This is a genomic window from Candidatus Amarolinea aalborgensis, from assembly GCF_900491745.1.
In the GTDB taxonomy this organism is placed as follows: Bacteria; Chloroflexota; Anaerolineae; order SSC4; family Amarolineaceae; genus Amarolinea; species Amarolinea aalborgensis.
The window spans coordinates 56,556-114,226 of record NZ_UETR01000013.1; the positions used below are offsets into that span (position 1 = coordinate 56,556).

The following is a 57,671-nucleotide window of genomic DNA, read 5'->3' on the forward strand; positions in this document are numbered from 1 at the left end:
GGCCAGGTTGTGCGTACCCCACATATTGATGCGGAAAACCAGGTCCGGGTTGGCTTCAGCTCCATCCACGTTGGTGTAGGCGGCCGTGTGAATGACGACGTCGGGCGCCTGTGCTTCGATGAACGGAATCACAGCCGGATCGGTAATATCACAATCCGGGAGATCAACGCCCAAGCGCACGTGCCGCGCGAGGGTTTGCTGCAACGTACGGCCCAGTTGCCCCAGGCAGCCAGTAATCAGTACACGCCGGGGATGGGCGGTCGGTCCTTCGGGAATGAGCAGCGATGTCAGTTTCATGATGATAGTCCTGTGGCTAGTCTGCGGCGCCCGCCACCAGCGGTACAAAGCGTACCAACGTCAATGGACTGCGTTTGATGTGTTGATTGTGCTTTTCGATCAACCAGAGGGTCTGGTCATCGAGCGCCGCGCCGACTGGAATCACCAGGCGTCCCCCGAAGGCCAGTTGTTCTTCCAACGCCGGCGGCACCTGCTCGGGCGCCGCCGTCACAATGATCGCGTCATAGGGCGCGCCGGGTAACCAGCCTTGATAGCCATCGGTCACATGAATATCCACATTCTGGCAGCCCAGTTCGTGTAGGCGGCTTTGCGCGTTGGCAGCCAGTTCAGGCTGAACCTCGACGCTGTCCACGTGCGCGCACAGCGCCGCCAGGATCGCCGTTTGGTAGCCAGAGCCAGTGCCTACTTCCAACACACGATCGGCAGGGCGCAGGCGCAGCGCCTGGGTCATGAAGGCCACAATGAACGGCTGCGAGATGGTCTGCCCAAAGCCGATGGGCAAGGGTCGGTCGTCATACGCCCAGGCGCTGTACGGCTCGGCGACGAACCGTTCGCGCGGAATACGGCCGATGACCTGGCGCACCGCCTCGTCGGTGATCTCCGGCCAGCGCGGAGGCCATGCCTGGCGACGGCGCCATTCACGCCCGGCTTTGGATTCTTGGGCATTGTTTGTTTGCTCATTCAAGGCGAATTACCCATTTGCCGAGCGCACAACCGTGGATCACAGCAGACAATCCGCGGCGATCCGTGTTCATTCGCGTCCTATTTTCAAGTCGGAGATGCGCCTGGCTACGACGGCAGCCATGATCGTTTGACCGGCCGTCGTCAGATGCAGGCCGTCGTCTTGCAGCACGGTCGCCTGCGCAGGCGCCCCCAGGGAAGACGACACATCAATCATCTCAACGCCCAGCTCCGTGACTAGATCGCGCACAACTGCGCGGTACGCCTCATAAGCCGCGACTTGCTGCGCATGTCCGCCCTCCCCGCGCCCGGCGCCGCAGGCCGGGCCAATCGGAGTCAAGTTGATCAGCATCATCTGGGTTTTCGGATCGGCCTGTCGCATCTTTTCTACGCTCAAGCGCAGCGCCTGACGGTACTCCGCCGGCGGAGACCGGCGCAGGTCGAACCGATCCGCAGTCAGGTCAGCGCGGCAGGCCGCTTGGCGCAGCTGCCCGCGCAGCCAGGTGAACAGATAGACCGGGCCAGGATGCAAGTAGCCTCGGCACAACAGCTCGCGCCGCCACAGGTCAGCCGGGGTTGCTCCCACCAGGCGACCATCGTTCAGGCCAAAGGCGATCAGCACCAGGTGCGGATGCCAGCGCAGGACATCGCGCTCAACCCGCAGCAGTCCTTGCAGCGCGGTTTCGCCGGGGACGCTGGCATTGATGATGGCCCACGCGCCAGGTTGGACATCGTCAAGCTGCCGCTGCACCAGCGCCGGCCAGGCCGCAGTCGGCGCCACCTGCGCCCCGGCGGCAATGGAATCGCCGAGCACGACCACGCGGCGGCGTCCCTGGACGGCGTCCCATGTCAGGCTCTGGGTTGCGGCCAGCAGATGATCGCTTGGCGTGGCCCAATGGGCGAGATTATCGCGTCGGCGCAGAAGCAGCTCGCTCGCCAGCAGCCCCGCCAGCGCGCTCAGGACGACCACCAGCCGCCAGCGCTGCGTCCTCTTCATCACGGCCTCGATCCAAGACCGCGGGATTGTAGCACCGATGGCGGGGCAGAGCAAAGACGCCAGGGTCGAGCGGGTAAGGCGCGCTCCTGCTGACCGCAGCCAGGCAGGATCACACGTAATGCTCACGAATGGCCGCGCTGAGATAATCGAGGGAAGCGACCACGACCGCAATGGCGAGCATTTGCACGCTCGCCTGCCGGTACTGCAGCAGGTTGATGTTTTGCTGCAGCAGGAAGCCAATGCCGCCGCCGCCGGCAAAGCCGATAATCGTGCTCATACGCACGTTGATGTCCCAGCGATACAGGGTGAACGAAATATAGGGCGGCACGATCTGGGGGATGACAGCGTAGACGATCGTTTGCAGGCGGGTCGCTCCCGTGGCGGTCACCGCTTCCAGCGGCCCCTCCTGGATGCTCTCGACCTGTTCGGAGTAGAGCTTGCCCAGGGAAGCAATGGTGTGCAGACACAAGGCCAGGACGCCGGCAAACGGCCCAATGCCGACCCAAACTGCAAAAACGATCACCATGATGAGCGGTTCGATCGCACGCAGCGCATTGAGCACCGTGCGCGTGAGCAGGTAGACCACAGAGCCGATTGGGGTTGGCGACTCGACATCGGCGCGCAACCCAATCAGCAGGCCAATCGCGGCGCCGATGATGGCTGGAATCAGGAGGTAATTGACGCGATTTTCCAACTGGTAGAGCCAACCGATGCTGGCGCCGATCAACGCGGCGTAGAGCGCGCCGTTGAGCGCGGCCAGAACCACAGCGATGATCTTGCGCGGCTTATGGGCCAGGCTGGGCAGGATTTTGGCGCCCAGCGGGCTGGTCAGGGCGCTGACGATGGCGATGCCGGCAGCGGCGCCGAGCAGCGGCAGCAGCAGTTCCAGCACGTGCGCCAGGTTCGCCATGAAGAGGGCGAGGAAGCCTAAGCCACCGATGCGCGTTGAAAGAAAAGCGCCCAGGCGCTGGCTCAACAGGGCGACCAACCCCAGATTGACGAACAAGGTCAAGCCGGCGACGAGCAGGCCGCCCGCGCGTCCTGCGCGTTGCAAGCCCGTCGGGCGATCATCCTCGGCCCCGCCGACTCCAAAACGCAGCGCCAGGAACATCACCACGCCGACCACGGCCAGCGCGCCCGTGGCCAGCAGCCCATTGGCGCCCCCCATCGTGACGCCGAGCCTTCCCAACTGCCCGCCGGCCAGCGAGCCTGCATAAGCGCCCAGCGGCAAGGTCAACAAGGACAACATGATGGCCGTGAACGGTGAAGTGACGGGGCGCATCAGATTGCCGGCGGCCAGGAAGCCAATGGGGAAAGCCAACACGGTGCCGAGGGTGGTCGCCAACAGCGCCATGAAGATCGTTTCAATGATCTTGTTCCAGGTTTCTTTGGTGGTGTCAGACAGGTAGGGTCGCCCGACGACGGTCTTGTATTCGGCTTCGATGGCTTGGGCCACCGCGGCCTCGCGGTTGCGTGGAATCGTGAAGGTGGTCGTGAACGCGCCTTTTTCATCGGTCTTGATCGAAATGCCAGGCAGAGTGGCCTGGCTTTCCGGCCGGAAGCGCACAGCCACATCGGCGTTGTGCGGGAAATTGGCGCCCGTCACGCTGATGCGCTCATCGCCGGCCGCGCACGGTTTGGAGATGGTCAAGATAGGCCCCGTGGCTGGCGCGGCCGCGGGCGCAGGCAGGTTGGTCGGACAAGGCACCAAAATCGGCGCCAACGTCTTGGTAGACTCGGTTGGATAGGTCAACAGATCGGGCTGCACAATAGCGCGAATGATGCGCACCAGCTGCTGCTGGCGCTGGGGCTTGGCCGTTTCCTCCAAGTTGACCTGTGTGACCTGAAAACCGTAGGCGTAAATGATGACGGCGACCACAACGATGACGGCGGTCAAGAGTGCACGCATGATAGATTTTTGACTACGTTTCATGATCTACAACGCTCCTTGGGGCGCTCGACCACACACTGCTGGCTGTCGTGCTCCATCATTTTGCCAGAAAACAGACGTGTAGGTTGACGCAGGTTTGACACGACTTGATCGCCATCCTATAATGACAAGCGGACATGTTGCTCGATTCCAGTAGTCGAACTCTACAATTCTACAAGGTGGCCTATGGCGCCGGTTACAGTTCTAACGATATCACAACAAATGTACGATCGCTTGTCGCAACATGCACGCGCGGCCCAGCGCGATCTGAATGAATTCGCCGAAACGTTGCTCCGCGCTCAAATTCAGCCTACCGATCATCCCTATGTGGTGCGACAGGAAGGCCAACGCGGCGGGCGTCCCGTCTTACGCGGTAGTAACATCCCGGTCTGGCTGATCGTTGCCATGTGGAAGGCCGGTGATAGCCTCGATGACATAGGGCAAGCCTATCCTCAGCTAGAACCGGCTGCACTTTATGATGCTATTAGTTACTATTTTGATCACCGCCAAGAAATCGAAACAGAGATTCATCAGAATCGCATCACAGAGGTCGTGACAGACACAGGCGCCGTCATGGATCACGATGGCGTTCTCACATTCCCTGAAACCTATGCCCGCTAACGAGATGGTCAATGCTGTGCGTTATCTACCAGAGCTCAGATAGAGCGTCCGTTAATGCTTGGCATCCCCCACGCGTTCCGCTTCCTGGCCGTAGATTTCTTTGAAACGCTGGTCGTCAATATCTTTGGCCTTGCCTTCAAACACCAGCATGCCCTGGTTGAGGGCAATCACACGGTCGGCGTAGCGTTGCACCAGATCTAAAAAATGCAGGCTGCAAATGACCGTGGCGCCATCCTGCTGATTGATCTGTTCCAGGTGCGTCATGATGCTGTGCGCCAGCACGGGGTCGAGGCTGGCAACCGGCTCATCGGCCAGGATCAATTCAGGGTCTTGCATCAACGCGCGCGCAATGCCGACGCGCTGCTGCTGCCCGCCGCTCAACTCGTCGGCGCGCACCGCAGCCTTGTCACGAATCCCCACGCGATCCAGCTTTTGCAATGCCTTTTCCACATCCTCTTTGGGAAAACGATTGATGAGACTGAAGGCAGGGTTGACGTAGCCTAGCCGTCCGGCCAGCACGTTGGTCAGCACGCTAGAGCGATTGACCAGGTTGAAGTGCTGGAAAACCATGCCAATCCGGCGCCGGATGCGGCGTAAGTCTTCGGCCGGCGCCGCCGTGACATCAAGGCCGTTCCAAATGATCTGCCCGCTGGTTGGTTCCACCAGGCGGTTGATGCAGCGCAGGAGCGTGGATTTGCCCGACCCGCTCAGGCCGATAACCACCAGGAATTGGCCGTCCGGGACGGTGAAACTGACGTTGTCCAGGGCGCGGACTTTGCCGTCGTACACCTTCGTGAGGTTGCGTACTTCAAGCACGGTGAGACTCCCCTCGCTACGATTCGTTATGACTACCTACAAAATTGGGCAGAAGGAGAACTCCCTCTGCCCAATGACGCTGCTATAGCAGAACGCCTGTGCAGTCTACTTCTTGCCCAGGTCTTCCAGTTTCAGCCCGCTGGCTTCGACGGCGCCGCGAATCGGGTCATATTCCTTATCCGTGGCGGCTGTCACGCTGGTCCAACCGTAGAACTTGCTGTCGCCGATGGACTTCGCCCAATCCTCAGTCTTGGAGAAGTCCATGATGGCCTGCTCGATCTTAGCGCGCAGTTCCTTGGGGAACTGAGGGCCAAAGCTCAGCGTGTCATTCGGGATTTGCACAGTCAGGGCCAGGATGCGCACCTTGGCCACGACATCCGGAGCCTGCTCACGCACGTTGGTGCGGGCATCGAGCACAGTCCAGCCGCCGCAAACCAGCGCCTTCTTGTCATCGCTGATCTTGCAGTCCTTGATCTTGTCGGCCGGGATGTCAGGATCGTCGCCCCACTTCCATGCTGTTTCGCCTTCGGGCTTGGCCGGCGGGCTGAAGAAGGTGGTGGCAAAGTCGGCCTTGCCGTCATACACGGCCTGCACGGCCTGCGGGTGTCCACCAGCGGCCAGTTTTTCACCGGGCGTGACACCCTCGGTCTTCATCTGGTACAGCGGGTAGAGGTAGCCTGAGGTGGAACCGGCATCGGGATAGGCCCACTTCTTGCCGTTCAGGTCCTTCAGGGTCTTGATGGGGCTGTCGCGCTGCACGATATACTGCGCGGCGTACCAATCGAGGCCGCGGCGCACGGCCTTCATCGAGACGTCCACGCCGCAGCGCTGATTCGCCAGGACATAGCCCAGGCCAGGGATGAAGCCGATGCTGTCCGTGGGTGAGGCGCACATCTCTTCGATGGTGGCGGCGTAGGAAGTGGGTACCGAGACCTTGAACTTCAGGCCGGTCGCCTTTTCCAGCGCAACCGCCATGATGTCACCGCCGGCCACGATCACGTTCGCGTCCACCGACGGAACGAAGTAAACCTTGATGGGGTTGGCTTCGGTGCCAATGTCGACCGGCTTGGGTGCTTCGGTCGCCTTGGGTGCTTCGGTCGCCTTGGGCGCCTGGGTTGGTGTTGCTCCGCCACCGCAGGCGCTCAAGAGCATCGCCCCGATGACTAACACCGAAAACGTAGCAAAGACACGCTTACGCATTTTTCAATCTCCTGTTTGAATATCTCTGCAACTGGCAGTTACCGGAAGGACGACTCTGCATGATGGACATCCCTCGTGGCCGTCATAGTATGAACCTTGATTTTGTCTCGAGCCATTCTCCTTTCTTGTTATGGTCGTGATGCTTGCAGTTCCAGAGGGCATCAGCCTTTTTCATATGGTTTGCCATCGGCGGCTGGGGGAATGGCGCGGCCCACCACGCCCGTGAGCACGATGATCGTCAGGATGTACGGGATCATGCTCATGAACTGGTACGGGATGTTCGGCAGCGACATTGCCAGGTTGATCTGCACCGCCTCGGGCAGGCCGAAGAGTACGGCCGCCGCCAGCGCGCCTAATGGGTTCCACTTGCCGAAGATCATCGCTGCCAGGCCGATGAAACCCTTGCCGTTGGTCATCAGCATATCGAAGTGCCCCACCTGTTCTAGGGCGAACCATACACCGGCCAATCCGGCCACTAACCCACTGAGGAAGATACTGATGTAGCGCACTTTGAAGACGTTGATGCCCATGGTATCAGCCGCCTTGGGGTGCTCGCCCACCGCGCGCACCCGCAGGCCCCAGGGTGTGTGGAACAGTACGTAGTAGATCACAAACGTGAGGAGCAACATCGTGTAGACGATCGGCCGGTTCTTGAAGAAGACGTCACCGAGTATAGGGATATCCTTCAGAAGCGGGATGTCGATCGCTTGCAGCGTGCTGGGCGATGGACGCGACAGGGTGGGCGTCGCCAGGAACCGCTTGTAAAAGAAGCCGGTTAGCCCCATGGCAAAGATATTGATCGCCGTGCCGCTGATGATCTGATCCGTCTTGAAGCTGATGCTGAGCGCCCCGTGCACCAGCGCCAGCAGGCCGGCCGCGAGCACGCCCGCGACCACGCCAACCCAGATGTTGCCGGAGTAGAGCATCGCCAGGTCGCCGACCATGGCTGCCATCAGCATCATGCCCTCGATGGCAATGTTGACGACGCCGGCCCGTTCAGCGAGGATGCCGGAATAGGCCGCCAATGCAATGGGTGTAGCCGTGCGCAGTGCTGATGCCAGGATGCTCGGGGCAAGGCTCAGGAGAGTAGACCAGTCCATTGTACAATCCTCCTTCGGGCTACTTGCCCCAACCGCTGGTGACGGTCACGCTTTTCTCGCCCCGTGGGGCGCGGATGCGGTAGATGAAGCGGATAACAGCCGGCGCCGCGACGAACATCAGGATCAGCGCCTGGACCACGGAGATCATTTGCTTGGAGACGCCGGAGCGCAACTCCATGAGATCGGCGCCGTTACGCAAAGCGCCGAAGAACAGCGCCGAAAGGATCGACCCGAGTGGATGGTTGTTCGCCAGCAAGGCGATGGCGATGCTGTCGAAGCCGTAGCCCGCCGAGAAGAAGGACTTCAGCACGCGATCCAGGCCGATGATCTCAATGGTGCCGGCCAAACCGGCCAGCGCGCCGCTGATGGCCATGGCCAGCACCACGTTGCGGGTGATGTTAATCCCGGCATAACTGGCTGCATCACGATTTGCGCCCACCGTTCGGATCTCAAAGCCGAAAGTGGTCTTGTAGAGCAACCACCACATGAACACCGACATCGCGAGCGCGATGATGAACCCAATGTGGAGGCGGCTCCCCTTGTCCACGAACGCGCCGCCGAACGCGGCGAGATTACCCAGCAGCAGCCACATGCCCACCGCCGAGACGACGCCGACACCGGCCACAATCCACGGGTTGGTTTTGCGGAATCGCCCGCCGAAGCCGTAGCGCAACACCAGGCGCAGCAGCAGATAGAGGCCGATGCCGATGATCAGAGCGGTGGCGATCCGGGCCAGGGGACTGGCCATCAGCGCAGGCAGTTCGTTGAAGCGCGGCAATTCGGCCGACGGCCGGATCGGGCGGCTCTGCGGAATGCTGGCCCTGGGATCGCGCATCGGGCCTTTGAGACCCACCAGGTAATCGGCCAGGTTGAATGCCACGTAGTTCATCATCATCGTCGTGATGACCTCGTGGGCGCCGAAACGCACTTTCAGGAAACCTGGGATTCCAGCCCAGATTGCGCCTCCCAACATGCCGGCGAGGATGGTCAAGGGCAAGTGGATATACAACGGCAGCCCGGGCACATTGATGGCAACCCACACCGCCGCGATCTGGCCGATGTAATACTGGCCTTCTACGCCGATGTTAAACAAGCCGCACTTAAAGCCAAAACCGACACCTAGGGCCAGCAGGAGATAGGGAGTGGTCGCCACCAGCGTCTCGCCGAAGGCGCGCGGCTTCAATAGGGCGCCGTCCAGCAGCCCTTTGTAGGCCACGAGTGGGTTGGACCCAGACGCCCACATCGCAAGGGCGCCGAGCAGGAGAGCCGTAAGGATGGCAAGCAGGGGTACACCCAACCGGTAGAGCAATGCCTGTGTCCTGCTAGATTCTCGTTCTCGTACTTCTGCAGTTGCTGTCATCGTCTCACCTCTGCTCATGCACGCCGGCCATCAGCAGGCCGACCCGCTCGCGCGTGGCTTCCTGGATCGGTAGGATGTCGAGGATTTCGCCCTTATACATCACCGCCACCCGGTCGGACAGCGCCAGGACCTCGTCCAACTCGGCCGACACCAGCAGAACGGCGCAGCCGGCATCCCGCGACTCGATGATACGGTGGTGGATGAACTCGATGGAGCCGACGTCGAGGCCACGGGTTGGTTGGGCCGCCACCAGCAGCTTCACAGGGCGGTTCAACTCGCGAGCGACGATTACTTTCTGTTGGTTGCCGCCCGAGAGAGTCTGCACGAGCGTATCAGGGCTTGGGGTGCGGATGTCAAACTCGGCAATGAGCTTGGTGGCGTTGCGAGCGATAAACTCTTCCTCAATGATTCCGCTCTTCGAGAAGGGGGCATGATAGTAGCTGATCAAGGCCAGGTTATCACGCACGGAATAGGTGAGCACCAAGCCGTGTTTTTGGCGGTCTTCCGGCACGTGGGCGGTACCATGCTCGAAGATCTGGCGCGGCGAATGATTAACTTGGTCATCCTCTCCGAGGTGGATGTGGCCTGACTCAGCCTTACGCAGACCGGTGATGGCCTCTACCAGTTCGGTTTGGCCGTTGCCCTGCACACCCGCAATGCCCAGCACCTCGCCGGTGTGCACTTCGAATGATACCCCGCGCACCGCTTGCGTTTTGCGGTCATCGAGCACCGACAGTTGTTCCACCTTCAGAACGGGCGCGCCGGGCTTCGCCTCGCCCTTCTCGACCTCGAGAATCACCTCACGGCCCACCATCATGGCTGCCAATTGGGATTCGGTCGTCTTAGCCGGCGTGGTGCTGCCTACAACGCGGCCAGCGCGCATCACCGTGATCCGGTCGGCGATGGCCAGTACTTCTTTGAGTTTGTGCGTGATAAAGATGATCGAAACACCCTGATCCACCAGCGACCGCATGATCTTGAACATATCCTGCGCCTCTTGCGGCGTCAACACGGCGGTCGGCTCATCCAGGATCAGGATATGGGCGTCCCGATAGAGGACTTTAATGATCTCAACCCGTTGCTGAACACCGACGGGCAGCATTTGGACAGAGGCGGAGGGATCCACAGTCAACCCGTAACGCGTTGAGAGCGCCCGAATCCGCTCTTCAACGGCAGAGATGTTGAGGTGGCTTAACGGACCCAACCAGGCCGTACGTCGAGTCGCTTCCTCAGCGCCCAACATGACGTTTTCGGCGACCGTCATCACCGGCACGAGCATGAAGTGCTGGTGCACCATGCCAATGCCGTGTTGGATCGCGTCCGTGGAGTCTCCCATGGCAATCGGTTGGTCATTTACCAGGATGTCACCCTCGTCGGCCTTGTATAGCCCGTAGAGGATGTTCATCAAGGTCGTTTTGCCGGCGCCGTTTTCCCCCAGCAGGGCGTGAATCTCGCCCTTTTCAAGCTGGAAGTTGACCTTGTCGTTGGCGAGAACGCCAGGAAAACGCTTGGTGATGTTGCGTGCCTCAAGTGCTAAGGGCATAATCGCCTCCTTAGGAAGCTGGAAGCTAGCAAAGGGGGCGAACCGGTTGTGTAACGGACCAGTTCGCCCCCGGGGCTTTTTCAGGCTTTAGCGCGAATCGGATAGAGGAACCGCTCCGCCCCTAGGCCTGTCGCGCTGTTACGGCTGGTAGCCGGTCTTGAGGGCGCCGGACTTGAGGCCGTCGGTCGCGGCGGTCACCTTGTCCTTGCAATCCTGCGAGATCTTGCTCTCCCAGTCGTGGTATGGCGCCAGACCTACGCCGCCGTTCTTGATATTGGCTGTCTCCATGCCCGCCTTGAGCTGGCTGCCGACCAATTCCTTGATGGCGCCGTAAACCGCCACGTCAACGTTCTTGGCCGCACTGGTGATCAGGATGTCCTTGACATCGGCAAAGGTCAGGTACTGATCCACATCCACACCGATGCCCATCGCACCCTTTTCCTTCGCCGCGGTCAGGCCACCGTTGCCAGTGTTGCCACCCACGCCGAAGATCACGTCCGCCTTCTGCGCAATCATGGCCAAGCCGACTTCCTTGCCCTTGGCCGGATCAACGAACGAGGGGATGTACTGGTTCAGGGCCTTGATGTCAGCCTTGACGCTCTTGGCGCCGGTCTGGTAGCCGACGACAAACCGCACCACCGGCGGGATTTCCATGCCCGCCACCGAGCCGATCACGCCCGTCTTGCTCATGCACGCCGCCAGCACGCCCGCCAGGTAGCCAACCTCATCCTCCTGGAACATCAGGCTGGTCACGTTGGTCAACCCACCGTCAGCGTAGCAGTCCTTCACCGTGTCCGGGCAGGTCGCCGAGTCCTTGGTCGGGAAGAAGGCATTATCAATGATCGCGAACTTGATGTTCGGATATTCCTTTGCCTTCTTTGCCGTCGCATCGCCCATCAAGAACCCGACCGTCACGATCATGTCGTACCCTTCGGTCGCAAACGCATCGATGTTCTTTTCGTAGTCTGTCGTTTGCTTGGACTCGATGAAATTCGCCTCAACCCCCAGATCAGCCACGGCCTTCTGCACGCCGGCCCACGCCGACTGGTTGAATGACTTGTCGTTCACACCACCCGTGTCTGTCACCAGACCAATCTTCAATGCCTTCGCCGGAGCCGCAGCAGCCTCGCCGTAGCCGGTCTTGAGGGCGCCGGACTTGAGGCCGTCGGTCGCGGCGGTCACCTTGTCCTTGCAATCCTGCGAGATCTTGCTCTCCCAGTCGTGGTATGGCGCCAGACCTACGCCGCCGTTCTTGATATTGGCTGTCTCCATGCCCGCCTTGAGCTGGCTGCCGACCAATTCCTTGATGGCGCCGTAAACCGCCACGTCAACGTTCTTGGCCGCACTGGTGATCAGGATGTCCTTGACATCGGCAAAGGTCAGGTACTGATCCACATCCACACCGATGCCCATCGCACCCTTTTCCTTCGCCGCGGTCAGGCCACCGTTGCCAGTGTTGCCACCCACGCCGAAGATCACGTCCGCCTTCTGCGCAATCATGGCCAAGCCGACTTCCTTGCCCTTGGCCGGATCAACGAACGAGGGGATGTACTGGTTCAGGGCCTTGATGTCAGCCTTGACGCTCTTGGCGCCGGTCTGGTAGCCGACGACAAACCGCACCACCGGCGGGATTTCCATGCCCGCCACCGAGCCGATCACGCCCGTCTTGCTCATGCACGCCGCCAGCACGCCCGCCAGGTAGCCAACCTCATCCTCCTGGAACATCAGGCTGGTCACGTTGGTCAACCCACCGTCAGCGTAGCAGTCCTTCACCGTGTCCGGGCAGGTCGCCGAGTCCTTGGTCGGGAAGAAGGCATTATCAATGATCGCGAACTTGATGTTCGGATATTCCTTTGCCTTCTTTGCCGTCGCATCGCCCATCAAGAACCCGACCGTCACGATCATGTCGTACCCTTCGGTCGCAAACGCATCGATGTTCTTTTCGTAGTCTGTCGTTTGCTTGGACTCGATGAAATTCGCCTCAACCCCCAGATCAGCCACGGCTTTCTGCACGCCGGCCCACGCCGACTGGTTGAATGACTTGTCGTTCACACCACCCGTGTCTGTCACCAGACCAATCTTCAATGCCTTCGCCGGAGCCGCGGTGGGCGCCACGGATTGGGTCGGTTGCTCGACCTTCGCAGGCGTTGGCGTGGGCGGAACGGCCGTCGGTGTGGGTGCTGGGGTAGCCCCCCCGCACGCACTAATGATCATGCTCAACAGAACGAGCACGCTTAGAACGGTGAAAAATTTGGTACGCATATTGAATGTCTCCTCCTTTGGATACAATTGAGCGAAGCAAATAGATGAGTAACGGGGTGTACTGCTTGGCAGAGGCTGCCGTGTGCTTGCGAGGAATGTCCAAGCCCGCCAGGGGCGACCCTGCCATTATAACCGGGAACCCACCTCCTTTCGAATGCAGAACTCCCCGGCGTCGGGATTGCACCGAAGCGAGCCGGAGCATAATGGTTCAGTCGTCTTGCGATCAGCACCTGCCAAGGACACCTCTGACAGGTTGCGGGCACTAACTTGGTGATGTAAGTCCATTCTTTAATCACTTGTCTTACCACTGAAATTATACCCCACCTGAGACACCGCCGCAAATCCTATCTGCAACGCGCCGAAGGGGCGCCTTTCACACGAGTGCCTTGCGCGTGAGGGTCTTTTACAAAGAGCCAGAAGATCTCACGCCAAGCCGCAAAGCTCGCAAAGGTTTTTCTTCTTGGCGCTCTGTGCGCCTTGGCGTGAACCATTCGGTTCTGGCTCGTCCAGTTAATGCCCCAACACCACATTGTCGTGCAGGCGACGCGCGTCCGATCAACGACCGGCCCACCATTCCATGCCCGCGGGCAGACGCTGGAATCCAAGCGCCTGCAGGATGACCTGCCCCGCGCTGCCCAGGATCGGCGCGCCATTCCAGGCGTTCACCTGCACCCGGCGCAGGGCAAAGGGCCGGGTCAGGTACGCGCTAACCGCGCGGCGTACCTGGTCCGGGGTGGCGTCTGCGGCCGTGCGCAGGCGTTCGCCGTTGTCCTCAGCCACAAGCACGGGTTGCCCGCGGCTGAGCACCAGGTGAGTTGATGGCAACTGCGCCACCCGCCACGCCTCATCGCCTGTTTCGCCGCTCCACACATTGGCCGGATCGCTGGCGTTGATGACGATCAAGGCGTCATCGTCAGGCGCGGTCGCGGCTGCGCGCAATTGTTCGACTGCCTCTGGCTGCGCATATTGGATGCCCGATAAGCCGCTGACGAAGTAGCCGCGGCGCACCTCGCCGCGCAGCTCCAGTCGCTGCAGGACGGGGTAGATGAGCGACCAGGCGCCCGCGTCCAGCCGCTCACGCAGGATGACGCCCTCGCGCGCCAACATGACGCGCGCAAGGCGGTCGGCGCGGGCTTCATCGGTCAGCGGCGGGCCGAGGAGCGCGGCGCGCTGGGCGATGACCCAGCGCCCCGGCCAGGCCGTGGCATCTTCGCTGCGCTGCAAGCGCTGCCCTACCTGCTGCCGCGCCCGCTGCAGGGTCGCGCGAGCGGGACGCTGCCCCGGCGCCACAGGCCGCGGGCCGCGACGTGCGGCCAATTCCGCTTCCAGCGCGCTGACCGGCGGCGCTGCTGGAGGCGGCTGATTAGTGTGCAGCAGCGTTTGCAGCGCGGCCAGGGTGTCATTCGTCGCCAGGCCGGCCAACGCCAGCTCAATCAGAGCAGCGTGCACGGCCGCAGCGGCCAGGCCCAGCCCGCTTTGGATGTCGGCCAGGAAGGAGGCGCCTTCTTGCTTCAAGAAGGTGTAAACGGCTGCGCTCGCTTCCTTCATGGGTGGGTTGCCTGCATCGGCCAGGAAAAGCCGCCCCTCGCCGCGCGCCAGGAAGCGCGCGCGTGCGCGCCGCGCCTCTTGCCCGGCCAGCAACCAGGCCCACTCCCCAGCCTGGCAGAGGCGGTCCAGATCCACCGGGTCAAAATCGGCCACACGCGCGGGCAGGAGGTCGCGCGTCCAGGCTACGGCCGGCGCTTCGCATCCCTGCAACTGCTGCATGATCGTGCGCAGGCCGGCCGCGCCAGCCAGCCGCGCCGTGGGGTGAACGTGCTGCCAGCGCAGAAGGAAGTCGCTGTACGCGGCCAGGGGCACGGGCTGCACTTCGCGGCGCAGCAGGGTCAACGTGCGCCGGTGCATCGAGGCCAGGTTGCGGCGGTCGAGCAACTGCAAGTCTCCAGATCCGCCCTCTTCAGCGTCTGGCGCGCGGAAATTCGCCTGCACGACGTCGCGGCTGGCGACCAGGCGCGCGAGCTCGTCATCCAGCCAGGCTGCGGCAAAGGCGTAGCGGGCCAGGATGTCGGCGCGGCTGACAGGGCCGCTGTGACGCAGAAAGCGGCGCAAGATGGTGGACGCGCCGGGAAAGCCAGCCGCCTCTCCTGCGCTGCCTGGCTGCGCGGGCGCAGTTGGGTATTCGGCCGCCAGTTCCTGCGGAATCCAGCGCGGCTCTGACCCGTGCGCGGTGGGCACGTTGATCTCCACGATGCGGCCCTGGCCGGCCAACTGCGCCAGCCAGGCCGCGGCATCCCCGGTGGCGCGGGCCAACGCCTCGACCGTGGTCAGGTCGCCCACCTCGTGCAGATAGACCGCCAGTTCTTCGGCTGTGCGCGCCTGAAAGCCGGGCGCGGTGTGCTGCGCCTGCGCGGTGACCGCGGCGATGGCTTGGGGCTTGAGCAGGCGCGCGATCTCGCTGCTTTGCAGGAGGTCATCGAGCAAATCGCTGCGCCAGGCCAACGCCTGCAACTGGCGCTCGGCTTTGGGCGCGTCCCATTCGTACATGTAAACGCTGATGAAGTTGAAGAGCAGGCTGGCGGCGACGGGCGAAGGCGCGACGGATTCGACGGCGACGACTTCGATGCGGCCGTCCTCGATTGCGGTCAGCACTTCGGCCAGGTGCGGCATGTCGAAGACATCTTGCAGGCACTCGCGGTAGGTCTCGATGACGATGGGGAAGTCGGACAGTTGGCGCGTGGCGGCGAGGAGGTCGCGGGCTTTGAGGCGCTGCAGCCAGAAGGGGGTGCGCTTGCGTCCCTGCGCTTTGGGCAGCAGCATGGCGCGCGCCGCGTTCATACGGAAATGCGCGCCAAAGACGGCCGAATCAGGCAGTTCGGCGACGATGCGGCGCTGGGCCTCGGCCGCGCGCATGCGCACGATGTCCACGGGGATGCTCTGGGTGGTCGAGGGAAAGCGGAAGAGGATGCCGTCGTCATTGGCCTGCACCTCCACGCCAAAGCGCAGCCGTTCGCGCAGGGCGCTGCTCAGGGCCAGCGCCCACGCGCCGTTGATGCGTCCGCCGAAGGGCGCCTGGATGACCATGCGCTGGTCGCCGATGGCGTCGGTAAAGGTTTCGACTACTACGGTGCGATCGCTGGCGATGACGCCGGCGTTCTCCAGTTGGCGACGCACGCCGTCGAGCAGTTGGCGCGCGGAGTTGGCATCCAGGCGAAATTCCTGGCGCAGCCACTGCTCGCTGGCCGCGGCCTGCGCGCTGTCGGCGGCCAGGCGCTCTGCGATGGCGCGGCGCAGTTGGCCGATGCGCAGCCCCAACTCGTAGGGCCGCCAGGGGTAATCTCCGCGCCAGAAGGGCATGCGGGGCAGCGCGCCGGCGGCCTCGCCCACGACGATGCGATCATCCTCGATGCCCAGCACGCGCCAGGTCTGGCTGCCGAGCAGGAAGGCATCGCCGGGCCGCGTCTCGAAGACGAACTCCTCGTCTAGCTCGCCGATGCGGGTCTTGCCATCGGCCAGGTAGACGCTGAACGCGCCACGATCGGAGATCGTGCCGGCGTTGGACACCGCCAGCAGCCGGGCGCCGGGCAGGGCCAGCAGGCGCTGATTGATCCGATCCCAGGCGATGCGGGCGCGCAGGACGGTCAGCCCGTCGCGCTGCGCGAAGCCGCCGGAGAGCATGTCGAGCACGGCCTCGAACGCGCGGCGGGTCAACTGCGCAAACGGATACGCGCGGCGCACCAGGGCCAGCAGCGCGTTGACATCCCAGTCGTCCTGCGCCACGAGGGCGACGATCTGCTGCGCCAGCACATCCAGCGGATTGGACGGGGTGTGCGTCGGCTCTACGTCGCCATCCAACATGCCGCGCACGACGGCCGCGGCCTCGATGATGTCTTCGCGAAAGGTGGCGTAGATGCGCCCTTTGCTGGTTTGGCCGACCAGGTGGCCGGCGCGGCCCACGCGCTGCAAGGCCTGGCTGACGCTCTTGGGCGACTGTAACTGCACTACCAGGTCCACGGCGCCGATGTCAATGCCCAGTTCCAGGGAGCTGGTGCCGACCAACGCGGGCAGGCGGCCGGCTTTGAGCGCCTCTTCCATCTCACGGCGCGCTTCTTTGGACATGCTGCCGTGGTGCGCGCGGATGGGGCCTTGCGCGCCGATGGCGAAGATGCCGCGGCCGCGCATCACGCCGCCGGGCGCGAGGGCTTCGGAGCTGCCGGGCGGGATTTCTTCGGCCATCTCGGCTTCGATCTGCGCGTTGAGGCGGTCGGCGGTGCGCTCGGCCAGGCGGCGGTTGTTGCAGAAGATGAGGGTGCTGCGGTGGCGCAGAATGTCCTGCAGCACCTGGGGAATGACCGACGGCCAGATGGAATCGCCGGGCATGGCGCGAAACTCGGCGACCGGGGTGATGACCGCCAGGTCGAGGGCTTTGCGATAGCCGGTGTCAATGACGGTGACGGGCCGCGGCGTGTAGCTGTGCGCGGGCGCGGTTGGGTCTGCGGTTTCCACCTGGCCGCCCAGGAAACGCGCCGCCTCGTCGAGCGGCTTGATCGTCGCGGAGAGGCCGATGCGCTGGATGGGATGGCCGGCCAGGTGCTGCAGCCGTTCCAGGCTGAGGGCCAGGTGGGCGCCGCGTTTGTTGCCGCAGAGGGTGTGGATTTCGTCTACGATCAGCGTGCGCACTGTGCGCAAGATGTCGCGGGCGCGTGGGCTGGTTAGCAGCAGGTAGAGCGATTCGGGCGTGGTAATCAGAATGGACGGCGGTCGTTTGACGATCAGGGCGCGGGCCTGGGTGGAGGTGTCGCCGGTGCGCACGGCGACGCGGATGTCGGGCCAGGGTGCGCCCAGGCGCTGCGCTGCGGCGCGGATGCCGGTCAGGGGTGCGTGCAGGTTGCGCTCGATGTCGTTGTTCAGGGCTTTGAGCGGCGAGATGTAGAGCAGTTGCACGCCGTCGGGCAGGCGCGGGCGGCTGATCTCGTCGCCGGCGGCCGGCGGCGCCAGGCTGGTTCCAATCTGGTTGATGCCCCACAGGAACGCAGCCAGCGTCTTGCCCGAACCGGTGGGGGCCAGGATCAGGGTATGGTCGCCGCGTTGGATGACCGGCCAGGCGGCCGCCTGCGGCGAGGTGGGCGCAGGGAAGGTCTCACGAAACCAGGTGCGAACCGGCAGGGCAAAGGGGGCAAACAAATCGGACATGACACCACTCCGCGCGAGGAAATGATAGCCGAGGGATCGGAGGTAGTCAGTTCGACCAAATTATAGAGGCGAGCGGATTGGCTGTCAAGACCATTCCGCAGCGCGCAGCGCGGGATGGAGCCTTTCAACCGGTAAAGGGGTCTTCATCGCCCCAAGTCGGCCCGCCGACAGAGATCAAACCAAGATGGAGCGGTGTGGCCTTTGGGCGTCGAATTAGCTGATCAGCTTCGTCAGCGCCGCCAGACCCTCGGCATTGCTGATCAGGACGCCCTTTTCTGCGGCGAAGGTCAGAGCGTCGGGTGTGAAGCCAGCCTGCGAGACACACCAGGCACGCGCGTTCAGGTCGGCGGCTGCCGCCAGCAGTTGCTCGAGCTCACGGCGACCGACCCGCTTCTGCCGCCACTTGACTTCGACCGCCCATCGTTCGCCGTTTTCGGCCAGCGCGTCGATCTCGGTCTGACCGTCCGGCGACCGGTACGGCTCGATGCGTGTGAAGGCCGGCATGGGGATCGGGCCGGTCTGGCCCAGGTAGGCGCCGGGCACGGTTCGTCCGGCCAGCTTGCGCAGTAACTCCCAACAACGCAATGTGGTGCGGCCAGCCGTCCTCCAGATCCGCGGCCGCCTGGGCCAGGATGTTCAGCTCGTAGACACAATCGGTGAACACTTCCAGGGAAGGGCTTGCTCGCCAGTCGCTCACGATATGCTCCTTTTGGTCAATCACCCGATAGGGTGATTAACCAAATCACAACACAGATGTGCCTGGTAGACAAAATCAGAACCATCTGCGCAGGCCCGCTTTTGCTTGATCTAGCGTAAGACCGATCAGGCTAAAGCGCGATTTGCCAGAGAAGGAGTGCACGGTGAGAATGTTCTACGCTTTCAACAACGGTGCAAGATCAGTGGCTCCGACAGATTTTCGGCCTTGGTGGTTGTGCTGCTCACTATCACTATGATTCCAGATCCACAAGGCTGAGCCGCAAGGTCCCGTTGTGAGACGAGGCCGAGAACAGCGCATTCAGAGCAACTTTGGAGTCTAGCAGACTCTGGATGTCTGCCTGGTCACGGCTACGGATGTGCGCCACGGTCTTCTCTCCTACGCGTACTTCAATTGACGCAGGGTCGGTGCCGGCATTCTGCACCAGGTCGGCAGCGCATGACCCGCTTCCAGGCGCCCAAGCAGTTCCCGGACTTGCCCCAATATCTGTCCTACCAGCCAGTTCTCCCGCAGGCGTAGCGTTGGCCCGCTCAGGTCGTAGCGCGCAGCCGGCGCCTGTTGCAAGTGCCGCCAACCACTTTGCGTCACCGCCTGCTCCACCTGGGGTTCGGTCACGGCCAGCCCTTGCTGGCGCAAGCAGTGGCACGCCCGTTCCACGCCCCACAATCATGCTCCCCACTGTCGCAGCCACCTAGATTTGACATGCCCCCCCCCCCCTTGTGATACGATATGTGCGCGCCGTCGGAGAATCCGACGAGTATCGTAGTTCGGAGGCTCGATATGTATCACAGACGGTTTCGTGGCATCGCACTGATCCTGGTCTTTCTGGTGCTGCTCAAGGCGGCGAGTGTGACATTTGCCGCAGAGGGGGGGCCGGGAACCAATCTCCCCGATCCCACGTCTGTTGATTCGAGTATCATCGATGCCACGCAGTGGAAGACCTACACCGATGCGCGCTTTGACTTCACAATCCACTATCCTGCCGATTGGGTCGTCCAACCGAGAACCGATAGGCCTGATGTAATCAGCGAAGCCCTGATCTTTTCCAACGGGACCCCGAATGAAACCGGTACACAATATCATCAAATTGTGATCGGGCAATACCTTTATGAGATCGAGACCGAAGCCAGTCTTACGGAGTGGACGGATCGCTACCCCACACAGTTCTCAACAGACAAGATCAAGACGTCTGCGAAAAAGAACTTGAAGGTCAGCGCATCTGACGCGTTCTATGTGCGTGGCACATCACCACTCACTGAATACCAGTATACCAACATCCGTCAGGGGAACTTAGTGTGGTTTGTGTGGGCCAACTTCGGCGATTCAGCGACACTGCATGAGGCCATGATTTATGGTCATATGGTGTCGTCGCTGAAGTTTGGCGGTAAAGCGCCCCGTGCGCTGCGCGAGATTTACGGCGAGAAATTCCAGCCCGGCACGCTCCCTCCGCCAGAACAGCAGGAACCTGGTGCGGCCAGCGGGAGCAGCGTCTCCAAAGTGCCTGGAATGGCGTTAATGGTCTTTCGTCCTTTAGCGCTTGGAACGAACTGGTGGTCACCGGTACTCAAATTGAACGGCAGTCCGCGCTCCGCCAGGTGCGATAAGCTTGTTCATTCCCTGCATCAGGGGGAATACGACGCTCTCGATATCCCGATGACCGTTGGTTCAGGGGTTTACGCTGCCGCGGCTGGCACGGTGGCGATCTCTGGCTGGGACAACTCTGGCTTCGGTTTTCTTGTCAAGCTCATCCGGTCTGATAACTTAAGCTCCTACTATGCCCACCTATCCGCGATAAGCGGGCTAGCATATGTGGGGGCTGGGATCGTTCTCGGAGCTTATGTTGGCAACTCAGGCAACACCGGTACCACGACTGGGCCTCACTTGCATTTTCATGTTCAGATAGGCCAGTACGTTGACAGCCCATCAACTCCCGTTGATCTGACTGGGATGGTGGGTTTCGTGCCCAACGGCTATTATCCCAGCGCCAACCTGAACTCCAACGGCGTAGTCTGTGGCACGATGGGTCGGTGAGGGGTCAAACGAGGCACCCTCGATACTAAGGAATGAGAATTATGTAAGTGTTCGCTTTGGTGCTGTCTATATGCTCAGAATTCGCCCGGAACTGGAGAGTTAGAAAATTCTCATTCCCAAGCGTGTGCTGAACACCCATTTTCACCACAGAGGCGCGGCGAGTGCCGAGAATGGCATTGGAAATATTCGGCACGCTCCTGCAACCTTTCTTTGGTAGGAGACTGACGATGCGCATACCGCTCAAAGCTGCAATAAGCCTGCTGGCGATCGTTCTGTTGGCGGCGTGTACTGGGACTCCATCTGGTACCGTGCCGCACGAGACCGCGACGCATACGGTGTCAACCGCAACCCAGTCTGCGCCGACCGCACCGGTCGCAACTGGCGCAACACTGGCCGCAGTATCCACGCGCAAGCCAGCCCTCGGGTGCGCGTCCGGTGACGTAACACTCAAAGTGTATTTCGATCCGGTCGCTCAATACTGCCTGTTGTACCCGGCCCGTTTCACGGTTGGTGATGTCCAGCCGGGTTACCATGTGGCTTTTTACGGGCCGCCTACAGCCGACTCGCCGGGCGGCGCACTCTCGCTGATGGAGCCAGGCTTGGCGCTGGGACGCACGGTGACGCAAGTAGTGGATGAGTTCCTAAAGTCAGCGGGCCAGTCATCGCCGCCAATCGTCCGTGAGGCCACCACCATTGGCGGAGAACCCGCTGAGATGGTTAAGAACGTGTTCGGTGAAGCAGGGTTGGTGTGGGAAGTTTTTGTAGTTCACGCCGATCATATCTATCGCTTCACGCTGTATCCGATGGAGGATGTCCTCGTCGCCACGCGACCCGATATTGATGCAATCTGGCAGGCTGTCCAAAGGTCATTCACCTTTCTGGAGGCAGCGCCGCCCCGCGCTGCCCCAATAGAAGCAACCCCTGCCCGCTGAGGCGTTCTCCCTGCCCACCGAGATCACCGCACCCAATCAACCTGGTCGCTACGAACTCGTGATCCTGGGCGAGCCCTTGTACATGAGCCAACCTCCTGGTCCCCAACGGGTTATGCGCGCGGAACTGCTGCGCCAGCCTGCACCGGTTTGAATTTTGACCGCCCGTGTGGTAACATCACAGGGAACATTCGGCGGCGCTTTCTACACCGATGCGATAGATCGGGCAGGGAACATGGCAGCCATGGGAGACATGGCAGCGCCATCCACGCCGCTTGAGGATAGGAGATCGTGTGAAACAGGCTTCTGTCAAACAAAAAGCAAAGTCAACGCCAACCACCGCCGCGCCGGTGGGGCGCAAGTTGGTCGTCCTGGTTGTGGTGGATGTGCTTGTTTTCTTGCTCTTTGCCACCGTGGGGCGCGCCAGTCACGCGGAATCGCTGCCCCTGTTGGGTATCGCACAGACGGCCGCGCCCTTCTTGCTCGCCTGGTTGGCGGTGGCCCCAGTGCTGGGCGCGTATCGGCCCGCGCTGTTGACGCAACCGCTGCCCATGGCTGCACAGTCGCTGATTGCCTGGATTGCGGCCTGCGTGCTAGGCCTCTTCATCCGCTCGGCCTGGCTGCAGCGGGAGATCATTCTCACCTTTGCCCTGGTCACGTTCGGGGTCGTGGCAGTTCTACTCGTCGGGTGGCGTACGCTGTTTGCCTGGTGGAACCGGTCGCGCCTCGTGTAACGTCCACAGGGGCATCGCGCACCGAGTGATGTCTGCCATCTGAATCGAAAAATTGCATCCGGGTGCGACGCATGACTTGTGCGTCGCACTTATTCTTGTTCGAGGTTCGATTAACTTACATCATGACTGTTTTTCTTGTTCGCGGACTCACGGTGTTGTACACGGTTGCCGTGGCGTGGCTTTTGCTCTACAGCGTACAGGCGCTGTTCTTCAGCCTGGTTTTTTGGCGCCGTGCGCAGGTGCAGCCGGCCCCCGCGGCCCCGCCTTCGTGGCCGATGGTCACGGTGCAGCTCCCGATTTTCAATGAATTGCATGTTGGTCGCCGACTGCTGGCGGCCGTCGCCGCGCTGAACTATCCACGCCAGGCGCTGCATATCCAGGTGCTTGACGACTCGACTGACGAAACGACCGTCCTGCTGAAGGCTGAGGTGCGGCGCTTACAGGCGCGTGGGTTTCAAGTGACGTATCTGCACCGCGACGACCGTCGCGGCTACAAGGCTGGCGCGCTGGCGGCCGGCCTGGCGCAGACCGGGGCTCATTTCGTCGCGATCTTCGACGCCGATTTTGTGCCGCCGCCCGATTTTCTCAAACGGGCGCTGCCTCACTTGCTGGCTGATCCCAACGCCGGCTTCGTGCAGGCGCGCTGGGCGCACCTGAATGCCACCTATTCAGGCCTCACGGGCGCGCAGGCGTTGGCGCTGGACGGTCACTTCGTCATTGAGCAAACCGCACGGCAGCAGCTGGGCGCGTTCATCAGCTTCAACGGCACGGCCGGCATCTGGCGGCGCGCCTGCATCGAGGCCGCCGGCGGTTGGCAGGCCGACACCCTGTGTGAAGACTTGGACCTGAGCTACCGCGCCCAACTGCTCGGCTGGCGCGGCATCTATCGGCCTGAGATTGGCGTGCCCGCGGAACTGCCTCCGCAGCTGCTGGCCTTCAAGCGCCAGCAGTTTCGCTGGGCCAAAGGCTCCGTGCAGACCCTGCGCAAGTTGTGGAAGCGGGTCGCATGGGGTTCGAGACCATCCACCCCACACGGGCAGCCGACACGGTCGCCCTTGAGGACACGGATTTTGGGCCTGCTCCATTTGAGCGGCTACGCGGTGCATCCACTGCTGGTGCTGGTGCTGCTCTTGTCCCTGCCGATGCTGTGGTTAGGCCCAGCGACGCAGCCATCGGTGGGGCTGTTTGGATGGGCCAGCCTGGGGCCGCCGCTGCTCTTTGCCCTTGCGCAGCGCCATCTCTACGCCGATCAGCCGGGCGGGTGGTTACGCCGCTTCGCCTATTTCCCCGGCCTCATGCTGTTGGGCATCGGCCTCGCGCTCAATGGTACGCAGGCGGTCATCGAAGGGCTGATCGGTCGCGGGGGCGCATTCCGCCGCACCCCCAAATTCCATGTCAAGCAGCAGGCCGATGCCTGGGCAAACAGCCCGTACGCGCTGGGTCTCGACTGGACGACCGCCGGCGAGATCGTGTTAGCCCTGTACGCGCTGACAGCGGTGGTTGTGGCTGTTTGGCGTCACAGCCTGGGCGCGGCGCCCTTCCTGGCCTTGTACGCGTTGGCGTTTGGCAGCACCGCGGCCGTCGGCCTCTGGCAGGCCGGACGCGTCCACATGCGACCCAGGCATCCACTCGTTCCGCCGCGCCTGGCGCGTTAGACGCGCCAGGCGCGTTAGACGCGCCTGGCGCGTTAGACGCGCCTGGCGCGTTAGACGCGCCTGGCGAGCAGAGTCATTCTCGATAGGAGGTTGGTTATGATCGAAGTCAAAATCCCTGGCGGCGAGCCGTGGCAGTTGGCGCATCTGGTGCTTGATCTCAATGGCACCCTGGCCTGTGATGGCGTCTTGCTCTCAGGCATCGCCAAACGCATCGCGGCCCTGAAATCCCAGCTGACGATTCATCTTCTCACCGCGGATACGCACGGCAGCGCGCAGCAGGCGGCGCAGAAACTGGACGTGGAGCTGCATGTACTGGCCGCTGGGCCAGGCGGCCCGCAGAAGGCGGACTTTGTGCAGGCCTTGGGGGCATCCCAGGTCGTGGCCATGGGCAACGGCACCAATGACGCCGCCATGCTGCGCGCCGCGCGCCTGGGCATCGCCGTGCTGGGCGATGAGGGCCTGGCGCCGGATGCGTTGGCTGCCGCAACAATCGTCGTGCGTCATGCGCACGACGGGCTGGACTTGCTCCGTTTTCCGATGCGCCTGAGCGCCAGCCTGCGCCCGTGAGGCCGCTGTTCGGCTAACGCCGGATGACAGGCAAAAAAGAAACAGACGCGGGCGGTGTGATGTAGCGCAGCAAGGCGCCGTTGTCGCCCACAGCCCATCCGTCTGTGGCTGAGACCATATCTAGCGCCGCGACAGTCCAGCTGGGCGGGATGGGCGCTTCGTTCCAGCCGCTGCCATTCCAGTGGAAGAAATGGTTGGCGCCAACCCAGTTGCCGACCGCCCAGCCATCGCTGGGCGATAACATGCGCACGCCAACCAGGTCGAGATTGCTGGGGTTGACCACCTGAGTCCAACGGTGCGCATCCCAATGGGCGATGGTAAAGCGGCGTCCAACGCTCCAGCCGTCGAACGCGGACAGCATGTCCAGGGCGCGCAGGTCGTCCTCTGCAGGCGGGAGCAGCTCGCGCCAGGCGCTACCATCCCACTGCAACGCCGTGCTCTGCGCGCCGACTGCCCAGCCCGCGATTGGCGTAACCATGTCAATGGCAAACAAATGGCGAGTAGTGGGGCCTGCCACCACGGCCCAGGCCTGGCCATCCCAATGCAGGATGACCCCCTCTTGACCCACCGCCCACCCATCGCTGGCGGACAGCATGGCGACGGCGTTCAATTGCTTGGTGGTCGGCGTGGGGATCTGCGCCCAGGACGCGCCATCCCAGTGCAGGGTGGCGCCTGCGTCGCCCACCGCCCAGCCGTCATTGGCTGCCAGCATGTGGACGCCGCGCAGGGCCGCCGTTGCTGGCCCGGCGACGCGCGCCCAGTCCAGCCCATTCCAGTGCAGGATGGCGCCGGCATCGCCCACGGCCCAGCCGTCATTGACCGTCAGCATGTCCACCGCGCGCAGATTATCCACCGCCGCCTCGCCGGCCGGCGCTGTCCACGCGCGGCCGTTCCACTGGAGCCGCGTGCCGCCGCTGCCGACCGCCCAACCGCTGCCCCCCGGCAGAACGTCAATCCCGAGCAGTCCCCCTGTGGTTGGGCTTGGTGCGACCAGCCAGGCCGCGCCGTCCCAATGGAGCAGCACGCCGCCGCTGCCCGCGGCCCAGCCGTCAGCCGCACTCAGCATCGAGAGCGAGGTCAAATCTGCATTCGTCGGACTGCTTGCCTGCGTCCACAGCACGCCGTTCCAGTGCAAGATCGCGCCTTCCGCGCCCACGGCCCAACCGTCGGTTGGCGAAAGCATATCCACGGCCTTGAGCGAAGCGGCCAGGGGGCTGGCAACGGGCGTCCACTTATTGCCGTCCCAGCGCAGGATCGTGCCCTGGTTGCCAACCGCCCAACCGTTGGCGGCGGAAAGCATATCCACTGCCGTCAGCTTTTGATTGACCCCGGCCACCGTGCTGTCGGTCCACGACGCGCCATCCCAGTGCACCACCACCGCCCAATAGCGTTGCCAAAACACATAACCAACGGCCCACACGTCGTCGCTCGCGATCATGCTGACCGAGGCCAGGCGCAGCGTGTTCGCGGGAGGGTGCTGCGTCCAGGTTTGCCCGTCCCAGTGCAGCATATCGCCCTGGTCGCCCACAGCCCACGCATCGTGGGGTGAAAGCATGTCCACGGCAGTCAGGCTGCCATTGGCAGGGTTCGGCACGTCGCTCCAGGCGATGCCGTTCCAATGGAGAATCGCGCCGTGGCCCGTCATGCCTCCGACCGCCCAACCGTCGTTCGCCGACAGCAGGGTGACACCGGCCAAGTGGTGGCGGCACGGATTGGCCTGGCTGGGGGGCCAGCATTGCCACGCGCCAGAACTAGCCGGCGCGATCGGGGCTAGATCAGCCTGGGGTAGAGCTGCGGAGAATAAAATCGCAAGCAAGGTGTTCAGGGCAATGGCCTGCAAGAGTCTACTTGTCATACAATGCTCGGCGTGCAAAAGATGTGGTTCGCCGCGAGGCGATACGCCTGCCTCATGGTAGCGCCTTCCGCGACTGGCGTCAAAAAACCTGGCGTCACGACAGTTTGGGTGATGCAGGCCCACTTTCGACAACAGAAGAGGCAGCCCCAGGGCCGCCTCTTCTGTTATTCTCAAACTTGCCGGGATGTTATCTAATCTTCGCTTCGATGAGCTGGTCCATAGCGGCAAGCTGCTCCGGCGACGACATCGTCTTGAGTACCTCCGCATGCACTTCGGCGGCATGCACCATGGCTTTCTGTTTTACTTCTGACGCAGATTCGCCATGTACGACATGATCACAATCCATTCCCAAATCACGACAAGCAAGCTGAAGCATCTGAAACCTCCTGCTGACAGTGCGATCTTCCCTACAAAGGCAAGACCAGAAACAGCGACACCACGTGTGGGGACATGGCTGGCCTAGTGTAACATAATTCAATGCTGAATGCAACAGGAACGGATATCTTACCCCTCGCTGATTCAACTTCGTGGCTTGGTGGTTTTGTGACTTCGAGTGACGGATTTGTGGGGTGACACGGCGCGTGCTATACTGACTCATTACATAAGAAGGAATCTCTTCCATGCAGCGAACCTTGTTTGAAAACCGTTTTTTGATGGGCGTGCTGAGCCGCCCGGCCACCTTTATGATGCGCCGGGCCGGCTGGCGGATCGAAGGACAGCCGCCCGCGTTGCCCAAGTACGTGATTGTGGGCGCGCCCCACACCTCCAATTGGGATTTCCTGGTCATGCTGGGCGTTGTCTTGACGGTCGGGATCGAGATGTTCTGGCTCGGCAAGCACACCCTGTTCAAGCCGCCCCTGGGCGGCCTGTTTCGCTGGTTGGGCGGCATCCCGGTAGACCGCAGACAGGCTAATGGGCTGGTGGATCAGTTGGTGGATGTTTTTCATGCTCACGAAAAGCTGGTCCTGGTTGTCCCGCCGGAAGGCTCACGTAAGAAGTTGAAGACGTGGAAGAGCGGATTTTACCACATCGCCAGGGGCGCGCAGGTGCCGATGGCATTGGTTGCCATGGATTATGGGCGCAAAGTCGTTGGCTTTGGGCCAGTGGTGACGCCCACCGGCGACTTGGAGGCTGATATGGTTTCCATTCGCTCATTCTTTGCTTCTGCCGTCGGCAAGTTTCCCCACGAAGCCGCGCAGATTGCGCTCAAGTAGCGACCTTTCATATCAGTCGCCCATGCGCAGGGCGCTGCAATCCGGCGGATTGCGCCACAGAATATAATGTAGCGCAAGCCGCTGGCTTGCCTTTGTGGCGCGGGGCGCTGCAATCCGGCGAATTGCGCCACAGGGCTATTTTCGGGTCAGTCGCCTGCAGAAAACTAGCCAAGTCGGGTTCGTGCAGGCCTCTGTCAATCCCTGGTTTGAGATGCACGGAGATCAATGACCATGAGCACCGCATCGCCCTTCATCAAACCACAGTATGGCGGCCGCTGCTTTGCGGATCTGCCATCCACCCTGCACCGCCTGCTGACTGGCGATGGTCAGGCGGCCCTGGCGTCCGACCTACTCGATGGGCTGGCCGATCGCTACGATACCATCATCTTCTTGTTCGTGGATAGCTTCGGTTGGCGCTTTTTCGAAAAGACAGCTTCAGACTATCCGGCCTTGCAGCGCTTTGTGCAGCAAGGTCGCGTCGCCAAGATTACGTCGCAGTTCCCGTCCACGACAGCCGCGCACGTCACCACCATTCACAGCGGCCTCCCCGTCGCGGTCAGCGGGGTCTACGAATGGTTCTACTATGAACCACTGCTGGACACGATCATCGCGCCCCTGCTCTTTTCCTTTGCTGGCGATGAGGCGCCGAATACCCTGCAGAAAACAGGGATCACGGCCGCGCAGTTGTTTCCGACGCGCACCGTCTACCAGGCCCTGGCCGCGGCTGGAGTCAAGTCGCTGGTTTTTCAGCACGTCTCCATCACGCCGTCAACCTACTCAAACCATATGCTGGCCGGCGCTTCTGCGCAGCCGTTCAAGACGATCACGCAGGGGATGGTCAACCTGACGCAGGCGCTGGCCGACCGCCAGGGACCGACCTACATTTTCCTCTATTATGATGAAATTGATGCGATCTGTCATCGGCATGGCCCAACGGCAGCGCAGACCGAGGCGGAGATTGACACCTTTCTGTCCGTCCTCGAACGCCAGTTCTTTCGCCGCGTACGTGGACGCCAGGGGCGCACTCTGCTCATGCTGACCGCCGATCATGGTCAGGTGGACGTCAACCCCGACAAGACGATCTATCTCAACCAGCGCCGGGAGTTTGCCGGCCTTGATCGGTTTCTCAAGCACAACCGCCAAAACTGGCCTTTGGCGCCGGCTGGGTCGGCGCGCGACCTCTTCCTGGCGATCCACGATGAGCGGCTGGATGAGGCGCAGGCGTTTCTCGCCGCGCGCCTGGCGGGCCGCGCCGAAGTTCACAAAACCGCCGATCTGATCGCGGCCGGTTACTTCGGCCCGCTGTCCCCCTCGCCCGTCTTTCTGGCGCGCGTGGGCAACCTGGTCATCCTGCCGTTCGCGGGCGAAGCTGTTTTTTGGTACGAGAAGGACCGCTTCGAGCAGAAATTCTGGGGCCATCACGGCGGCCTGACGCCGGCGGAGATGGAGATTCCGCTGCTGATGTGTGAGTTGTAAGGAGCTTTTGCGTGGGATACTTGCTGCTAGAAGGCGGCGCTGAGTTTGGCGGGCGCATGGCTGAGCCGGACCGCCGCGCGCTGGCGTTGGCGGGCGGGCCAGAGGCGTCCATCGTCATCATCCCCACGGCCGCGGCGCCAGATCACAATCATGAACGAGCCGGGCAAAACGGGCGGCGCTGGTTTGCCAGCCTGGGCGCGCGCCAGGTGCACATCGCCCCGCTGCTTGACCGCGCCTCGGCCAACGAGCCGGGCGTGGCGGCGATGCTGGCCGCGGCGCGATTGATCTATCTGCTCGGCGGCTTTACGCATTACCTGGGGCAAACCTTGCAGGGCAGCCTGGCCTGGCAGGCCGCGCTGGAAGCCCATGCCGCCGGCGCGGTCATTGCCGGCAGCAGCGCGGGCGCGATGGTCATGTGCCAGTTCTACTACGATCCTCAGCGCGGCGTTGTCGAGCAGGGCCTCGCCCTGGCGCCCAACGCGTGCGTGCTGCCCCATCATGACACCTTTGGTCAGCGTTGGGCGCCGCGCCTGAGCAGCCTGCTTCCGCAGGCTGTGCTGATTGGCATAGATGAACGCACGGGGCTGATCAACGATGGGCCTGAGGGTACGTGGACCGTCTACGGTCAGGGCAGCGTGACGTTGTACCGCCATGGGCAAGCGCAGCGTGTGGCGTCGGGGAAAACTTTGAGTCTCGACGAAAAGCCACGGTAAAAAAGGAGTCAATCAAGACAGCCAATGGAAACAACGGTGGGGTATGAGCGGATTACGACGGAGGCGCGCGGGCATGTTTTCCTGATCGGACTCAACCGGCCAGACAAACTCAATGCCTTCGACGCGCAGATGCTGCGCGAGCTGGCGGCAGCGTACACGGCGTACGAGCAGAACCATGACCTCTGGTGTGGAGTGCTCTTTGCGCACGGCCGTGCGTTCACCGCCGGTCTGGACCTGGCCGCCATGATGCCCCTCCTGGCGCGGGGTGAAAGCATCGCGCCGGCGGGCAGCATTGACCCCTGGGGCGTCATGGGGCCGCCCGTCACCAAGCCGATGGTGTGCGCTGTGCACGGACGCTGTCTGACGGCCGGCATCGAGTTGATGCTGGCATGCGACATTCGCGTGGCGGCGCGCGATGCGGTTTTTGCGCAAATTGAAATCAAGCGCGGCATCTTGCCCTTTGGCGGCGCGACGATTCGCATGCCGCAGGTGGCCGGCTGGGGCAACGCCATGCGCTACCTGCTGACAGGCGACGAGTTCAACGCCGAAGAAGCCTATCGCCTGGGCCTGGTGCAAGAAGTGGTTGAGCCGGGCGAAGAACTGGCGCGCGCGGTGGCCCTCGCCGAGACGGTCGCGCAACAGGCGCCGCTGGGCGTGCAGGGTACGCTGGCGTCGGCGCGACAGGCGTTGGCTGAAGGTCCGACGGCCGCAGCCGCCAGTTTGTTGCCGACCTTGCAGGCGCTGATCAAGACCGAGGACGCCCAAGAAGGCGTGCTTTCGTTTCTACAGCGGCGTCAGGCACACTTCAACGGGCGCTAGATCCTATATCAAGGTTGACCGCCCATTTGCCGTTTGGCGACGTTTTGGGTTACAATATGAACCCCATGTGCCTCTTGTTCTCAATGCACCGTTTCGATTCAAACAAGGAGGATTTGATGAAGCAATTACGTGTTCTCACCGTCGTTGCGGTACTTGTCCTGTTGGCCGCGTTACTCGGCTCTGCCGCGCTGGCCAATCCGAGCACCGCATCCAAGACTGAAGGCCCTGCAGACACCTTCAGCCTCACCCTACTGCACACCGATGACACCCACGCGCGCGTGGACGGGCAAGACGGAATCGGCGGCTCGGCCCGTTTGGCCACCACGATCAACCAGTTCCGCGCCGCCAACAACAATGTGATGTTGGTAGATGCTGGCGACCAGTTCCAGGGTACGTTGTTCTATCGTTTGTTCAAAGCCGATATCATCACCCAAACCATGAATATGCTTGGTTACGATGCGATGACCATCGGCAATCACGAGTTCGACGATGGCCCCGGTGAGTTGGCCCGCCTGATTACCGGCGTCAACTTCCCCGTGGTCAGCGCCAACATTGACGCCAGCGCAGAGCCGCTCCTGGCTGGACTCATTGCACCCTCCGCCGTTGTCACGATCAACGGCGAGCAAATTGGCGTCGTGGGTGTGACCACGCAGGAAACACCGATTCTCTCCAGCCCCGGCCCCAACGTCCATTTTACAGACGAAGTGGCGGCCGTGCAGGCGGCTGTGGATCAGTTCACGGCCCAGGGCATCAACAAGGTTGTGGCGCTGACGCACATCGGCTACGTTGAAGACGTCGCGCTGGCGCAGGCCGTGCACGGTGTGGACATCATCGTCGGCGGTCACAGCCACACCTTCCTCTACACGCCGGACACCGCGCCTGTCAACGGCGACATTCCGGCTGGCCCGTATCCTACGGTAGCCACGGGCACCGACGGCAACCCCGTTCTGGTGGTGCATGCTTTCCAGTGGAGCCGCTACCTCGGTCATCTCGACGTGACTTTTGACAGCAACGGCGTGCCGAGCTCCTGGTCCGGCGATCCTATCTACATGGGCCCCGCCGTCGCCAAAGATCCGACCGTCCAGGCCCTGGTAGACTCCTACCGCGCGGAAGTGGACCGTCTGCGCAACACCTTCATTGGCGAGACGACCGTGCCGCTGCCGATTATCGTCGGCGGTCAGCAGATCTGCCGCGCCGGTGAGTGTCTCATGGGCAACCTGGTGGCTGACGCCATGCTCCGGCGCGTCAACATGATTGATCCGAACGTGCACTATGACTTTGCCATCACCAACGGCGGCGGTCTGCGTGCACCGATTGACGTCGGGCCGATCAGCATTGGCGAAGTCTTCGAAGTGCTGCCCTTCGGCAACACCATTGCCACCTTTGGCTTGCGCGGCGCGGATGTCATCACGGCCCTGGAAAACGGCGTCAGCCGTGTGGGCCTGGGCAGCAACGGTCGCTTCCCGCAGGTCAGCGGCCTGCGCTTCAAGTTCAATCTGAAGTTCCCGGTTGGCTCACGTGTGAGCGACGTTGAAGTCTTCAACGGCACGAGCTACGAGCCTCTTGAAATGGACCGCGTCTACAAGGTCGCGAGTAACAACTTCATGCGCCTGGGCGGCGACGGCTACAGCGTCTTCCTGACCAACGCCATCAATCCCTACGACTTCGGGCCGGGGTTGGAAGATGCCGTGATGGACTACGTCACCGTCATGTCGCCGATTACGCCCGTGATCGAAGGACGCATCACGCGCGTCACGGTCACCGATTCCATCCAGGTCGCCCCCACCACGGCGATGGTGGGCCAGACGGCCACCGTCAGCGTGAGCGCCAGCAACACGGGCGGCGTGAATGGCATCATGCACATCGTTCCCTTCGACGCGAACCAGGTTGAGTATGTGGAAGGCAGCGCCACGAACGGCGCCTTCCCGGTGCGCGTACCGATGAATGTGGCGATGAACCTGCTGCAGAACGGCGGCGTGGCGGCCCTCAAGGCGGCTGCGCCTGAGACCAGCGGCGCGGTCGCCGTGGCCTGGGTTGGCAATCAGGCACCTGATCAGACTGTGGCGTTTGACTTCCAGCTCAAGGTGCTGCCTGGCGCCGCGGGCGCCGGTGTCAACCTCACCGTGAAATCCTACGTGATGAACACCGAAATGGCCACGGCCACGGCCACGCTCAGCGTGCCGGCGCTCAACGCGTATGAGATGACCTTCCAGAACGGCGCCAATGGTTACAGCGGCGCCGATGACACCTTCCTCAATGCCTGGATGCCGATGATGGCCCACGGCATGGAGAGTAACTTCTACATCCGCCAGCCGGGCGTGAAGACCGGGCTGGTCAAGTTCGACCTGTCGAGCGTCACCGCGATGGCGCAGGTCAGCCAGGCCCAGATTGGCCTGTACGTCACCTACGGCAGCGGCAATCCCGTCACGATGGAAGCCTACCAGGTGACCAAGCCGTGGGCCGAAGACAGCGCCAGTTGGATGGATGCTGCCGCCGGAATGCCGTGGGAGATGCCGGGCGCCATGGGTCCCAGCGATCATGCGGCGCGGTTCAGCGATCGCGTCTCCTTTGGCGGCGGCGGCCGTTGGGTTTGGTTCGACGTGACCCACCTGGCCCAAATGTGGGTCATGGATCCCAGCAGCAATAACGGTATCGTCATCATGGGCAGCGGCGCGACCAACTCCGAACTGGAGTTCACCGCGTCCGAGTACGTCGTGCCGTTTGCACGACCGCAGCTCAAGCTGGTCTACCAGGCGCCCTGAAGCGCCGAATGAATTCGGGCCGAAAGGGCGTTCCGCCGCTAGGACTTCGGCGAGCGGCTCGACTGAGCGGTTCGACTGAGCGCTCACGCCGAAGGCTCGCCGAAGTCTCAGTCGAGCCGTCAGCCTGCGCCGACCGCTAGCGCCTCCACGCTTGCCCTGAGCAAAGTCGAAGGGCAGGTGAACGCCCGGCGGTACGCCCGTTAGGTGCGATTTCAATCGCTAGAATAACCACAAAGCACCGGGCTTTCGATTCTCATCAGGATCGAAAGTCCGGTGTTTTTGTCGCCTCTGAAGGTCCAAATGCGCTCAGGTTGTTGACCACAGAGATCGCAAAGAACGCAAAGAAGCCCTGCCACTTGTGCGCCTGATCTGTCGTGTCACTGTGTTCTGTGTGCTCTTTGTGGCCGAATGTGTGCTACGTTTGGCTCTGCTATGGTTGCCCTGGGGTGGTTGACAACACGCTGTGCCTGCGCTACGATACGGGCGCATTTCACGGTCGGAGAAACCATTGATGATGCCAAACTTCTCAGACGCCGTGGACGATGAGCGGCTGCGCAACGAACTGCTTGACGCCATTCACCGCAAGGGCGCATTCCAGCGCTTCAAGGATACGATCCGTCGTCGCGGCATCGAAGCGGATTGGCGCCGCTTCCACGATGAGGCCCTGGCCGTGATCGCCCGGAGCTGGCTGGAGCATAACGAGATTGCGTATACGGAGGCGTAGGTCGCCCGACTGGATGCAGGTCATGCAGGAAACCGGTCAGTCGCTTGCGAGGCGGCTCGTCGCTCTTTTTGGGCCGCTGCGCGTGCCGATTACGGCGCCGGCATAACCTGCCTTCACACCATCCCCTAAAACCAGGCATCCACAGCCGCACGGGTTTCCGGACTAAAAGCGGCGAACTCTTCGTCGGTGATGAGGTTGTGTTGACGCCACAAGATCAGGTGGGTCAGGGCATACGAACGACTCCACCGGTTGAAGCTGTCGGCCACCAGTTGATCCCGTTCCTGGATATGGCGGTACAACGCCAGGTAGGTGGAGTGGCAGCCTCCCTCTTCAGCTGCAGCGATCAGGCTCTGCGCCTCGTCCAGGATGCGCTGGCACAGCCGTTCCAGCGCCAACTGCTTGAGGCGGGAAAGGTGTTTCCAATCTCGTTCGGGAAAAATCATGGTAGCCTCCCCATAGACTTCTAGTTCGAGAACAGATCAAGAGACAAGGCGCTCTTCGATCTGCGCCATCTGTTCTGCCACCTGCTCCCCTCCGCAATCAGCTCCTGCCGACGCTCATCAAGCGCCAAGCGGTGCTCGCTGTCCAGCCGGCGAATCGCTAAACACCTGACATGCTTTCGCAAATCATGTCATTCAGCGCTGCTCTCATCGCGCGGCGCAATGCAACGCGCCCGTAGTTGGTCGAAGGCCACAGGCAGCGCAGGGACTGGCTCCGCGTACTCCAGTTCTTCCCAAATGGCGATCATGCTGTCGCAGAACCAGATGGTTTCGTCCGCATGACCATCTTCAGCGTGTGCTGACCAGACAGCGACCAGGTAGTCGAGCACCTGCGCCAGGGTGCGCTCATTGAAGGAAGCGGCATAGGCGCAGGCCTCGGCATAGTGGCGCAGCACCAGCTCGCTGTTCGGTTGGGCTGCCAGGCGTTCCAGGTCGCCGCGCAGTTGACAGATCCAGGCCTGGCAGTCGGCGTACCCTGCGCGCTCAGCAATCGCCCAGGCGGCATCGAGATGCGTTCTCGCCTGTTCCCAATCCTCTCGCAGCGCGGCCAGCTTGGCTAGGCCGAGCCAGATGAACGCCTCGATCCGGGCGTCCCCTTGCTCACGTGCCAACGCCAACGCCTCACGGTAAGCTCGTTCAGCGTCGGCGTCGCGCCGCAGCGTCAAGTAGAGGCCGGCCAGGTTGAACCAGGTGTGCTTTAGGCTGCGCCGGTCGCCGACCGCGTGTTTACGCGCCAGAGCATCCAGAAAAGCGCCTTCGGCCTCACGGTACTGACCCAACGACAGATAGGTATCGCCAAGGCCGGTCAGCACCTGGCCCTCCAGGTGCGCATCGCCCAGGTCGCGGACCAGCGCCAGCGCTTCCTCATGGTAACCTCGACCCTGCTGGTGGTTCCCCAACAGCCAGGCGACGTTGCCCAGGTTGGTCAATGCCTGCACCTGTCCGTAGAGATCGCCAGTCCCCTGGAAGGCTGCCAGACTGCGCTCGTAATGCTCGGCAGCGTTCGTCCACTCGCCGCGCGCCTCGGCGACCAAGCCCAGGCTGTTCACCGTTTCTGCCAGCCCGTGGCTGTCGCCCAGTGCTTCCTGGATGGCGGCGGCAGCCGCAAAGAACTCGGCAGCATCGGCCAGTTGCCCGCGCGTCCAGGCCACCGAACCGCGGTTGTGCAGCACCGCAGCCTCGGTTTCCCGGTCGCCTGTCGCGCGAGCGATACTCAGTGCTTCCGAAAAGCGTGCATCGGCCGCATCGAGCTGGCCCTGACCGTACAGGGCCAGGCCCAGGCCGTTCAGAATGCCGGCGCGCGTTGACGCGTCAGGCAACTGCTCGGCCAGCGCCAGCGCCTGTTGGTACAGTGCGGCGACCTCGTCCAACGGCTGGTCGAGCCGGCGCAGCACGTTGGCCAGGCCGTTGAGCGCCGCGACCTGCCCGGAAAGGGAGACGGCCGCGCGGTGCAGAGCCAGCGAGCGTTGATAAGCTGCGGCGGCGCCCGCCCAATCCCCTCGCTGGACCAGCAGCGTGCCTTCCAGATAGCGAACCACACCCTGCTCGTTCTCGCCCAGGGAGCGACCTTTGAGCATCCACAGCAGAACCGCCGCCCGGTCGAGCTGCCACCCATCGCGCGCCGCGATAAACGCCGCCTGCCAGCGCGCCAACGCGCCCGGCGCCTGCGCGTCCAACCCGGCCGCAATCAGCTCGATCTCGTAGTCGGCTTCATGGCTCTGGTTGCGAGGCTTCTGGCTCATGTTCCGTGAAATGCTGCTGCGCCTGCGCGCTGTCCCCGATGATCACCCCCTGGGCCGGCCCATGAATGTGAATCTCGTATTTGGCGGCAGCCTGGGTCTCAGACGGCTTGGTTGCCTGCCCTGCCTCCTCCGGCTCCTTGATCCCTGCCTTCTCTGCGTAGTACGCCATCAGTCGCCGAGTCAGCCGGTCGTACTCGCTGGAGCTGGTGAACTTGAGCCGCTCCAACAGCAGCTCTCGGATCTTGTCGTGGAACTTGAGGCCGTAGGGGTGGCGCTCGATGAAGGAATGCCGCTGAAGCTTATCGTAGATCTTGCGCGCATCTTTGACATCTACTTCCAGAATGACCGATACGGTCTCCGGATCGAACCAGCGGGCCACCACGCCCTTTTCCAGGAACGCCTGCACTTCCGCCACCCGCCCACGGCGCAGAATCCGTTCCAGAAGTTCCGAAGCGATCCGATCGCGGTCGGCGCTGCTCTCCAACGCGCCAACCTGCTCCCAGCCGCCGGCTTCCTTGGCCAGGTGGCGCACCAGTACCAGCAACAGCGGATAGCCGCCGGTGAAGCGGTAGACCTGGTCGAGCACGACGGGGGCGCTCAGACCGTAATGACGCAGGTACGCCTTTGCGTCCACCTCATCCAGCTCGCGCAGAGGCTGACTGCTGACCTTGTCGCCGTGTTCGCTCCAGTCGAAGTTGACCCGGTGCAGCTCGTTGCGGCCGAGGATCACGAGCCGCGCCGCGGGCGGCAGGCCGGGGGTCAGCGTCCGGCAGACCCAGTCGTCCAGCCCCTCCATCTCCTCGTAGGTGTCAATCAGCAGCGCAACCGGCCGGCGCAGCTCGGCCAGACCAGCGGCCAGCCCCTCCATAAAGCTGCTCGTCAACGCCCGCTCGGCGCCGCGCAGGTAGCGCTCCATGGCAAAGCGGTTGCTGACCGTGCGCTTGACCGCTTCAGTGACCGTGCTCCCCAGGCCGCCCAGGATGCCGCCCAGTCCGGCGGGGTCCTTGACGTTGCCCACCACATCGAAGAGCGCCGAGATCCCGCCGCCCTGCTGCAGCACCTGGTTGACGATCAGGTAGTCATGGAACTGGCGGTCGAACTCGCGGAATCCGTCTGCCAGCTTCTCGCCGGCCGGGCTGGCGATCAATCCCGTCATGAACAGGCCGAGGATACGGTCCGGCGTCAGGTCGGGTTGGATGCCATCCACGGCCGCCATCGGGATGCCGAGCGCCTGCGCATGGCCCAGCAGCTTGCCGCCCACCACGGTCTTGCCGATGCCGCCGGGGCCGTAGATCTCCAGCAGACGGTACGCTGTGCGGCCGGCCAATAAATCGTCGAACAGGGCAACCTCGGCCTGCCGGCCAACGACGAACTCAGGTGTTGGCATCGCTCTCCTCCTGATCTGATAGCGTTCTCCCATTCGTGTCTGAGGTGGCGAAAACGCCCTTCCTGGCGGCGGACCTGGGCCAAGTCAGGCAGAGCTAACCGAAAGCGTTTTACCTCACGCAACAGTGTGTCGCATAATCTGAAATCGTGCGCGGTGATTGCCCTGTCGAAAGCCCGCTTCCATTCCGCAGTGGCGCCAGGCATCTCGACGCGCAACAGCGTTGTCAGGTACTCAACCAAGTAGGAGGCACTGGTAACCATATCTCAAGTCCTACACCCTTAGCAGTTATCCAGCAGATACGCGTCGCGGGACTCGGCCATCGCCACCTCCGATTCGTCCGGGCCGGCGGATTCATCGGCGAGGACGTGGAGGCGCAGGTGTTTGAGTCCAGCTTTTCACCTCTGCTACTGCATCCTCCACCCACCTCGCCAGCTCCATCTGCTCCCAAAACTCGACCACATACCGGCACACAAACGCTGCATCCTCCGCTCGGCCGTGCTCGATCAACTCCTCCACGTTGCGCCGGATCGCGTCCATGCTGACGCGGTAGCGGCGCTCGTCGCCGTGCTGGCGAGCAATCGCAGCGGCTGTGGCGTAGTAATTGTACGCCTGGGGCAGCCGTTCGTCCACCGCGGCGTCGCCCAGGAGCCAGGCGATGACCACCAGCCAGCGGCCAGCGTCGTGTTCCTGCGCCAGGTCCCAGGCCGGTCGCAGGATCTCGGCGAGCTGCGCCTCCTTCTGCCCCTCGTCGCGCGCCACCACGCCGAACTTGTAGAGGGTCTCGATCTGGGCGGGGATGTCCCTGCGCTGCCGCTCCAGATCCAGCGTCTGCTCCAGCAGCGCCCGCGCCTCGTCGAAGCGGCCTTGCATGGAGCGCAGAATGCCCAGACCGCCCAAGGCACGATCTTGCAGCCGGAGGTCGTCCAACCGACGGCCGGTCTCGGCGGCTGAAAGATAGAGACCCTCAGCCTCATCTTGACGATCCAGCGCCCGCAGCGCACCGGCCAGGTTGACCTGCGCGATCCCGGCGTCCAGGTTCGCGCCCGCCTGGCGGTAGAGATCCAGGCTGCGTTGATGCGCGGCCAGCGCGTCCTCGGGCCGGTCCTCCAAGCCTTCCAACTGCCCCAGGTTGCCCCACATGAGCCCCTGGCCGCGCAGGTCGCCCAGCGATTCGTAGTGCGCCAGCGCCTCGCGATAACACGGCCGCGCCCGCTCGAGCAGTCCCTGTTCGTGATAGATGGCGCCCAGGTTGCCGAGCGCCTGCGCCTGGCCGCCTAAATCGCCAACCTGCTGCGCCAGCACCAAACTGTCGGTGTAGTACGTCATTGCCTGATCGAGTAGGCCCTGGTGCCGCGCCAAAATGCCCAAGTTGTTGAGCACGTCAATGACGGCCCGCTGTTCGCCATGGCGACGCAGCACCTGCAGAGCCTCCTCGTAGGCTGCCGACGCCCGCGCCAGCTCGCCGCGCCGGCGATAGACCTGCCCCAGGTTGATCTGCGCCCGCGCTACGCCTTGCGGCTGGCCCAGTTGGTCGTAGAGCGCCCTGGCCTGCTCCAACTCAGCCGCACCGGCCGTATCGTCGCCTGAGCTGATCAGCGCCAGGCCGAGATTGTTGCGTATCATCGCCTCTTCGCTAGTGCCGGTCCAGCCCAGCAAGAGGCGCGCCAGCGCCTGCCGATAGCGAGCGACGGCTGAGGGCAGCTCGCCGCGTGCCTGGTGCAGGGTGCCCAGGTCGTTGAGCACCCTGCTGGCATTGAAGTCGTCGCCGGTCTCGTCGAGGAGCGCCAGGCTGCGCAGGAAGTCAGCCTCGCTGCGGTCGTAGTCTTCTAGGAGCAGCTCCAGCAGCGACTGGCAGCGCAGCGCGACGGCCTGGCTGTGCGGCGAAAGCTGGACGCCGCTGCCCTTGATGCCGGTCAGTAGCAGCCGGCATTCAGCGACTGCGTTGTCCATCCAGGCATGCACGAAGCGGTCGGCCCAGCGGTGCGTGCCACCATCGTCGTCCTGGGCGATGGCCAGGCGGAAGTATTCGAGTTGATGGGCGGCGCCTGGCGCTGGACTGAATATCATGATGATCTCGTCAAGCCTCTTGCGCCGAGGCAACAGCGGGCCATTCCAAAGGACTTCATCTCTGGTCCACCGTACTTACCTGGGTTTAAGCGTCTTTTCCAGTTTCTCCAAGTCGGAGCGGGAGGAGATCAGGATGTCTTGCACTGTGGCAACCTCGCGCGCCGCGGCCGTAAAACCGCTGCGGCTGACGCACCAGGGCCGCGCCTGCAGCCTATCTGCCTTTCTCGCCAGATTCGCCAACTCCTTTTCACCCACAGCTTTGTTCTGCCACTTGACCTCCACCACCCAGCGCTGGCCGTCTTCGGTCTCAGCCAGTGCATCGGCTTCCACCTGACCGTCCGCTGAACGATAGGGGCCTACCTTGCTGAAGGTTGGCAACTGGATGCGGCCGCTTGCGCCGAACCAGGCGCCGTCCACTTCCTGGCCGGCGAAGACGCGTAACAGTTCGCGCAATTGGCTCTCGCGTGCCCGCCCCAGTTCAGCCGACAACCGCGCCTGTTTCGCTTCCAGGTCTGCCAGGAGAGGCGCCAGCGCAGCCCGGCTCGCCATCGGATCCACCTCGATGCTGCGCGTCATTGCCGCCACCCAATAGCGCAACACCGGATCGCAGTAGAAGTATTCTCCACTTTCTTCTATTACCAGATCCACTTCCTGCAGCGCCCGCAAGTAGCTACGCGTGCTTGGCGCCCCTTTGCGAACCCGTCGGGCCACCTCGCTCAGCGTCAACCCCTCCTCCCCCGCCAGCGCCTGAAGGATAGCCTTGAGAATCCCGTAGCCTCGCGCCCGGCTCAACGAGATGTCGTAAAGGTAACGGCAGTAGTTGTAGATCTGTCCATTGCGGCTCAGCACCTCCAGGATGAAAGCCTGTTCCGCGTCCTGGCCGGTCATGGTTTCGGCTGTAGCGACCAGGCCAGTCAGCCGCAATGCTGCGGCGTAGATGTAGAACGGATGACCGCCGGTGAGCTCATGGAGCCGCCGGCCTACGCCCGGCGGGGGAGTGGCTCCTAACACGCGCTCGACGAGCGCCAGGCTGGCGTCGAGCGGAAACCTGGCCACCTCCAGCGCCTCGAACTGCAGAAATAGCGGCGACTGGCCTCCCTGAACCAGATGCTGCATGGCGCTGACAGCCGAGGCCGCCACAATGTACCCCAAGCGTCCCTGGCGCTGCATGGCCGACCGAAACAAGGGCATGGGCCGACGCACTGCGGGATAGTTGCCAAGCACCGCCAGCTCGGTAAACTCGTCCAGCAGCAGAAGAATGCGACAGTCCAGCTCCTCGGCCAGCTTCTCAGGAAAGTCGAGGGCTGTGCTGATTTGCAGCGCAGGATCGTCGTGGGCGCGATCCAATGCGCCTAGAGTCTGCGCGACGCAGCGCAGGCCGCCGGCTGGGCCGCTGAGCAGTCCTGATGTCGTCAGAAAGCTCTCTCGCTCACCTTGCCCTGCGGTCAGCGCCCAAAAGGCTACCAGCCCGATATAGCGCCGGCTGAACAGTTCTGGCGACGTCACCAATTCTTCCATGTCAATGTAGGCCGGACGGACGGGGCTATGTGGCCCTTTTTCGATCAGACGCGCTACGTGCTCTAACAGCAGCAGTGTCTTGCCGATGCGCCGGAGGCCGAACAGCGCCAGGTGCCGCGGCCGGCCGTCGGCCAGGCTGGTAGTGGCTTGTTCGAGCAGCGCCAGCTCACGCTCGCGGTCGGTGAAGAGAGCTCGCAGGTGCGGTGGATAAAAGGAGGTGGTCATGCGCGTCACTCCGTCATTGTTTAGGGCAATTGACCTATAGGTCAATTGCCCTAAGTATATCACAAAACGACGTATCCTGCACAGTTGATTCTGGGCCGCAATTGGTTGGTATGAGTTCGACGCCGCCTGAAGCAAACCCGATCTCTGCACCAGCCATCAAGTCTGCAGTTGCTCTTCGATCTGCGCCATTTGCTCGGCCACCTGCTCCCTCTCCGCAACCAGCTCCTGCCGACGCTCATCAAGCGCCAAGCGGTGCTCGCTGTCCAGCGTTCGCCCCAGGTCCTTGTCCAGCGCGGCGATGCGCTTCGAGAGAGCCTCGTAGCGGCTCTGCAGTTCGACCAACTGCTGACGCAGATGGCGTTGGGCGGACGGGCCGCTGGGGACGGGCGGCGCGGCCGGCGAATCGCTAAACACGTTCGTGACCTGCGCCTGGTCGCCGATCACGACGCCTTGCGCGCGGCCGATGTGAATGTTGTACTTCCCCTGCTGCACCACATGGTCGCGGCCGCCCACGACGATGCTGCCCTCGCTGCCGGCCAGCGCGCCGGTCCCCTGGGCGATCGCGCCGGAGCCGGTGAGAGTCGCCTGGTACGACACGACGGCGTCCCGTGGGGGCGACGCGGCTGGTGCAGCGCCCGCGTCCGGCGCCAGCAGCCGGTCGGCATATTCACGGTAGCGCGCCGGGTTGATGGCCTGGATCAGCGCGGCCAACCGCGCCATCTGTCCGCTGCGCTCGGCGTACTCGATCAGAAGCTGCACACGTTGGCTGCGCGTCTGGCCGGCGGCAAACTGGTTGGCGACCGGCCGGAAGTAATCGAACGCCAGGGCTGTGAACTCATCTTCGGTGAGGGCCGCGCTGATCAGGTCACGCAGCGCAGCGGTGTTGTAGCGTGTGGTCACGGGTCGCTCCTTTGCTGACAGATCAATAAATAGCATTCACAGTTCAGGGGGAGCGTCAATCGAGCGGCGCCTGGTGATTACCCACAAGTCTCATGAGACCACACCCCCATGTCAATGCATCTTGGATGACGCCGTTCCGCCGCAGCTACGCCCCAGCGCGACCCGTCTGCTGTGCGCGGTAGCGCGCCACTTCCACTGGGTTGATCTCCTCGAGCCGCGCAAGCAGGCTTTGCACCTGGTCCTGCTGGCGAACATAGTCGAGCAGACGTTGAACCTTGGTCGTACGCGCCATGCGGGCGTTGAATTTTTCATAAACTGGGCGGAAGTGATTGGAGCAAAGTACGGTCAGTGCATCGTCGCTCAGCACTGCATTGAGCAGATCGCGCAAGGGGTCATTGTTTGGCCTAACTTCCTTCGAGTAAACATCGGGCATGAGTCAAATCCTCCTCTGGTATGCCAGGGTTATAGCGCAAGTTCTACAATTTGCCACAGTTCGTCCCCGTGCAGCGATACGGGGTTGCCCTTCATGCTGGCCGGTCACGACAAAGGGGCTGACCGTGATTCCCGCCGCGGTCAGCTGTTCGATCAACTCGGCGGCGCGCGCCGGATGCCTACCGCGTCACGAGCAGCGCGCGGCGTCCCATCGCCGCGGCGAGCGGGCCAAGCTGGCGCAGAGTTCCTGCGCCAAAGATGATGCGCGTGGCGGTGGTAAATTCAAAGCGCATGGGCCTACCAGCCGCCATCGTCGGGAAACACGTTATTGTACTTGACGCTGCTGCGCGGCGCGGCCATCATCGGCGCCACGGCGTCGCGCCAGGCGGCATAGTGCGCGGTTTCCTTGTGGCGCGCCGGCGCGTCGGCCGTGCGATAGACCTCAACCAGCAGAAAATGCGCGGCGTCGGTCGCGTCGGCGTCCGGCGCCTGCAGCCGGTCGGCATACTCACGGTAGCGCGCCGGGTTGATGGCCTGGATCAGCGCGGCCAACCGCGCCATCTGTCCGCTGCGCTCGGCGTGCTCGAGCAGAAGCTGCACACGCTGGCTGCGCGTCTGGCCGGCGGCAAACTGGTTGGCGACCGGCCGGAAGTAATCATAGACCAGGATATTGAACTCATCCTCGGTAAGGGCCGCGACGACCAGTTCCCGCATGGCGGCCGGGTGATATCGTGTGGTCACGGGTCGCTCCTTTGCTGACAGATCAGTGAATAGCATATCACAGTTCACGGAGAGCGTCAATCAAGCGGCGGCGCGCTCGGTTGATAGCAGGGTAATAGGCGCCTGCGCTGCCAGCCGGTGACGCTCTTTTGGCGTCTATTTCCTGATCCGGACCCCTGTGCTATAATACGCCCCGGAGGCATCCAATGGCAACGTACAGAATCACGCTGGAGATCGAGCATTTGCCCGAAGGGCCGTATTTGGGGACAAGCCCCGATCTACCGGGCCTGATTGTGCAGGCCGAGACAGCAGAAGAAGTCATACGCCTGGCGCCAGATATCGCCGCCGACTTGATCCAGGTCATGCAGGAAATGGGTCAACCGCTGCCGACGCAGCTCGTTGCCCTTTTTACGCCGCTGCGTGTTCCAATCGCCGTGCCGGCATGACATACCGGGAGTTGGTTCGCAAGCTGCAAACCCTCGGCTGCGAGTTCAAACGTCAGAGCAAGGGCAGTCACGAAATCTGGGCCAATCCGCACAAAAATCTTTCAGCCGTCATTCCTCACCATCCCGGGGATATCCCCAAGGGGACGCTCAACGCAGTCCTGAAACAGTTGGGTATTGATCGAGACGAGTTCGACGCCGCCTGAAGCAAACCCGGTCTTTGTACCAGCGCCTCAAGCCCGCAGATGCTCTTCGATCGGCGCTATTTGCCCTGCCACGTGATTTCTATCCGTGACAAGATCCTGCCGACGCTCGCCAAGCACGACCTTCGTTTCGCTGTCCAGCGTTCGCCCCAGGTCCTTGTCCACCGCGGCGCTGTCATTCGACCAACTGTAATCCCTGTGCGACAATTACCTTTCATATGGGCTATTCCGTACGATGAGCCGATTATGCCATACAGGAAATCATCATAGCAAATACTGAAAGGATGAGCCGATGGGATTCAAGCGACGCCGCCTGGCCTGGCTGCTGATGGCGCTGGCTGTGCTGACGCTGTGGATGCTGAACGCCAGTCAGCCCGGCGCCGCGGTCGAGGGCTGCCTGGCGGCCTGCGCCAACGCCGCGCGGCCGGACGATGGCAGCGTGCGCATCGTTTCGCTGAACGTGCTGCATGACTTTCCGCGCTTTGCCTACTTGCCGCAGCGCCTCGATCTGATCGCGGCCGAAATCCGACGCCTGGATGCCGACATCGTGCTGCTGCAGGAAGCGCCGTGGACGTGGCGCGTGGGGTCGGGCGCGGCCTACCTGGGCCGGGCCACCGGGCTGAACTATGGTTTTCTACGCGCCAACGGCAACCGCTGGGCCATTCTCTTCGAAGAAGGCGAGGCCATTCTCAGCCGATTTCCCCTGCGCGACGTGAGGTTCACGGAACTGCGGCCACGCGAAGCGCCTTTCCAGCACCGCGTGGCCGTGAGCGCGGTCGTGGACACGGCGTTGGGGCCGCTGCGCGTCGTCAGCGCGCACCTGGCCAATCAGAACCCAACGGTCAACCAGGCGCAGGCAGCCAGCCTGGCGCAGTTTGTCGCCGCCCAGCCAGGGCCGACCATCATTAGCGGCGACTTCAACGCCGCCGCGGACAGCGCCGCGATTCGCGCTCTGCAGCCTGCCTGGGTGGACAGCTTCGCCGCGGTGCGGCCCGACGACCCCGGCTTGACCTGCTGCGTGGATGACCTGACCGCGCCGCCGGACGAACCGTTGGAGGAGCGCATTGATTACCTCTTTCTATCGCCGGGGCCAGCCTCCGCCTGGCGCGTGCGCGCCAGCCAACGCCTCTTCACCGCGCCCCAACTCACCCCCGCGGGTCGCATCTGGGCGTCCGATCACATCGGACTATGGCTGGTGCTCGAATCGTTGCCGAAGTAATGGATTGATATTAAGAGGATATGATGAACCGACCATCGCTGACTACCTGGCGCCGACTTGCGACCATCCTGGTCGTGCTGCTGATCAGCGCCGCGGCGCTTGGGCTGCGGCTGCGCGCAACGCAACTGCTTCCGATTGACTATGACGAGGATGACTACCTCGGCGCGGCCCAGCGCTATGCCCAGTTCTTGGCCGCGGGCGATGTGCGGGGTCTGGTGGACTATGCCTACAACTACGAACATCCCCCGCTGACCAAACTGCTGTACGGCGCGGCGATTCTGCCGCTGCCGCCGGCGCCGCTCTTGCCTGAGCGGCCCTCGACCGACCCGCCCGCCAAGTCGCTGCCGCAGCCCCATTTTCGCATCGCCCGCACGGTGTCGGCCGTGCTGGGCGCGCTGGAGGTGCTGGCGCTGACGATACTGCAGCCGTTGGCCGGGCTGCTGCTTGCTGTCCATACCTGGACGATCAAGTACACCAGCCAGGTGATGCTGGAACCGCTGCCATCGCTGACCAGCCTGCTGACCGTGCTGTTCTATATCAACTCCCGTCGCAGCCGCAGCTCTGGTAGAATCCGGGCGGCGACAGGCTGGTCCATCCTCTCCGCTGTGGCGTTGGGCTTGACGGCCGCGTCGAAGTACACCTACTGCATCGTGGCGCTGGCGATCGCGGCCGATGCCGTTTGGCTGGCGCTCGCTGCCAGATCGCTGCGTGACGATGCCGCTGCCAGGACGCTGCGTGACGATGCAGGTGCATTGGATCACCCACTGCGCGCCGCCATCTTCGAGCTGCTCCTGTGGGGCTTGATTGCGCTCGCCATCTTCTTTGCGGCCAACCCACGCCTGTGGTCGGACCCATTCGGCCGCCTGGCGCAATCGCTGCGCTACCACGGCGAGTACGCGCAAAGCGCCCACGTGCAGCAGTACAACTTCCCCTTCTGGCAGCCGTTGGTCTACCTGCTCGGACCGGTGCCCTGGCACCCAGGCGTCTTCGTCGTCATGCTCGACACCTTCATCACGGTCCTGGCCGGCCTGGGGCTGGGCCGGCTGTGGCGGGAATACCGGGTCTGCGCGTTGTGGCTGGCGATCGGGCTGGGGTTTCTGCTGGTCTGGCCCACGAAGTGGCCGCAGTACATCCTGACGATCACTGCGCCGCTCTCGTTGGCGGCTGGACTGGGTTTTCGGGCCGCACTCTGGGAGCCGCTGCTCCGTTCAGTGCAGCGCCGCCGGGCGGATGGCAGGACGGCTGCCGCGGCGCGGCACGCGGCGGCAGCCCAGCGCGTGGCCCGCCGCGATGCCAGGCGCGCCATACCCTGGCTCACGCCGGGGATCATCGCGCTGAGCCTGCTTGCGCTATTTCCTCTCATCTACCAGGCGGCCGTGGCGCTGACCGACTTCAACGCCATCTCGATCCGGGACGGGATTCAGGGCGGCGTGTGGCGTGCGGTGTGGCAGGGACTGACAGGGCAGGCGCAGCCGGTGGCGGTGGGCATCTTCGAGAGCGTGACGCGGACCAAGGAGGTGCATTGGGCCGGACCCAGCGTGCTTATTCAACTTCTGGGAGGCGCTGAGCCAGACCTGCTGGCCTTCAACCTCCTGTGGGCGGCCCTCTCCGTGTCGCTGCAGGCCGTGTTGGGGGTGGCCGCGGCGTTGATGCTTCATCGGCGCGGCGTGCGTGGGCGCAATGTCTGGCGGACGATCTTCATCCTGCCCTGGGCCATCCCGGAATTTGTCGGCGCGCTGATCTGGCTGCGCATTCTTGAGCCGGGCTTCGGCTGGCTGGCGTTGGCGCAGGGCATTCCCGCGGATGCACTGCGTGCGCAAGCGGTCGCCGGCCCGAACGCGACCCTGGTGCAGCTGCTCGTGGCTGCCACCTGGTACGGCTTCCCCCTGATCATGCTGGCCGCTACGGCTTCCTTGAAACTGACGCCAGACGAGGTCTACGATGCGGCCGCGATGGACGGCGCCGTCGGCTGGCAGCGCTTCCGTTGGATTACGTGGCCGCTGATGCTGCCGCTCCTGGCGCCTGCGCTCTTCGTGCGCGGCATTTTCGCCTTCAACCAGTTCTACCTGTTCTACACGATGCGCGTGGAGCCGCCCACCATCACGCTGGCGACGGCGTCGTACTACTTGTTCACGCCCACCGGCTACTTCGGCGGCCAGTTTGCCGTCTCGGCGGCGATCAACATTTTCACGGTGCTGGTGCTGCTGGGGCTGATCCTGTGGCTGGCCCGACTGACGCGCGGCGAAGCGACGGAGGAGGTGACTTATGCATAGGTTGACCAGGTGGCAGCAGACGCGATATCAGGCCGGACTGACCCTGATTGCCCTGTTCGTGCTGATCCCGCTGTGGGGCATCGTCTACCTGGCGTTCGACGGCGGAGTCAAAGGCTGGCCCACGACGTTCCGGGTTTGGCCGGAGCAATTCACCCTGGCCGTGTTTGCACGGATGTGGGAGAAGCCGGCGCAGGGCATGCCCTTCCTGGCGCTGCTGCGCAACAGCCTGATCGTGTCGGCCGGCGCGGCGCTGGCATCGGTTGCCCTGGGCGCCAGCATGGCATATGCGTTCGCCCGCTATCGCTTCCCTGGCCGGCGCTGGGGGCTGTTCGGGCTGCTGCTCGGTGTGCTGCTGCCTCCGGTGGCCCTGATGGTGCCGCTCTACCTGCTGCTCTCCGCCATGGGCATCCGCACGACCCTCTTCGGGCTGACCGTGGTCTACACCTCGTTCGCCATGCCGTTTTGTATCTGGAACATGCGCGCCGCGTTTCAGGCGGTCGCGCTCGAGCTGGAGGAATCGGCTTTCCTGGACGGCGCCTCGCCGTGGACTGCGTTCTGGCGCATCACCCTGCCGTTGGCCTTGCCGGCCATCGCGGTTGCCGGGCTGATCGCCTTCCTGATTGGCTATTCGGAGTTCGCCATGGGCTGGCTCTTCGTGGACAAAGCGCAAAATGTGACGTTGGCAATGGCGATCTCCGGCATGATCCAGTCGTCTTACCTCGATTCGTGGGCCAACCTGGCGGCGTTGGCGCTCATGATGAGCCTGCCGGTCGTCGTCATTTTCCTCGGCGCGCAGCGCTATCTGATTGACCGGCTGCTGCTTGGCCCCGTGGAGAGTTGAATGGCTCTGGAATTCTGCGCGAGAGACTTGTTGATCTCCTGCAACCCTGGTACAATGACAACTCCAAAAGCCGGATGGTTCAAGGCCCCTCTCGCTTGCTGGCCTGTTTCACTCCAGACTGCTGATGTCAAACTCACTGATCGGATTTTGTGAACCATGCCGATCGTTGATTCCAGGTAACTATTCAGGCGGCGCGCCGTGGCAAGCGAGCGATTGAAATCGCGCCTGATGGGCGTTCCGCCAGGCGTCCACCTGAGTGGACGCGGCGCCGGTCGGCTCCGGCCGACCTGGCGGCGGCACGCCCTTGCGGCCCGAATTCATTCGGCGGCTGCAGTCGGCGCAGGATGCCTGAATAGTTACGACAGACCGAAGTTATCTTTCGCCGAAGGGCACATTATGTCCAACTATCGAATTCGCCACAGCGCACTCATCCTGTTGATTCTCATGTTGCTTCCACTGCTGGCCGCGTGCAATGAGGAGCCGCCTGACACGCCGACTGCTGCCGTCACGCCGTCGCCCACCGCGCGGGCGCGGCCGGGCACGAAGACACCCCTGCCGCCGGTCAAACCCAGCTATTCCAGTCCTGACCTGGCCTTTAGTCTGGATTATCCAAGCGATTGGCGCGTGTCCGACAAAAACGCCAGCAGCGATGGTGTGCTCTTCTACGTGGGCGACCGCGAGACCTCGCTGTGGGTGCAGCGCCAGGAATTCGGCGGCGCCGCCGACGCGGCCAATCGCGCCGGCATCGCTTATCTCAAAGGCGTGAACTCACGACCAGGCATCAGCCAGGTTGTGTATCAGAATGAGCCCACCGTCTATCGCGCCGGCGGCCTCGATGGCCTGCGGCTGGACTACAGCTACGTCGCCCGCAATAAGACGCCGCAGCAGGGCGTCTTTATTGCCGTGACGACCGCTGAAGGCCACACCTACCTTCTGAACTTCGAGGCGCCGCAGGCTGTCTACCCCAGCGACGTCAGTATTTTCACGGCGATGCTGCAGACCCTGCGCATCAGCGGCGTTGCCGTGGATCCCGCGAACCCTGTCAGCAAACCGCCAACGGATCGCAGCGCGGAGGCCGAATGGCTCATCATGCTCTACGTGGACGCCGATGACAACATCCTCGAACGCGACATGATGGTTGATCTCAACGAGGTCGAACGCGTTGGTTCCAGCGACCAGGTGCACATTGTGGCCCAGGTGGATCGCTACAAGGGGGCGTTCAGCGGCATGGGCAACTGGACGTCCACCAAGCGCTTCTACATCACCAAAGACGACGACCTGGGCAAGCTCAGTTCGCCAGAACTGGCCGACCTGGGGGAACTGAATATGGCGGACGGCCAGACGCTCAGCGACTTCATCACCTGGGCCGTGGTCAACTACCCGGCGCGCAAACACGCGTTGATCCTGTCCGACCATGGCTCGGGTTGGCCGGGCGGTTTCAGCGATCCGGCGCCGGGCGGCCAGGGGCGGGACAAGTTGGCGCTGGCAGAAGAGATGGATGACAATCTGTGGCTGATGGAGCTGGACACGGCGCTTGGCGCTGCGCGCCAGAAAACCGGCCTGGACAAATTCGAATTGATCGGATTCGACGCCTGCCTGATGGGCATGTTGGAGGTCTACACCACGCTGACTCCCCATGCCCGCTATGCCGTGGCTTCGGAGGAAGTGGAACCGGCGTTGGGGTGGGCGTACGCCGGCTTTCTCAGCCAGTTGAGCGCCAACCCGGCGATGAATGGCGCAGACTTGGGGCGCGCCATCGTCAACAGCTACATCGCGCAGGATCAACGAATCCTTGATGCCACCGCGCGACGCCAGCTGCTCAAAGAAAATGACATGGACGAGAGCCTGGATTCGCCCAGCGTGGTCAAAGAGTTCAGCGTGGATGTCACCCTGGCCGCGGTTGACCTGAACGCCGTCCCTACGCTGAACCAAGCCGTGAATCGCCTCAGCACGCAGCTGGCGGGCCTGGAGCGCAGCAAGATCACCGGCGCCCGCGCCAACGCGCAGAGCTTTGAGAACGCTTTTGACGATAGCGCCTCGTCTCCGTACATTGACCTGGGACACTTCGTGAAATTGCTGCGCTCGCAGAGCGGCAGCGCAGCGGTCAAGCAGGCGGCGGACGCCGTGCTGGCCGCGATGGGGCAAGTCGTTGTCGCCCAACGCCACGGGCCAGAGCGCCCCGGCGCGACTGGCATCTCGATCTATTTCCCCAGCCGCACGCTCTTCCGCACCCAAGACAATTGGCAGTACACGCGCATTGCCAGCCGTTTTGCGCAGGTTTCTGGTTGGGACGATTTCCTGGCTGCGCATTATGGCAGCCGGCGCAGCGATGCCGCGCCCAAGCGCACCGTCACCCGGTTCGCGACGCTGAGCAAGCCGATCCAGATCGAACCTCTGCGTTTGTCCGCCACCACGGCCGCCGCCGGCCGGCCCGTCAATCTACAAACGACGATCAGCGGCCGGAACCTGGGCTTTGTCTACCACTTCATCGGTCGCACGCTGCCGGAGGAGCAAGCCATTCTGATCGAAGACATGGACTATGTCATGGCTGATGATACGCAGGAGATTGACGGCGTTGCCTATCCAGCCTGGCCGGCAGAGGATGTGGCGGTGGACCTGGACTGGGAACCGACGCTGTTCAGTATCAGCGATGGCGTCACCACAACGCCGGCGCTCTTGATGCCAGCAGCCTATGGCGATACCCCGACCTACACCGTGGAAGGCATCTACCGCTTTGCCGATGGCAGCTCAGAGCGTTTCGCGCGCATTTCTTTTCGCGACGGACGCCTGACGCAGGTGCTCGGCTATCCGCGGCTGAGCAACCTGGGCGCGCCGCGCGCTATCACCCCCGCGCCTGGCGATACGTTCACCGTGCTGCAGCAAATGCGCAAGGTGGGCAGCGCGGCCATGGATCCGCTCGATGCCGTCAGCGAGCAGGGCGCTGCCTTCACGCGTGAAGGGGGCACCCTCACCTTTGGCGACACAGCCTGGACAGTCGTCGAAAGGCCCGCGGCGGCGGGCAGTTATGTCATTGGCGTGATTGCCGACGACCTGGATGGTCAACGCAGCGCACAGTTTGATACCGTCTTTGTGGAAAATGCGCAGGCCGTGGCCGTGAATGGTTTCAAACCCTACACCAACTCCGCCCTTGCCATCGCCCTGCTCTACCCCGCCGCCTGGAGTGTGGAAGAGGACGCGGCCAACGACATGGTGTCGTTTACCGACGACAAGAACGGCGCGTTGGTGCTCGTCGTGCGCGACAGCTACCCCGACGCCGACAGCGCAGACGCCGCCAACGCCCAGGGGCTGACCGACGCGCTGGCTTTGTTCACGGCCGACAGCGAACTGAAGAACGTGGTTGTCGCGCCGCAAGCAGAATCGGTGCTGCTGGGCGCGTACCCGGCCATGCAGCGCGGCGTCACGTTCACCCTGGATGGCGAGCCGCTGCAGGCGCTGGCGGTGGTCTCGTCGCCGACGCGCAATGCCACCTTCACCGTTCTTTTGCTGAGCGCGGCGACCGATTTCCCGACCATGCAGACCACCTTCCAGCCCCTGCTTGCCAGCTTCGACATCATGCTGACAGGCCTCAACAAGGAGCCGCTGGGATCGCCTGCGCCCAACATCCAGCGCGTCCTGTGGCAAGACACTTTCAACGCGGATGACAGCGGCCTCACCGAGGACAGCGGCGATTGGGGCGCGGCCGGCTATTCGGCGGCGGGTCAATATGCCGTCAGCTTGAACCCCTACGGCGGCCCGCTGTATGACTACTATGCCGACGAAAGCCTACCCGCCCGCTTCGTGCTCCAAGCCGCGACCAGCTTCAGCGGCGCGGAGAACAACGGCTATGGCCTGATCTTCCAGGTCACTGACAGCGAGCAGTTCTACAGCTTCCAGATCTCGGGCGATGGCTTCTTTGGCGTGGATCGTATTGATGACGCGGAAACCGTGACCACCTTGATAGACTGGACGCCGTCGGATTTGATCATGACAGCCGAAAAGGCCATCAACACGCTGACCGTGGCCGGCGATGGCGGCGCGTATCGCCTGTACATCAATGGCCGACAAGTGGCCAGCTTCAACGACGACCGTTATCAAGGCGGCTCCTTTGGGCTGATTGCCGATAATTACGATGAGGAGGCTCCGGCCGGCTTCACCTTCGATGAACTCACCCTGGGCGCGCCTTGACCCCAAAACGCATCAACAGGACCGACTAGACCGGTCGAAACTGTCATGCCCACGATCTTGAACCTTGCGCCGGCCGCGGCTGGCAAGACGACGTATGCGCTGAACCTTGCCCGCCAGGCTGCGCAGGGCCTGGCGGGTGTCCCGCGCGTGGTGGTTGCCACGCGCCTGCAAGCGGCCGCCGCGCACCAGCGGCTGGCCGCGGCGGGCGGCGCGCTGGGTGTGCGGATTTTGACCTTCGACGACCTCTACACCGAGTGTCTCGCTGCGGCCGGCGAGGTCTACACCGAGCTGAGCGAACCAGTGCAGTATCGCCTGCTGCGCGCCATTGTGGATTCGTTATCGCTGCGTCACTACGCGTCGTTGACCGGCCGCCCTGGTTTCATCCAGGCTTTGCAGCGCCTGATCGGTGAATTGAAGGCCGCGCAGATCTACCCCGAGCATTTTGCCGCCAGCGTGCAGCAGATGGGCGATGAGGCGAGGCTGCAGGAACTGGCAGCCATCTACCTGGCCTATCAGCAGCGCCTGCAAGACAACGGCTGGGCGGACCGCGCCGGCTTGGGGTGGTTGAGCGTGGAAGCATTGGCGCAGCGCGCGCCCCACGTCGGCCGCGACTGGCCGCTGCTGGCGGTGGACGGTTTCGACGATTTCACCCCCATCCAGGCTGCCTTGCTCGAGCTGCTGGCCGCACGCGTAGGCGAGATGCTGATCACGCTCACCGGCAGCGTGGACGGCAACCGTCGCCCGCTGGTTCATCGCCGCTTTGCGCGCACGCGGCAGATCCTCAGCGCCGCGTTGGGCGTGCAGGCCACGGCCATGCCCACGGCAGTCCACCGAGCGGCCCCACGCCTGGCCTACCTGGAAGCGAACCTCTGGCGGGGCCAGGTCAGCGCGCCGCCGGCCGCGCCCCCGGTGGATCATGCTGGCGTTGGCCCGTTCTTGGCCGCCGCCGACCTCACGCTGATCGAGGCGCCCGACCGCACGGCCGAAGTGCGCGCGGCGCTGCGCTGGCTGAAGGCGCGCCTGCTGCTGGATGGTCGCCAGCCAGGCGAACTGGCGCTGCTCATGCGCAACGTAACGCCCTACCGCGCAGCGATCGAGCAGGTTGCCGCTGAATTTGGCCTGCCGCTCCGCCTCGTGGATGGCCTGCCCCTCGTGTTGAACCCGTTGATTGCGGCCCTGCTCGACCTGCTGCGCCTTGCCCTGCCCGGCCCGGATCAACGGCCAGCCCTGCCGCGGCGCCTGGTGATCGAGGCCTGGCGCAGCCCGTATTTCGATTGGCGCGTGCTGGCGCCGGAGGGCATCGGCCCCACGGACGCTGACCGCCTGGATGCGGCTGCGCGCCAGGGACGCGTCATCTCTGGCCTGGCCCAGTGGGAAGAGGCGTTGGCGCTTTTATGCACGCGCGCCGCTGGCGCGGCTGAGGCCGACTCTACGTTCTCCACCCGGCAATCTGCCAGCTTCGATGTGGACGAGACGCCCCAGCCGGCGGCCGCACCCGCGGCTGAGGCCGCGCGCAGGCTGCATGCTCTTTTTCGGCGCTTCGTTGATTTCCTGACGCCGCCCGCCGGGGAACAGCCGCGGCGCGTCTTTGTCGGCTGGTTGGAAAGTTTGATTGGCGACGATCCCCAGCCGGCGCCCGATGGCGACGCCAGCCAGCCAGGGCAGCCCGATTCCTTGCAGATGGCGGCCCAGGCGCGTCGTGCGCCGCCGTCCATCGCCGGGCAAGACGTGGCGGCCCTGGTGTGCCTCAAGGATGTCTTGCGTGGGTTGGTATGGGCCGAGGAAGCGGTCGCCAGTCCACCCGTGGACTTCGAGGACTTTGTGGCCGACCTGAGCGGCGCCATCGAAGCCGCGGCCTATCATCCACCCCAAGCGGCCCCCGGCCATGACATCATCGTCGCCAATGTCATCCAGGCGCGCGGCCTCTCCTTCCATGCCGTCGCGGTGCTGGGACTGGCCGAAGGCGAGTTTCCGGCCAGCCTGCATGAAGACGCCTTTCTGCGCGAAACCGATCGTGCGCGCCTCCGCCAGGACTTCGGCGAGCTCAGTCGAGCCGTCGGCTTGTCGCTGCCTTCAACCCTGGACAGCGCAGAAGTCGAGTTCTTCTACGAGACCATCACGCGGCCGACCGCGCAGCTGCTCCTCACGCGCCCGCGCCTGGCCGACAATGGCGCGCTTTGGCAGGCATCGCCTTTCTGGGAGGAGCTGAGGCGGCTTGTACCGGTGACGCCCGTCGGCTTGACCAGCGAAAGCCTGCCTTCGCCGACGGAAGCTGCATCTTGGCCGGAGTTGATTGAAACCCTGGCCGCACAACCCGGCCTGACCACGGCGCGCGCGTGGGCGCAGCAGGCTGACCCCGCACGCTGGCTGGCGCTGACCACAGCCGCTGAGGTCTTCCAGGCGCGCAGCGGCGACGGCCAGCATCTGTATGATGGCGACCTGTCCGCCGCGGCAGCTGCGTGCGCGCAACGCTTCGGCCCGACTTTCACTTGGAGCGCGAGCCGCCTGGAAACCTACCGCAGCTGCCCACTCTTCTTTTTCTTCGCCAGCGTCCTGCGTCTGGAGCCGCGCCGCCAACCGGTCGCTGGCCCAGACACCTCACAGCTGGGCAACATCTACCATCGCATCTTCGAACTGGTGTATCAGGCCGCCAGCGACCCTGGCGATCACGTATCGGCGCTGGCGGCCTTGCCAGGGGTAGCCCGCCCGGTGCTTGACGCCGCCCCTGGCCGTGAGGGTTTCCGGGTGACGGCGTGGTGGGCGCAGACGCGGGCCGAAATCGAGGAGGATGTGCGTCGTTCTCTGCTGGGCCTGGCCGAGCTGCGCGGGGACTGGCAGCCCATCGCTTTCGAGCAGCGCTTCTTCGACGCGCAAACCCTGGAAGTCACAGTCGCCGGCGACAGCTTCCGGTTGCACGGCGTCATTGACCGGATTGACCGCGCACCCGACGGCCGCCTGCGCGTGATTGATTACAAAACGGGCGGGCCGAGCAGCTTCAAACGCCAGGCCGTGGAGGCGGGCAAAAAACTGCAGCTGCCGCTCTACGCCTTGGCGGCGCGCGACGCATTGCATTTGGGGCAGCCGGCGGACGGCTTCTACTGGCATGTGCGCCAGGCGCAGCCGAGCGATTTCACGCTGCAAGGCAGCACAGGCGGCCCCGCCGCCGCGATGCAGCGTGCGGCCGCTTTCGCCTGGGAGGCCGTGCAGGGAATTCGCGCCGGCCGCTTCGCGCCCACCCCGCCAGCAGACGGTTGCCCCGACTATTGCCCGGCCGCAGCTTTCTGCTGGCGCTATCGGCCGCGTTACGTGGGCCAAAAGCCATGACAACGACCCTGTTGCCCCATCCCATTGTCGCGCAGATGCACCCAAGCGCGGAGCAAGAACCGCCCATCTTCGCCTCTGGCGCAGACGTGGTTGTAACCGCCGGCGCGGGCGCGGGGAAGACCCGCACGCTCGTCGGGCGCTACCTGGCCTTGCTGGCGGCCGGCGTCAACCTGCGCGCGGTGATCGCCATCACCTTCACGGTCAAAGCCGCGCGCGAGATGCGCAATCGGGTGCGCAATGAGATGCGCCGCTACCTGGAACAGCCTGATTTGCCCGAGGTGGAGCGTGAGCGTTGGCAGGCGCTCTACAGTGAACTGGACGCCGCGCGCATCAGCACGATCCACAGCCTGTGCGCCGACATCCTGGCCGCGCATCCCGCCGAAGCCCAGGTTGACCCGCGTATTACTGTGCTGGACGAAGGGCGCGCCGCGCTCTTGCGCGCCCAGGTTCTCGATGAAACCCTGGCCTGGGCCGCCGACGAGCCGTCCGCCAGCGCCTTGTTCGTCACCCTGGGCGAGCGATCATTGCGCGCGGCGCTCAGCGATCTGCTCGGCCGCCGTCTTGACACAGAAACCGTGTTTGCGCGCCTGCCTGCGGACATCCTGGCGCATTGGCGCGACACAGGCCCTGAGCTGACCACGGCGGACGCGGCGCTGGCGCCCGTGGCGATGGCGCTGCAGCGGCTGTTCGCCTGGGCCTCCGCCCGCTATGCCGCGCGCAAGCAGGCGCAAAACGTGCTTGACTTCGATGATCTGGAAGCGGGCGCGCTGGCGCTGCTCACCGCGCATCCATCCGTGCGCGCCCGTTGGCAGGCCGACATCCAGGCGCTGTTGGTGGACGAGTTCCAGGACACCAACGCGCGGCAGCGCGCGCTGCTCCGCCTGCTCAACGAACCAGGCGGCAAGCTCTTCATCGTGGGCGACGCCAAGCAGTCTATTTACCGCTTTCGCGGCGCAGACGTGACGGTCTTTCGCGCCGAGCGCCAGCAGATTGCCCAGGACGGCCTGGCTTTCAGCCTGCGCACTTCGTATCGGGCGCACGCCGACCTGGTGACCGGCCTGAATGACCTGCTGCGCCCTGTGCTCGGCGTGCAGGCGGCTGCGTCGCGGCCCTGGGTTGAGCCGTTCGAGGCCATCGCGCCGGCGCGCGCGCAGCCTGGCCCTGGCTTTCAGCCGCCCTACATCGAGCTGCATCTCACCGTCGGTACGAAACAGGATGCGCTTGGCCGCGCGGCCGACGCCCTGGCAGCCTATCTGCGCGAGTTGGTGGCGGCATGCAGCATCCACAACGAACGTGAGGCGCAGGTCACGCCGCTGACCTACGGCGATATCGCCATCCTCTGTCGCGCTTCCAATTCGTTTGCGGCCTATGAAGAAGCCCTGGCGCGCGCCGGCATTCCCTACGTCACCGTCGCCGGGGGCGGCTTCTATGATCGGCCCGAAATTCGCGATCTACTCAACGCGCTGGCCGCGCTGGCTGATCCAACGGATGACCTGGCCCT

General features: G+C 63.4%; 43 protein-coding genes (2 of these 43 cut by a window edge). 20 read left to right on the forward strand and 23 right to left on the reverse strand.

Going from position 1 to position 57,671, the window contains the following annotated elements; all coding sequences use genetic code 11:
• The 4 genes from rfbD to ACPQ6D_RS15935 all read right to left on the reverse strand — a co-directional run.
• Positions 1–297, reverse strand: partial view of a dTDP-4-dehydrorhamnose reductase gene (gene rfbD, locus ACPQ6D_RS15920; protein WP_423225332.1) — the 5' portion only. 585 nt of this gene lie to the left of the window's left edge; only the first 297 of its 882 coding nucleotides appear in the window; the start codon lies at positions 295–297; its stop codon lies off the left edge, out of view.
• 16 nt (positions 298–313) lie between these two features.
• Positions 314–982, reverse strand: a complete 669-nt coding sequence (locus ACPQ6D_RS15925; RefSeq protein WP_423225333.1) for a protein-L-isoaspartate(D-aspartate) O-methyltransferase — start codon at positions 980–982, stop codon at positions 314–316.
• Between the two features lie 66 nt (positions 983–1,048).
• Positions 1,049–1,975, reverse strand: a complete 927-nt coding sequence (locus ACPQ6D_RS15930; protein ID WP_423225334.1) for an SGNH/GDSL hydrolase family protein — start codon at positions 1,973–1,975, stop codon at positions 1,049–1,051.
• A gap of 109 nt (positions 1,976–2,084) precedes the next feature.
• The gene (locus ACPQ6D_RS15935; RefSeq protein ID WP_423225335.1) at positions 2,085–3,908 is read right to left on the reverse strand and encodes an ABC transporter permease subunit; all 1,824 of its coding nucleotides are present in this window, start codon (positions 3,906–3,908) and stop codon (positions 2,085–2,087) included.
• A gap of 183 nt (positions 3,909–4,091) precedes the next feature.
• Here ACPQ6D_RS15935 and ACPQ6D_RS15940 point away from each other — a divergent pair, with 183 nt between their 5' ends.
• Positions 4,092–4,526, forward strand: coding sequence for a DUF433 domain-containing protein (locus tag ACPQ6D_RS15940; protein ID WP_423225336.1), 435 nt, complete (start codon positions 4,092–4,094; stop codon positions 4,524–4,526).
• 51 nt (positions 4,527–4,577) lie between these two features.
• Here the strand turns inward: ACPQ6D_RS15940 and phnC are convergent, their stop codons facing one another.
• The 9 genes from phnC to ACPQ6D_RS15985 form a co-directional block, all read right to left on the reverse strand.
• A complete protein-coding gene (gene phnC, locus ACPQ6D_RS15945) occupies positions 4,578–5,342 on the reverse strand; it encodes a phosphonate ABC transporter ATP-binding protein (RefSeq protein ID WP_423225337.1) in 765 nt (254 codons plus the stop codon).
• Between the two features lie 105 nt (positions 5,343–5,447).
• A complete protein-coding gene (locus tag ACPQ6D_RS15950; RefSeq protein WP_423225338.1) occupies positions 5,448–6,542 on the reverse strand; it encodes a phosphate/phosphite/phosphonate ABC transporter substrate-binding protein in 1,095 nt (364 codons plus the stop codon).
• A gap of 161 nt (positions 6,543–6,703) precedes the next feature.
• Positions 6,704–7,642, reverse strand: a complete 939-nt coding sequence (locus ACPQ6D_RS15955) for an ABC transporter permease (protein ID WP_423225339.1) — start codon at positions 7,640–7,642, stop codon at positions 6,704–6,706.
• A 19-nt stretch (positions 7,643–7,661) separates the two neighbouring features.
• Positions 7,662–9,002 (reverse strand): ABC transporter permease, encoded by a 1,341-nt coding sequence (locus ACPQ6D_RS15960; protein ID WP_423225340.1) that lies wholly within the window; start codon positions 9,000–9,002, stop codon positions 7,662–7,664.
• Positions 9,003–9,006: 4 nt separating this feature from the next.
• Entirely contained in the window at positions 9,007–10,545 is a 1,539-nt protein-coding gene (locus tag ACPQ6D_RS15965) for an ABC transporter ATP-binding protein (RefSeq protein ID WP_423225341.1), read from the reverse strand.
• Positions 10,546–10,683: 138 nt separating this feature from the next.
• The gene (locus tag ACPQ6D_RS15970; RefSeq protein WP_423225342.1) at positions 10,684–12,807 is read right to left on the reverse strand and encodes a BMP family lipoprotein; all 2,124 of its coding nucleotides are present in this window, start codon (positions 12,805–12,807) and stop codon (positions 10,684–10,686) included.
• Positions 12,808–13,362: 555 nt separating this feature from the next.
• A complete protein-coding gene (locus tag ACPQ6D_RS15975; protein ID WP_423225343.1) occupies positions 13,363–17,997 on the reverse strand; it encodes a DEAD/DEAH box helicase in 4,635 nt (1,544 codons plus the stop codon).
• Between the two features lie 213 nt (positions 17,998–18,210).
• On the reverse strand, positions 18,211–18,540 hold the full coding sequence (locus tag ACPQ6D_RS15980) for a restriction endonuclease (RefSeq protein ID WP_423225344.1): 330 nt from the start codon (positions 18,538–18,540) through the stop codon (positions 18,211–18,213).
• 550 nt (positions 18,541–19,090) lie between these two features.
• Positions 19,091–19,369 (reverse strand): hypothetical protein, encoded by a 279-nt coding sequence (locus tag ACPQ6D_RS15985; protein ID WP_423225345.1) that lies wholly within the window; start codon positions 19,367–19,369, stop codon positions 19,091–19,093.
• A gap of 123 nt (positions 19,370–19,492) precedes the next feature.
• Here ACPQ6D_RS15985 and ACPQ6D_RS15990 point away from each other — a divergent pair, with 123 nt between their 5' ends.
• The 5 genes from ACPQ6D_RS15990 (at position 19,493) to ACPQ6D_RS16010 (ending at position 24,628) form a co-directional block, all read left to right on the forward strand.
• Positions 19,493–20,743 carry a M23 family metallopeptidase gene (locus ACPQ6D_RS15990; protein WP_423225346.1) on the forward strand — a complete coding sequence of 417 codons (1,251 nt, stop codon included), beginning with the start codon at positions 19,493–19,495 and terminating at the stop codon, positions 20,741–20,743.
• A gap of 227 nt (positions 20,744–20,970) precedes the next feature.
• Entirely contained in the window at positions 20,971–21,675 is a 705-nt protein-coding gene (locus tag ACPQ6D_RS15995; protein ID WP_423225347.1) for a hypothetical protein, read from the forward strand.
• A 290-nt stretch (positions 21,676–21,965) separates the two neighbouring features.
• Positions 21,966–22,406 (forward strand): DUF3054 domain-containing protein, encoded by a 441-nt coding sequence (locus ACPQ6D_RS16000; RefSeq protein ID WP_423225348.1) that lies wholly within the window; start codon positions 21,966–21,968, stop codon positions 22,404–22,406.
• A gap of 152 nt (positions 22,407–22,558) precedes the next feature.
• Complete coding sequence (locus ACPQ6D_RS16005) at positions 22,559–24,061, forward strand: glycosyltransferase (RefSeq protein WP_423225349.1); 1,503 nt, start codon at positions 22,559–22,561, stop codon at positions 24,059–24,061.
• A 96-nt stretch (positions 24,062–24,157) separates the two neighbouring features.
• Positions 24,158–24,628, forward strand: a complete 471-nt coding sequence (locus ACPQ6D_RS16010) for an HAD family hydrolase (RefSeq protein ID WP_423225350.1) — start codon at positions 24,158–24,160, stop codon at positions 24,626–24,628.
• Between the two features lie 13 nt (positions 24,629–24,641).
• Here the strand turns inward: ACPQ6D_RS16010 and ACPQ6D_RS16015 are convergent, their stop codons facing one another.
• A complete protein-coding gene (locus ACPQ6D_RS16015) occupies positions 24,642–26,483 on the reverse strand; it encodes a WD40/YVTN/BNR-like repeat-containing protein (protein WP_423225351.1) in 1,842 nt (613 codons plus the stop codon).
• Between the two features lie 187 nt (positions 26,484–26,670).
• The gene (locus ACPQ6D_RS16020; RefSeq protein ID WP_423225352.1) at positions 26,671–26,859 is read right to left on the reverse strand and encodes a DUF1059 domain-containing protein; all 189 of its coding nucleotides are present in this window, start codon (positions 26,857–26,859) and stop codon (positions 26,671–26,673) included.
• Between the two features lie 244 nt (positions 26,860–27,103).
• On the opposite strand from ACPQ6D_RS16020, the gene ACPQ6D_RS16025 reads away from it, so the two are divergent.
• From ACPQ6D_RS16025 to ACPQ6D_RS16050, 6 genes are all read left to right on the forward strand, one after another.
• On the forward strand, positions 27,104–27,697 hold the full coding sequence (locus ACPQ6D_RS16025; RefSeq protein WP_423225353.1) for a lysophospholipid acyltransferase family protein: 594 nt from the start codon (positions 27,104–27,106) through the stop codon (positions 27,695–27,697).
• A 231-nt stretch (positions 27,698–27,928) separates the two neighbouring features.
• Positions 27,929–29,173 carry an alkaline phosphatase family protein gene (locus ACPQ6D_RS16030; RefSeq protein ID WP_423225354.1) on the forward strand — a complete coding sequence of 415 codons (1,245 nt, stop codon included), beginning with the start codon at positions 27,929–27,931 and terminating at the stop codon, positions 29,171–29,173.
• Between the two features lie 11 nt (positions 29,174–29,184).
• Positions 29,185–29,886, forward strand: a complete 702-nt coding sequence (locus ACPQ6D_RS16035) for a cyanophycinase (RefSeq protein WP_423225355.1) — start codon at positions 29,185–29,187, stop codon at positions 29,884–29,886.
• Positions 29,887–29,910: 24 nt separating this feature from the next.
• The gene (locus tag ACPQ6D_RS16040) at positions 29,911–30,705 is read left to right on the forward strand and encodes a crotonase/enoyl-CoA hydratase family protein (RefSeq protein WP_423225356.1); all 795 of its coding nucleotides are present in this window, start codon (positions 29,911–29,913) and stop codon (positions 30,703–30,705) included.
• A 116-nt stretch (positions 30,706–30,821) separates the two neighbouring features.
• Positions 30,822–33,467, forward strand: a complete 2,646-nt coding sequence (locus ACPQ6D_RS16045) for a 5'-nucleotidase C-terminal domain-containing protein (RefSeq protein WP_423225357.1) — start codon at positions 30,822–30,824, stop codon at positions 33,465–33,467.
• Positions 33,468–33,930: 463 nt separating this feature from the next.
• On the forward strand, positions 33,931–34,191 hold the full coding sequence (locus tag ACPQ6D_RS16050; RefSeq protein WP_423225358.1) for a UPF0158 family protein: 261 nt from the start codon (positions 33,931–33,933) through the stop codon (positions 34,189–34,191).
• Between the two features lie 125 nt (positions 34,192–34,316).
• Here ACPQ6D_RS16050 and ACPQ6D_RS16055 read toward each other — a convergent pair whose 3' ends face one another.
• The 8 genes from ACPQ6D_RS16055 to ACPQ6D_RS16090 all read right to left on the reverse strand — a co-directional run bounded on the left by ACPQ6D_RS16055 (position 34,317) and on the right by ACPQ6D_RS16090 (position 43,703).
• A complete protein-coding gene (locus ACPQ6D_RS16055; RefSeq protein WP_423225359.1) occupies positions 34,317–34,634 on the reverse strand; it encodes a peptide ABC transporter substrate-binding protein in 318 nt (105 codons plus the stop codon).
• Positions 34,635–34,822: 188 nt separating this feature from the next.
• Positions 34,823–36,433, reverse strand: a complete 1,611-nt coding sequence (locus ACPQ6D_RS16060; protein WP_423225360.1) for a tetratricopeptide repeat protein — start codon at positions 36,431–36,433, stop codon at positions 34,823–34,825.
• Entirely contained in the window at positions 36,402–37,820 is a 1,419-nt protein-coding gene (locus tag ACPQ6D_RS16065) for a hypothetical protein (RefSeq protein WP_423225361.1), read from the reverse strand. Before ACPQ6D_RS16065 ends, ACPQ6D_RS16060 begins: the two co-directional genes overlap by 32 nt.
• Before the next feature lie 351 nt (positions 37,821–38,171).
• Positions 38,172–39,887, reverse strand: coding sequence for a tetratricopeptide repeat protein (locus tag ACPQ6D_RS16070; protein WP_423225362.1), 1,716 nt, complete (start codon positions 39,885–39,887; stop codon positions 38,172–38,174).
• A 75-nt stretch (positions 39,888–39,962) separates the two neighbouring features.
• On the reverse strand, positions 39,963–41,630 hold the full coding sequence (locus ACPQ6D_RS16075; protein ID WP_423225363.1) for a restriction endonuclease: 1,668 nt from the start codon (positions 41,628–41,630) through the stop codon (positions 39,963–39,965).
• Positions 41,631–41,786: 156 nt separating this feature from the next.
• Complete coding sequence (locus ACPQ6D_RS16080) at positions 41,787–42,530, reverse strand: hypothetical protein (protein ID WP_423225364.1); 744 nt, start codon at positions 42,528–42,530, stop codon at positions 41,787–41,789.
• 145 nt (positions 42,531–42,675) lie between these two features.
• A complete protein-coding gene (locus ACPQ6D_RS16085) occupies positions 42,676–42,963 on the reverse strand; it encodes a hypothetical protein (protein ID WP_423225365.1) in 288 nt (95 codons plus the stop codon).
• A 296-nt stretch (positions 42,964–43,259) separates the two neighbouring features.
• The gene (locus ACPQ6D_RS16090; RefSeq protein WP_423225366.1) at positions 43,260–43,703 is read right to left on the reverse strand and encodes a hypothetical protein; all 444 of its coding nucleotides are present in this window, start codon (positions 43,701–43,703) and stop codon (positions 43,260–43,262) included.
• Between the two features lie 185 nt (positions 43,704–43,888).
• Between ACPQ6D_RS16090 and ACPQ6D_RS16095 the strand changes: the two genes are divergently transcribed.
• The 8 genes from ACPQ6D_RS16095 to ACPQ6D_RS16130 form a co-directional block, all read left to right on the forward strand.
• Entirely contained in the window at positions 43,889–44,128 is a 240-nt protein-coding gene (locus ACPQ6D_RS16095; RefSeq protein WP_423225367.1) for a type II toxin-antitoxin system HicB family antitoxin, read from the forward strand.
• On the forward strand, positions 44,125–44,331 hold the full coding sequence (locus ACPQ6D_RS16100; protein ID WP_423225368.1) for a type II toxin-antitoxin system HicA family toxin: 207 nt from the start codon (positions 44,125–44,127) through the stop codon (positions 44,329–44,331). The genes ACPQ6D_RS16095 and ACPQ6D_RS16100 overlap by 4 nt, the downstream gene beginning before the upstream one ends.
• Before the next feature lie 289 nt (positions 44,332–44,620).
• Complete coding sequence (locus ACPQ6D_RS16105) at positions 44,621–45,547, forward strand: endonuclease/exonuclease/phosphatase family protein (RefSeq protein ID WP_423225369.1); 927 nt, start codon at positions 44,621–44,623, stop codon at positions 45,545–45,547.
• Between the two features lie 20 nt (positions 45,548–45,567).
• Positions 45,568–47,820: a carbohydrate ABC transporter permease gene (locus tag ACPQ6D_RS16110; protein WP_423225370.1), complete on the forward strand. Its 2,253-nt coding sequence runs from the start codon at positions 45,568–45,570 to the stop codon at positions 47,818–47,820.
• Positions 47,813–48,661, forward strand: a complete 849-nt coding sequence (locus ACPQ6D_RS16115; protein ID WP_423225371.1) for an ABC transporter permease subunit — start codon at positions 47,813–47,815, stop codon at positions 48,659–48,661. The genes ACPQ6D_RS16110 and ACPQ6D_RS16115 overlap by 8 nt, the downstream gene beginning before the upstream one ends.
• A gap of 396 nt (positions 48,662–49,057) precedes the next feature.
• Complete coding sequence (locus ACPQ6D_RS16120; protein ID WP_423225372.1) at positions 49,058–52,846, forward strand: clostripain-related cysteine peptidase; 3,789 nt, start codon at positions 49,058–49,060, stop codon at positions 52,844–52,846.
• 45 nt (positions 52,847–52,891) lie between these two features.
• Complete coding sequence (locus ACPQ6D_RS16125) at positions 52,892–56,170, forward strand: PD-(D/E)XK nuclease family protein (protein ID WP_423225373.1); 3,279 nt, start codon at positions 52,892–52,894, stop codon at positions 56,168–56,170.
• Positions 56,167–57,671: part of a UvrD-helicase domain-containing protein coding region (locus tag ACPQ6D_RS16130; RefSeq protein ID WP_423225374.1), annotated on the forward strand (this coding region is incomplete at its 3' end). Its footprint extends 1,526 nt past the window's final position; the window shows 1,505 of its 3,031 annotated nt. The genes ACPQ6D_RS16125 and ACPQ6D_RS16130, both read left to right, overlap by 4 nt.

Excerpts from the sequence above, each read along its gene's own strand:
- ACPQ6D_RS15930 (WP_423225334.1), bottom strand. The coding sequence starts at position 1,975 with ATGAAGAGGACGCAGCGCTGGCGGCTGGTGGTCGTCCTGAGCGCGCTG.
- ACPQ6D_RS15935 (WP_423225335.1), bottom strand. The coding sequence starts at position 3,908 with ATGAAACGTAGTCAAAAATCTATCATGCGTGCACTCTTGACCGCCGTC.
- ACPQ6D_RS15940 (WP_423225336.1), top strand. The coding sequence starts at position 4,092 with ATGGCGCCGGTTACAGTTCTAACGATATCACAACAAATGTACGATCGC.
- ACPQ6D_RS15950 (WP_423225338.1), bottom strand. The coding sequence starts at position 6,542 with ATGCGTAAGCGTGTCTTTGCTACGTTTTCGGTGTTAGTCATCGGGGCG.
- ACPQ6D_RS15955 (WP_423225339.1), bottom strand. The coding sequence starts at position 7,642 with ATGGACTGGTCTACTCTCCTGAGCCTTGCCCCGAGCATCCTGGCATCA.
- ACPQ6D_RS15960 (WP_423225340.1), bottom strand. The coding sequence starts at position 9,002 with ATGACAGCAACTGCAGAAGTACGAGAACGAGAATCTAGCAGGACACAG.
- ACPQ6D_RS15965 (WP_423225341.1), bottom strand. The coding sequence starts at position 10,545 with ATGCCCTTAGCACTTGAGGCACGCAACATCACCAAGCGTTTTCCTGGC.
- ACPQ6D_RS15970 (WP_423225342.1), bottom strand. The coding sequence starts at position 12,807 with ATGCGTACCAAATTTTTCACCGTTCTAAGCGTGCTCGTTCTGTTGAGC.
- ACPQ6D_RS15975 (WP_423225343.1), bottom strand. The coding sequence starts at position 17,997 with ATGTCCGATTTGTTTGCCCCCTTTGCCCTGCCGGTTCGCACCTGGTTT.
- ACPQ6D_RS15990 (WP_423225346.1), top strand. The coding sequence starts at position 19,493 with ATGTATCACAGACGGTTTCGTGGCATCGCACTGATCCTGGTCTTTCTG.
- ACPQ6D_RS15995 (WP_423225347.1), top strand. The coding sequence starts at position 20,971 with ATGCGCATACCGCTCAAAGCTGCAATAAGCCTGCTGGCGATCGTTCTG.
- ACPQ6D_RS16010 (WP_423225350.1), top strand. The coding sequence starts at position 24,158 with ATGATCGAAGTCAAAATCCCTGGCGGCGAGCCGTGGCAGTTGGCGCAT.
- ACPQ6D_RS16015 (WP_423225351.1), bottom strand. The coding sequence starts at position 26,483 with ATGACAAGTAGACTCTTGCAGGCCATTGCCCTGAACACCTTGCTTGCG.
- ACPQ6D_RS16020 (WP_423225352.1), bottom strand. The coding sequence starts at position 26,859 with ATGCTTCAGCTTGCTTGTCGTGATTTGGGAATGGATTGTGATCATGTC.
- ACPQ6D_RS16025 (WP_423225353.1), top strand. The coding sequence starts at position 27,104 with ATGCAGCGAACCTTGTTTGAAAACCGTTTTTTGATGGGCGTGCTGAGC.
- ACPQ6D_RS16030 (WP_423225354.1), top strand. The coding sequence starts at position 27,929 with ATGAGCACCGCATCGCCCTTCATCAAACCACAGTATGGCGGCCGCTGC.
- ACPQ6D_RS16040 (WP_423225356.1), top strand. The coding sequence starts at position 29,911 with ATGGAAACAACGGTGGGGTATGAGCGGATTACGACGGAGGCGCGCGGG.
- ACPQ6D_RS16045 (WP_423225357.1), top strand. The coding sequence starts at position 30,822 with ATGAAGCAATTACGTGTTCTCACCGTCGTTGCGGTACTTGTCCTGTTG.
- ACPQ6D_RS16055 (WP_423225359.1), bottom strand. The coding sequence starts at position 34,634 with ATGATTTTTCCCGAACGAGATTGGAAACACCTTTCCCGCCTCAAGCAG.
- ACPQ6D_RS16060 (WP_423225360.1), bottom strand. The coding sequence starts at position 36,433 with ATGAGCCAGAAGCCTCGCAACCAGAGCCATGAAGCCGACTACGAGATC.
- ACPQ6D_RS16065 (WP_423225361.1), bottom strand. The coding sequence starts at position 37,820 with ATGCCAACACCTGAGTTCGTCGTTGGCCGGCAGGCCGAGGTTGCCCTG.
- ACPQ6D_RS16070 (WP_423225362.1), bottom strand. The coding sequence starts at position 39,887 with ATGATATTCAGTCCAGCGCCAGGCGCCGCCCATCAACTCGAATACTTC.
- ACPQ6D_RS16075 (WP_423225363.1), bottom strand. The coding sequence starts at position 41,630 with ATGACCACCTCCTTTTATCCACCGCACCTGCGAGCTCTCTTCACCGAC.
- ACPQ6D_RS16085 (WP_423225365.1), bottom strand. The coding sequence starts at position 42,963 with ATGCCCGATGTTTACTCGAAGGAAGTTAGGCCAAACAATGACCCCTTG.
- ACPQ6D_RS16095 (WP_423225367.1), top strand. The coding sequence starts at position 43,889 with ATGGCAACGTACAGAATCACGCTGGAGATCGAGCATTTGCCCGAAGGG.
- ACPQ6D_RS16100 (WP_423225368.1), top strand. The coding sequence starts at position 44,125 with ATGACATACCGGGAGTTGGTTCGCAAGCTGCAAACCCTCGGCTGCGAG.
- ACPQ6D_RS16105 (WP_423225369.1), top strand. The coding sequence starts at position 44,621 with ATGGGATTCAAGCGACGCCGCCTGGCCTGGCTGCTGATGGCGCTGGCT.
- ACPQ6D_RS16110 (WP_423225370.1), top strand. The coding sequence starts at position 45,568 with ATGATGAACCGACCATCGCTGACTACCTGGCGCCGACTTGCGACCATC.
- ACPQ6D_RS16115 (WP_423225371.1), top strand. The coding sequence starts at position 47,813 with ATGCATAGGTTGACCAGGTGGCAGCAGACGCGATATCAGGCCGGACTG.
- ACPQ6D_RS16120 (WP_423225372.1), top strand. The coding sequence starts at position 49,058 with ATGTCCAACTATCGAATTCGCCACAGCGCACTCATCCTGTTGATTCTC.
- ACPQ6D_RS16125 (WP_423225373.1), top strand. The coding sequence starts at position 52,892 with ATGCCCACGATCTTGAACCTTGCGCCGGCCGCGGCTGGCAAGACGACG.